Consider the following 56,868-nt stretch of genomic DNA (forward strand, 5'->3'; position numbering starts at 1 on the left):
CGCCTCGGCATCCAGGCCTTCGAGCCGCAGCTCGTCGAGGGCAAGGCCATCCAGCTGCACCCGCTCGTCTGCGCCGCCTTCAACGCGGACTTCGACGGTGACCAGATGGCCGTGCACCTGCCACTGTCGGTCGAGGCTCAGGCCGAGGCCCGCATCCTGATGCTCGCCTCGAACAACATCCTGAAGCCGTCGGACGGCCGCCCGGTGACCCTGCCTTCGCAGGACATGATCATCGGTCTGCACCACCTGACCACGGTCATCGAGGGTGCCACCGGCGAGGGTCGTGTGTTCGGCTCGGTCGGCGAGGCGATCCTGGCCAAGGACGAGGGCACCCTCGACCTGCAGGCCAAGGTCCGCATCCGCATCCCGGGTCTCGCGTTCCTCGAGGGCGAAGCCCCCGAGGGCTACGAGCGCCACGGCCTCGTGGACGCGTCGCTCGGCCAGGCGATCTTCAACGACACGCTCCCCAAGGGCTACCCGTTCGTGCGCGAGCAGGCCGACAAGGGCAAGCTGTCGCAGATCGTCAACAAGCTCGCCGAGGAGTACCCGAAGGTGGAGGTCGCGGCTTCGCTCGACCGCATCAAGGACGCCGGCTTCTACTGGGCCACCCGTTCGGGTGTCACGGTGGCGCTGAGCGACATCCTCACGCCGCCGAACAAGGCCGAGATCGTCGCCGGTTACGAGAAGCAGGCGGCGAAGGTCCAGGGCCAGTTCGAGAAGGGTCTCACCACCGACGCCGAGCGTCGTCAGGAGCTCATCAAGATCTGGACCGAGGCGACCGACGAGGTCCAGAAGGCGATGCGCGACCACTTCCCGGCCGACAACACCATCAACCGCATGGTCTCGTCGGGCGCCCGTGGTAACTGGCTGCAGATCCGCAACATCGCGGGTATGCGAGGCCTGGTGAACAACCCGAAGGGTGAGATCATCCCGCGCCCGATCATCTCCTCGTACCGCGAGGGTCTGTCGGTGGCGGAGTACTTCATCGCGACGCACGGTGCCCGTAAGGGTCTGGCCGACACGGCCCTCCGTACGGCCGACTCGGGTTACCTCACGCGTCGCCTGGTGGACGTCTCGCAGGATGTCATCATCCGCGAGGAGGACTGCGGCACGACCAAGGGTCTCGAGTTCACCATCGCCGCCCCCGGCGCCGACGGTGCGCTGGTGCGCGACGCGAACGTCGAGAACTCGGTGTTCGCCCGCACGCTCGCGGCCGACGCTGTCGACCCGAAGGGCGAGGTCGTCGCCTCGGCCGGTGAGGACGTCGGCGACGTGCTCATCGACAAGCTCGTCGCGGCGGGTGTCGAGTCGATCAAGGTCCGCTCCGTACTCACCTGTGACTCGGCGGTCGGCGTCTGCGCGAAGTGCTACGGCCGTTCGCTCGCGACCGGCAAGATCGTCGACATCGGCGAGGCCGTCGGCATCATCGCGGCGCAGTCGATCGGTGAGCCCGGCACGCAGCTGACGATGCGTACCTTCCACACCGGTGGTTCGGCGTCGGCCGACGACATCACGCAGGGTCTTCCCCGCGTGCAGGAGCTGTTCGAGGCCCGCACCCCGAAGGGCGCGTCGCCGATCGCCGAGGCCGATGGCCGCATCACGATCGACGAGACCGACAAGTCCAAGAAGGTCATCCTCACGCCCGACAACGGCGACGAGCCGCACGTCTACCCGGTCCTGAAGCGCGCGACGCTCCTGGTCGAGGACGGACAGCACGTCACCGTCGGTCAGCCCATCCTGGTCGGCACGCTCGACCCCAAGGAGGTCATGCGTGTCATGGGCGCCCGCGAGGTGCAGAAGTACCTCGTGAACGGCGTCCAGGGCGTGTACCGCTCGCAGGGTGTGCCGATCCACGACAAGCACATCGAGGTCATCGTCCGTCAGATGCTGCGCAAGGTCACCGTGGTCGACCACGGCGACACGACGCTGCTGCCGGGTGAGCTGGTGGACTTCAAGCGCTACCAGACCATCAACCGCGAGGCGGTCGGCGAGGGCAAGCGCCCCGCGTCGGGTCGCCCGGAGCTGATGGGTATCACGAAGGCGTCGCTCGCGACGGAGTCGTGGCTGTCGGCCGCGTCGTTCCAGGAGACCACCCGCGTCCTCACGCAGGCGGCCATGGAGGGCAAGAGCGACCCGCTCATGGGCCTCAAGGAGAACGTCATCATCGGAAAGCTCATCCCCGCCGGAACCGGACTCGCGAAGTACCGCGACGTCACGGTCGAGGCGACGGAGGAGGCCAAGAGCGAGCGGTACCCCAACCGCATCTTCGCCTCGGACGGCGCGTACACCGATGCCGACCTGAGCTACGTCGACTTCGACAGCTTCTCCACAGACGGTTTCACCACCGACTACAACTGAGTTCGCTCCCTCCGGTCGTTGAGCGAGCGGAGCGAGTCGAAACACTCAAACGAAGGGCCCTGGCTTCCGCCAGGGCCCTTCGCCGTTCACAGGACGGATGCCTCAGCCCAGCCGGTGCCAGCCCTCTGTGTCGTCCGGTCGCGACGCGGCGCGGTCGTCCGGCGACATGTTGTCGGCGACATTCTCCTTGACCCGCTCGGCGGTCGCCTGCGTCTCCTCCTTGACCGTTTCGGCGGAGTCGACCGCGGACTCCTTCACCTGTTCGACGGCGTCCTGCGCCGGACCCTTGAGGTTCTCGGCGAGCTCCCCCGCAGCATCCTTCGCCTCGCTCACCGCCTTGTCGACGAGCGGCTGGGTCTTGTCCCGGAGAGACGCGGCGAGCCGCGTCTCGGAGTCCGTCGTGGGAATCAGGCTCGCCACCAGGAACCCGACGCCGGCCGCGAGGAGCCCCACGACGATGGGCGCGCCCTGCGCCTTCTGCTTCGCCTTGTGCGGCAGTTCCTTCACGGCGTCGCCGGCGGTGCCCATCGCGTCGCCGACGGAGTGGCCCGCAGAGGATGCGGTGTCGCCCACGTCGTCGGCGACACCCATCACGTGGCCCTTCATATCGCCGAACGCGCGACGCACCCGTGTGGTCTGCCGTTCCATGATCTTCGGCGGCGACACCTTGTCGGCGAGGGCGTCCACGTCCCGGCCGAGCTCATCGCGCGTCATCTCGATGTCGGCACGGATCTGGTCTGGGTTGCTCATCATCGGTTCTCCTCATTTCTCTTCAGTGCTTCGGGGATCTCCTTGACGGTCTCCACCGTCTGCGGTGCTCCCTGCACGGTCTTCAGGCGGCTCCGGCCGACGGCGTACAGGATTCCGGCGATGATGGCCCAGATGACGGCGACGATCACCGCCGACCATCCGAGGCTGTCGATCAGGTCGCCGAGGCCCCACCACAGGGCGACGCTCAGGAAGAAGACGGCCATCACGGCCGCGTAACCGGCGCCCCCGAGCAGGCCGGCGCCCATCCCCGCGCGCTTGGCGGACTCCGAGAGCTCCGCCTTCGCCAGTTCGAGCTCCTGGCGCATCAGATTCGACAGGTCGCGGGAGACCTCGCCCACGAGGTCGCCCAGCGACGTCTCCGCCGCCTTCTGCTGCGACGGTGTGGGCATGTCGGTCATCGGCGTGCCTCTCCGCTCGGCGACCACTCACCCTGCGCGGTCTCGCCCGACGAAGCGTCCTGCCCGTTCGCCGGCGTGCGTCCGGTCCCGCTCGACAACGGGGCGCCCGGTGCCTGGTCGGCGAGGGCGTCGGCGATGGGCGTGCCCTCGTCCGAGGTGCCCGTGGCCGCGCCGAGCCCGCCTGCTGCGGCTGCCGCACCGCTGCGACCCGTCGTCGTGCCGCCGGTCATGCCGGTCGAAGCGGCGGTGAGCGTCGGACGCTGCGCGCCCGAGGTGCCGCCGGGCGAGGAGCTGCCGTTGTGGGAGTCCGCCATGAGCGCGCGAGTGAGCCGTCCGGCGACGATGCCCACGCCCAGTGCGATCACGAGGAAGGCGCCGGTGTGGCGGCGCGCGTACCCGCGCACCTCGCGGACGACGTCCGCCGGTTCGCGCTGCTCGAGCCAGTCGGCGGCGCGCCGGGTCTGTTCGCCGATCGCGCGCACGGCGCTCGTCGCCATGCCGCCGGAGCCCGTCGCCGTGCCCGATGCCAGCCCCTCGAGTTCGTCTCCCGTGCCGCGCAGGGCGTCGGCCGCCCGGCGCTGCTGGGTGGACGCCTGGTCCGCCAGCTGCACGCGTGTCTCGTCGAAGAAGCCGCGCGCGGCGTCCTTCACGTCATGGGCGACGCTGCCGATCTCATCGCCCGCGACACCGGCGACGTACATCGCGCCCGCGTCGACCTCGGCGACCGTGTCGACGGCGCGCTCCTTCATGTCTCCCGCACCCGCGCTCTGGTCCGCGGGCGATCCGGTCTCGTAAGTCGACATGCTCCTCCTCCATCTCACCGGCGGCGTCGGCCGGCGATGTGCCGGCCGGGGGAATCCGCCGTGGCGAACACCTTCCGTGACGAACGGGGGAAGCGAAGAGGGGGTCGAGATCTGCGCCGCGGCGGAGTATTGTCACGCGCCCGTACGCGGGCGAACAACGGATGCCTCGGCCCGCGGTATCCTCGGGCGCCCCGCGCGCGCCGAGCCGCAGCATCCGTGATCCCGGCTTAACGTGGAGGCGGAGGTGGGGGCCCCATGGCGAGGACCGGCGGACGCAACTCGTGGATCGCCGTGCCCGTCGGCCTGCTGTGCGCGGCGGTGGTCGCCTCGCTCGTGTGGCTGGCGCTGCCGATGGTGCCCGTGGCCATCACGTGGGTGGGTGACACGCTGCGCAGCGCGACGGCCCCGCGGCCCGAGGCGACGCCCGAGCGGACGCCCGCGCAGACCGCGGCGGAGGGCGGTGCGGTCGACTGCCGGACGCTGTACTCCGACGACCTGTGGAACGAGTTGATGTGGCGGGAGGGATCGCTGCTCAACCAGTCGATGGCGGCACCTGCGACGTCGGCGACCGCGTTCGCCGACGCGGCCTCACCCGACGTGCTCGTGACCTGCGGGTGGCGGTTCGACTCCGGCAGCATCGTCACGACGCTGTCGAAGGTCGACGCCGACGCCGCCACGATCGCCGAGGCGGCGCTGGCGGGCGACGGGTTCTCGTGCCGGACGGCCGACGGTGCCACACGGTGCGATCGCACGCGGGGCGCGGTCCGCGAGGAGCACACCCTGCGCGACGGACTGTGGCTCGTCAGCGTCGAGTCCGACTGGCATCCCGAGGACTACGGTCCGCGGGTCGACCACACCGTCTGGGGCTGACCCGCCCGGCGATCAGCCGAAGATGCTCGCGACGACCGCGGCCGTGTACCCCGCGGGCGCGAGGTTCGAGTACTGCGTGTCGATGAGGATGTCGTCGCGCCAGAACAGCGTGCGCCCGTCGGTGACCGGGTACGTCTCGTTCTGCCACGTCTTCTCGCAGCGCGTGCCGCCGTCGGGGGTGTAGCAGGTGTAGCCCTCGTCGGTGACGAGCGTGTTGAGCATGTCCAGCGCCGGCCCCCGCGACATGTACGAGATCTTGGTGACCAGACCCGTCGTGTCGGCAGCGGGGTCGCGCCACACGCACACCAGGCCGCCGTCGGGCTGCGGTCCCGACGCGCCGAAGGCGGGGTCGTTGAGCGGCACGCCCTCGAGCTGCGCGAGCACGTCGGCGGTGAGGATCGCGCGGCAGTCGTCGGGGATCTCGGCGTCCGCCGTGGGCGACGGCGTCGGGGTGGGGGTCGCGGACGCCGACGACGAGGTCGACGGCGTCGGCGTGAAGGTGAGTCCGCCTCCCGAGGGCGCGTCGGGTGCGCACGCCGTCAGCACGGCGAGTGCGAGGAGAGCGGATGCCGCCGCCGCGGCAAGTCGGAGCCTCCGTGGTGCCATGGGCTCAGGGTAACGGCGCGGGCGCGGATTCCCCCGGCACGCCTCCGTCGTATGCGCGGAACTGCGGGCTACTCTGCCTCTGCGGGGATGAGCCCTGCGTGAGGAGTGCCTGCGATGAGTGACCCCAAGTCGACCTACGGCGAACCCGTCGAGGAGCCGCGCGGCGTCGACGACGTCGTCGGTCGTGCGAACGAAGGTCTCGCCGACGCCGAGGCCGCCCGCCGTGACACCGGCGCCACCGAGACTCCTGCCGCAGAGACCCCCGCCGCAGAGACCCCCGCCGAGGCTCCGTCCGACGCGCCCTCCGACGCGGACGCCGCCGATGCTCCCGCCACCGGCGAAGCGCCGACAGCCCCCGAGCCCGACCCGTGGAATTCGCCCGAGGCCGCCTCCCTGAGCTACGCGTCGACCCCGACGCCCGCTCCGGCCGCCGACGACTCGCCGACCGTCGTGGTGCCGCCTGTGGTGACCCCGAGCGAGCCCGTCATCGCCGAGCCTGCGGTGGTCGCCGCGGCCGCCCCGCAGCCGATCTTCGTGCAGGCGCCCGAGGCACCGCGCCCGCGGGGCAACCGCGCCGCCGCGGGAGCCATCGGCCTGCTCGCCGCGGTCGCGTTCGCTGTGCTCTACCTCGCGGTGTGGCTCGGCGTCGACGCGATCAAGGGCGACGTCACCGGGGAGAACGTCGGCACGACCGCCCTCGAAGCCCTCGCGACGTGGTCGCTGTGGGTACCCGTCGTCGTGTTCTTCATCGGCTTCTGGCTGCTCGGCGCCATCATCAACCGCGGCCGCTGGGGCGCATGGGTGATCTTCGGCATCCTCGTGGGCGTCGCCGCATACGGCGGACACATCCTGGGAACGCTGTTCCAGGCGCCCTTCTGGAACCTCACCGCCAGCGAAGGCGCCAAGCTCGTCGAGGGCGAACTGCTGGCGCCGCTGGCGATCGCCGCGTTCATCATCGGCCGCGAGCTCACGATCTGGTTCGGAGCGTGGGCCGCCGCGCGCGCGAAGCGCGTCACCGAGCTCAACGTCGAGGCGCAGCGCGAGTACGAGCGTACGCTCGAGGCCGGGCCGCAGCTCGTCCGTCCGTAGGACCCGTTCGCGGCCGTGCCCGCCGACGTAGGCTGGCGGCATGGCCACCGACGGTTCGCCAGGGCCGTCGCAAGGACCCGTGCGACCGCCCGTCGCCCTGGCCTTCGCGACGATGGGCTTCGTCGCGCTCCTGATCTTCGGGCTCGGCATGACGAGTCTCGTGACGGGGGCGGCCGTCATCGCGACCCCCGGCCTCGGGCAGGCTCCCGGGATCACCGGTGTCGTCTGTGCGACGCTCGCGTTCGCGGGCGGCCTGTGGGCCGCGATCGCACGTGCCGGGACGCGGCATCCGTCGTACTGGGGTGCCGCGTGGACGACCGCCGCGACCTTCCTCGCGTACCTCGGGGGAGTGTGGTTCGGGGCCGTGTTCACCGGCGCCGACCTCGGCGCCGCGACGGCGGTGGTGGGCCGCCTCGCGACGACGTGGTTCGGGGTCGCTGTCGCGGCCGCGGCGTTCGTGTCGTCGTGGTCGGGCATCGCACTCGTGCGCACCCGCGCCCGCCGCCCACGGTGGCCCTGGGAGGACGAGTTCGACGAGTGACACCAGCGCGACGGCGCCGGAAACCCCGGAAATCCGCGCGGGAACGGATGCTGCGCACTAGCGTGGAGCGTGTGGAGCGGTCGCTCGAGACCCAGGTCAGCCAGGCAGTGGACGCCTGGCTCGCGTGGGTGCCCCGCTGGGAGCCCGCGACGCACCACGGCCGGACCGCCCCCTGTCGCCGGTGCTTCGGGTCGCCGGTGCTCTCTGCCGCGGGCCTCGGCACCGACGTGCCGCACGGCGTTCAGCACGGCCTCTCGACCCGCATCAAGACGATCGTCGACCGGTCCGTCGCCGAGTACACGGCGCGGAACCTGCCGATGCTGCAGGCGGAGCTCGACCAGCAGGCGGCCCGCAACCGCGCACGCAGCTACCGCCCCGGCGAGGGGCTCGACCCCGAGTTCGAGGGGCTGCCGATGGACCCCGATCCGGTGCCCGGCGCACCGTTCCTCTTCACGATCGCGGGGCTCGCCGAAGAGGCCGACGCGCACGTGCCGGCGCTCCCCCCGCTCAGCGAGGAGGCGAAGGCCGCGCTCCGCCAGGAGGTCGGTCTCGCCGACGACTACGCGAACATGGTCGGGCGCGAGGTGTGCACGATCCTGCTCCACCATCGCCTGCGCATCCAGGCCGCGGTGACCCAGTACGTCGAGCCCCAGATCGAGGCGATGCTCGCCGATCTCACGAAGTCGCTCGACGCACCGTTCGACCCCCGCGATCCCGGGGACGCTCCGCGGCTAGACTGACGCCGGCCCCGTCACTGCGGCACGGCACTGCCCGCCTGTCGCACGCGCTCCCACTCTCCACACCCCTGCCTGCCACGCGGGTTCTCGGGAGGTGGATTTTGTTAGCATGACCGGGTTTGTTGCCGCCTGGCATGGGTGCGACGTCGCGGACTGTGGGGAGGTGTGAGGTGGCTGCACGGCTTCCCTCGGCGCCTCCGATCCTTCCGGGGCTCGCCTATATCCGCCCGCTCGGCTCGGGCGGTTTCGCCGACGTCTTCCTGTACGAACAGGACATGCCCCGCCGCAACGTGGCGGTGAAGGTCATGCCGAGCGATGTGCGCGACCCGGAGCTGCGGCGCATGTTCAACGCCGAGGCCGACGTGCTCGCGCACCTGTCGGCCCACCCCTCGATCGTGACGGTGTACCAGGCGAGCATCTCGGCCGACGGGCGCCCCTACATCGTCATGGAGTACTGCCCGGGTTCGCTCGCACAGCGGTACCGGGTCGAGCGCATCCCGGTGGAGGAGGTGCTCGCGATCGGCGTGCGCATGGCGAGCGCACTCGAGTCCGCGCACCGCGCCGGCCTCATCCACCGCGACGTCAAGCCCAGCAACATCCTCATCACGACCTTCGGCACCCCGGTGCTCGCGGACTTCGGCATCTCGGCCTCGCTGCAGCGCAAGAGCGGCGGCGAGGTGCTCGCGATGTCGATCCCGTGGAGTGCTCCCGAGGTCGTCGCCGAGGAGACCTCCGGCACGGTGACGAGCGAGGTGTGGAGCCTCGGCGCGACGGTGTACTCGCTGCTGGCCGGCCACAGCCCGTTCGAGCGCCGCGAGCGCGGCCAGAACACCAAGGACCTGCTGCGCAAGCGCATCGCGCGCGCCACCTATGTCGAGATCCCGCGGGCCGACGTCCCGGCGTCGCTGCAGGCCGTTCTCGCGATCGCGATGAGCCGCGACCCGGGTCGTCGCCACGACTCCGCCCGTGCCTTCGGCGAGGCGCTGCGCGAGGTGCAGTCGGGGCTCGGCCTGTCGCCGACGCCGCTCGAGATCCCGGACGCGGAGTGGTCCCCGGCATCCGCCCCCGTCGATTTCGCAGATTCGGCACTCCGCGGGCCTGCGCGATCGCACGTCGAGCGCGACCTCACGCGCAAGGCGCGCGCGGGCACCGGCGTCGCGCAGCTCGTCCGCGACGAGGACACCGAGATCTCGGCGCCTGCCCGCCGACGCGGGCGGGCCGTGCTGCCCTGGGCCATCGGCATCGGAGCGGGGGTCGTCGCCGGGGCCGGTGCCGTCGTCCTGGCGCTGATGGCCGCGGGGGTGCTCTGATGCGACGCGGCGCGATCGCCGGGTTCATCGCCTCCGGGGCGGTGGCGGCCACCGTCATCGGCATCAGCATCGTGTGGCCGGGGCTCGACGCGCAGGAGACCCCCGAGGTCGACACCGCCGTCTGGGCGCTGCAGACCGGCGACGGCCGCCGCTACGCCCGAGTGAACACGTCGGTCGGCGAACTCGACACGGTGCGCAGCATCAGCAACCCCGACCAGGTGGTGCAGACGGGGGATTCCGCCTACCTCTTCAGCGACAGCTACTCGACGCTCACCCGCATCGACGCCGCGATGCCCACGGACCTCGACGAGGAGGCGCTGCAGTCCTCGCAGAAGACCCCGTCCGGAACGACCGAGGTCGTGACCGCCGGGGACTGGGTCGCCTACCTCACCGACTCGGGCGCCGTGTATGCGGGGCGGCTCTCGAGCGGCACGTCGTCGCAGCTCGACCCCTTCGGAGCCGACGACGAGGACGCCCCGCAGTACACCGCCGAGGCGATCGCCGTCGACGACCGCGGCATGCTGTTCGCCTACTCCGGCGCCGACGACTCGGTGCTGCGCTACGACATCCAGGGCGGCGAGGTGCAAGGCCGCGACGCGTTCGACCCGGAGGGGCTCGCGGCGCCGGCGATCACCGCGGCGGGCGACACGTGGGCCGTCGTCGACACCGAGGACGGCGACGTGTGGCTGCGGGGGCAGGATGCTGCGTCCCGGGCCCCGACGACAGGCGCCGTCGTCGTCGGCGCACCGGACGCGAGCGGCACAGACGTCTACCTCGCCGACGACACCGGGCTGGTGCAGGTGCCCGTCGACGGGTCGGCGATGCAGACCCCGGTGGGAGGCGGCACCGGGACGGTGCTCGGCACCCCCGCGCAGCCGGTCGCGCACGACGGCGAGACCTACGCCGCATGGCTGGGCCAGGGAGACGCGGGCGGCCTGCTGTGGCGCTCGAGCGGCACGACCGCACAGCTCGACTACGGCGGGCAGGCGATCGGCGACCAGCTGCGCCCCGTGTTCGTCGCGAGCGCCTCCGCGGTCATCCTCAACGACACCCGCTCCGGGTGGGCGTGGTCGGTGCCGGACGGCGGGCTGATTCCCTCGAGCCAGGACTGGAGCCTCGACGACCGGACCGACCCCGATGCCGTGCCGAGCGAAGAGCAGCTGCAGGTCGTGCTCGACCCGAAGCCCCCGATCGCCGAGCCCGACGCGTTCGGCGTGCGTGCGGGCGCGCTCGCGACGCTGCCCGTGCTGATGAACGACCACGACCCGAACCAGGACGTGCTCACGGTCGACCCGGCGTCGGTCACCGGGCTCGACCCCGGGTTCGGCACCGTGTCGGTGACCGACGACGACCAGCGCCTCGCCATCCGCGTGCAGCCCGGCGCGACCGGATCCGCGACGTTCTCGTACGCGGTCACCGACGGCACCTCCGAGAGCGGGTTGAGGTCGGAGCCCACGACGGTCACGATCGCCGTGGCGGATGCCGCCGCCGACTCGCCGCCGCAATGGTGCGGTGTCGAGCGGTGCCTCGTCGAGTGGCCGGAGCCCGAGGTGGCCCGCGGCGGCACGGTGACCGTGCCGGTGCTCCCGGGATGGGTCGACCCGGAGGGCGACCCCCTGCTGCTCCTGTCGGTCGCGAACACGAGCGGGATCGGCAGCGTCGCAGCGACGCCCGGCGGCGACGTCGTCTACCAGCACGATGACGCGGGAGACGGCGGGGAGCAGCTCGTCGAGCTCGAGGTCACGGTCGCCGACACCCAGGGCCGGACGACGGTGAAGCCCCTCGTGGTCACGGTGTCGCCGCAGCCCCAGCTCGCAGTGCAGTCGTTCGCCGTGACCGACACCGTCGCGTCCGCCCTCACCGTCGACGTCGCGGGCCACGTGACGGGCACCGCCGGCACGCTGTCGCTCGAATCGGTGCGCGTCCTCGACGACGCTGCCGCCACCGCGACCGCCGTCAGCGGGTCCACCTCCTTCGACTTCGCGGCCAAGGACCCGGGCACGTTCCGCGTCGACTTCACGGTGACCGACGGCGTCGGCGAGGCGACCGGCACCGCCCGCATCACCCTGCTGCCCGCCGACGCGCCCGCCCAGCTCGCGACCTCGCCGGTGGTGGCGTTCGTGCATCCGCAGCAGGACGCGACGCTCGAGATCTTCGACGCCGTCTCGAACCCGACGCGCCGCGTGCTGCTGCTGAGCGACGTCGTCGCGCGGGCGGACGACGGTGCCACGCTGTCGGTCGACGCGGTCGGGCAGAACCACCTCCGGGTGTCGGGCACGACCGCGGACGGCGCCGCCGGCCGCCTCGGCACCGTCTCGTACGTGGTGAGCGACGGCACCGAGGACGCCGGCGCGAGCGTCGAGGGCGAGGCGACCGTGTACCTGCTGCCGCCCGCGCCCGAGCTCGCCCCGATCGCCGTGGACGACTCGGTGGTGGTGCGCGCCGGCGCCCAGATCGACATCCCGGTGACGGGCAACGACATCTCGCCGGCCGGCGGCCGGCCGACCCTGAATCCGGCATCGGTGCGCTCCTCCTCCGAGGCCGCACTCGCGTTCGCGTCGGGCGACCTGCTGCGGTACCTCGCGCCCGACGAGCCGGGGGAGTACGCGATCGAGTACTCGGTGTTCACGACCGGCGCTCCGGCGCTCGCCGACACGGCGACGGTGCGCGTGACCGTGATCGACGCCGAGGTCAACCGCGCCCCCACGGCCGACACCCTCGAAGGTCGCGTGCTCAGCGGTCAGTCGACGCTCATCGAGTTCGACGACTTCGGCACCGATCCCGACGGCGACGTCGTGACCCTCGACCGCATCGTCGCGCAGCCCGAGCGGGGCGCGGCCACCATCACCGCCGACGGAGGATCGATCCTGTACACGAGCGTGCCCGGCGACAGCGGGCAGGTGTCGTTCCGCTACCGCGTGGTCGACGCGTTCGGTGCCACGGCCGACGGCACGGTGCGCATGGGGGTGCTCGACAGCCAGGCGAACCCGAGCCCGGTCACGTTCACCGACTACGTGCAGGTGCAGGCGGGCGAGGGCAACACGATCCGGGTCAGCCCGCTCTCCAACGACGTCGACCCCACCCTCGGCGAGCTGCGGGTCACCGACATCCGCCCCGACGTGCCGGCCACGCTCGTCGACGGCAGCGACAATCCCGAGTACGCGCGGCTGGCCGGGCAGATCGTCGGCGCAGACGACACCACGGTCCGGATCGCGGCGGGCGACGACCCCGCGACGATGTCGTTCCTCTACGACGTCGAATCCTCGTCGGGCAACACCGGCCGCGGCCTCATCGTCGTGCGGGTGGTGCGCGAGAGCGTGCCCGATTTCCCCGTCGTCGCCGACACCACCCTCACCGTCGAGACGCGGGAGGACTTCCCGCGCGGCGTCGACGTGTTGGCCGGCAAGGTCACCTGGTCGGGCGGCGACGTCGACGATCTCGAGCTGTCACTGTGGGGCGACCCCGACGGGGTCTCGGTGCAGGGGTCCGAGCTGCGCGGTGCGCTGCCCGAGACCACGCGGCTCATCCCGTTCGCTGTCACCGGCGAGGGCACCGCGGGCGAGGTGGTCTCCTACGGCTTCCTCCGCGTGCCGGGCGCCGACGACCTCGCGCTGACGTTGCGCGCGAATGCCGCGTCCCCCGAGGTCACCGAGCTCGAGTCGACGACCTTCGACATGGCGGGCCTCGTGGCGCGGCCGCCCGGCGCGGTGGTCGAGCTCGGCGACGACGTGCGCGCGTCGGGCGCACGCGCCGAGGCGGCGTGCACGGTCGAGTCGGGTACCGTCGTGCGCTACGACGCGGGCGCCGGCGCGCCCTGGGTCGACGCCTGCCAGGTGCCGGTGCGGCTCAGCGGCCAGGAGGACTGGACCTACCTGTCGGTGCCGGTCGTGGTGCACCCGCGCGACCCCCAGCCCGAGCTGCGGCCGGGATCGATCACGGTCGGCCCGGGAGAGACCGCGACCTTCGACCTCCAGAACATGACGACATGGCAGCTGCGGCCGAACTGGGACGGCATCGTCTACGCGACCGAGCACTCCGGTGGCGCCTTCGAGGTCACCCAGGAGGGCTCGGTCGTGACGGTGACCGGCGCGGACCGCGCCGTCCCCGGCTCCGAGGAGGCCGTGCTCGTCTCGGTCACGAGTCATCCGTCGGTGGCCCCCGCACGGCTCATCCTCCGCGTCGGCGCCGCACCGTCCACCCTTCCGCAAGGCGGCTCCGTGGTGCAGCAGTGCTCGCAAGCCGGCGGATCGTCGTGCACCATCCCGGTGATCGGGGCGGGCGGGGAGGTCAACCCGCTGCCGCGCACGCCGCTCGAGGTCGTCGGCGTGCGCCCGACGGGTGCCTGCGTCGGAGTGAGCTTCCAGGTGGCGTCGGCGACGTCGATCACGGCGAGCTGGACGACGGATGCCCCGGGCGCGACGTGCACCGCCACGTTCTCGGTACGTGACGCCCAGGGCCGCGTCACGAACGCGGAACGCGACGGCCGCGTGCTGCTCGATCTGCTCGGCTACCCCAAGGCGCCCGCGAGTATGACGCAGACGGCTTTTGCCGACGGGACCGTGACTCTTCGGGTCGATCCAGGCGAGGCGCGACTGGCCTACCCGGGGCTCACCGGTTTCGTCGTCCGCACCGGCGGGCAGGAGGTCGCGCGGTGCACCGCTGACGGCACGTGCCCTCCGATCCCCGCTCCCAATGGCGAGCAGCGCACCTACGACGCGTGGGCCGTCAACGGCGTGGGCGAGTCGAGGGCCGGCGTGCGCACCGTGGCGTGGGCGTACGACGCGCCCCTCCCGCCGACGAGCGTGACCGCGGCACCCGTGGTCACCGGTGACGGAGCGGGGGGCATCGTGTCGCTGGTCATCGACGGGATCGAGGCCGGCGAGACCGGCAGCCTCGAGATCGCGAGCCCCGCCGGCGAGACCGTGCGGGTGCCGGTGAACCGCAGCCAGACGCGCGTCGAGGTGCCGTCGTTCCGTGTGGGCAGCAACACGAGCACGCTCGTCACGATCACCCCGTACTCGCGTTTCGACCTGCCACCCGGGCTCGGCGGCAGCGCGTCGGGCGCCGCCGCGACGGTGCAGACCAACGGGATCGGCAGTCCGCTGTCGCCGCAGCTCACCCTGAGCTCGGTGTCGAACGGCGACGGCACAGCCACGGTCACGGCGCGAGCCACCGCGCAACGCAACGGCGACGGCTCGGCGCTGCGCTACGGGATCGTGCAGGACGGTGATCGCTGCAGGGCCATCGACGACGGCGAGACGGCCTCCTTCCCCGGACTGGACGACGGCGAGGAGTACGCGTTCCGGATGTGCGTCGAGTCGTGGCGGGATGACGAGTCCTTCGGCCGCGTCGAGACGACCGCGACCGTGCGGGCCCAGCAGTCGGGAAGGGCCCCGCAGGGCTGGACGTTCGCCGTGGACGGCAGGGCGAACGTCCAGGCGCAGCGCGCCGACTGGGTGATCCGAGAGAACCCGACCACGACCGAGCGGCTCCCCAACCGCAACCACGCCGAGTTCCAGGGCTGGAGTCCCGGCAGTACGGTGTTCGGCCAGGACCCCGGCATCCAGGTGCGCTACGTGCACGACTTCTGGGGTACGGCGACCGCGTGGTCGACGGTGACGCCGCGCGCCGGCAGCGCCCCGTACCAGGTGCAGGCGAACTGGACGGTCACCTCGTGCGTGGGCGGCAGCGCGCTCACCTATCGCGGCCAGTCGTCGAACGCCCCGAACGGCTCCTCCGCAGCCTTCACGTTCGGCAACGCCGGGCTGCGCTACTACGACGAGGACAACAGGCTCCTCCCGCACACCGCCGACACATGGGACGTGCCGGTCGGCGCGAAGCGGGTCGAAGGCATCTCCGTGACGGTGAACTGGGACGCCCAGGGCTGGGGCCTGTCGCCCGTGAACACCACGTTCGAGGCCACGTGCCAGCCGGGCAACGGCAATCCCGAGCCCGAGCCCGCACCCTGAGCGGCAGCATCCGTTCCCCTCCGATCCCCCGCACACGACGAAGGACACCCACATGACGATCACGCAGGAGCAGGCCGACTGGTTCGCGCAGACGTTCGGGCAGATCGCCGACAACGTCGAGCGCGCCGTCCTCGGCAAGCGCCACGTCGTCGAGCTCGTGCTCACCGCGATGCTCAGCGACGGCCATGTGCTCCTCGAGGACGTGCCGGGAACGGGCAAGACCTCGCTCGCGCGGGCGATGGCGCAGTCGGTGCAGGGCACGAACACGCGCATCCAGTTCACGCCCGACCTGCTGCCGAGCGACATCACGGGGCTGAGCGTCTACGACCAGAAGGAGGGCGTCTTCGAGTTCCACGCGGGCCCGATCTTCGCGAACATCGTGCTCGCCGACGAGATCAACCGCGCGAGCCCGAAGACGCAGTCCGCGCTCCTCGAGGTGATGGAGGAGGGCCGCGTCACGATCGACGGCGTCTCGCGCGAAGCGGGCGTGCCGTTCCTCGTGCTCGCGACGCAGAACCCGGTCGAGCAGGCCGGCACCTACCGCCTGCCCGAGGCGCAGCTCGACCGCTTCATGATGCGCACGTCGCTCGGCTACCCCGACCACGCGGCGACCGTCCGCATCCTCGACAGGGCCGCCGTCGCGACCGCCGAGCTCACGCCGATCATCACGCCGCAGGCCATCGTCGGCATGGCCGACCTCGCCGCCGAGGTGTACGTCGACGCGCTCGTGCTCGACTACATCGCCCGCCTGGTCGACAGCACGCGCACGGCCGACGAGGTCCGCCTGGGCGTCAGCATCCGTGGCGCCCTCGCCCTCACACGCGCCGTCCGCACGCGCGCCGCGTCGCAGGGCCGCACCTACGCGACCCCCGACGACGTCAAGACGCTCGCGGTGCCGGTGCTGTCGCACCGCCTGATCCTGCACCCCGAGGCCGAGTTCGACGGCGTCACCCCCGAGACCGTGGTCGGGCAGGTGCTGCTCGACGTGGCACCGCCCTCGAGGCGCGAAGCGGTATGAGCAGCTCCGAGCGCCGCGGCGGTTCCACCAGCACGATGGAGCCGCGCATCACGCGCACCGTCCACACCACCGGCACGACCGGCCGCACGCAGGTGACCGCGACGGCCACCAGCGTCGGCGAGTCGCGCCGCGGTCGCGCGTTCGTGCGGGCCGCCGTGTGGTGGACGCGCGTGTGGCGGGCCGCGAGCTCGGGCATCACCACCGCGGCGGAGTGGGCCGCAGAGACGATCCGGCCGGCCGGGGCCCTGGTCGCTGTCGCGGCCACCCTCGGGTTCGTCCTCGGGATCGTGTTCGGCTGGGTGGAGTTCATGGTCGCGGGTGCAGCATCCGTCGTCCTCCTGCTCGCCGCCGTGCCGTTCCTCTTCGGCGCCCGCGCGTACGAGGTCGACCTGTCGCTGACGCACGAGCGGATCGTCGCGGGGGAGGGCGTCACCGGGCGCATCGACGTGCGCAACGACGGCCATCGCACGGCGCTGCCGGGCCGCATCGACATCCCGGTCGGGGCCGGTCTGGTCGAGTTCGGCGTGCCCCTGCTGCGGCCGGGTCACGCGGTCGAGCAGCCGCTCGACATCCCGGGCCTGGGGCGCGGCATCGTGACGGTCGGGCCCGCGACGACGGTGCGCAGCGACCCGATCGGCATGCTGCGCCGCGAGCACTCGTTCCACGACGTGCACGACCTGTACGTCCACCCGCGCACAGTGGCGCTGCCGTCGACGAGCGCGGGTCTCATCCGCGATCTCGAGGGCGCGCCGACGCGCCGCCTCGTCGACGCCGACATGTCGTTCCACGCGATCCGCGAGTATGCTCCGGGCGACTCGCGGCGGCAGATCCACTGGCGGTCGACGGCCAAGACCGGGCGGCTCATGGTGCGCCAGTACGAGGAGTCCCGGCGCTCGCGCATGGCGGTCGTGCTCGGGGCCTGGGCGGCCGAGTACGCCGACGCCGACGAGTTCGAGCTCGCCGTATCGTGCGCGGCGTCGCTGGGCCTGCGCGCCGTGCACGATGCCCGCGACGTGCAGATCGTGACCGGATCCGAGATCCCGCGTGTGGTGCGCGGGCGGCTGCGCGCGATCCGCCACATCCCCTCAGCGGCGCCGCGCCCCATGCTGGACGGCTTCAGCGGCGTCGACCTGCTCGAGAGCACGATGCCCGTGGGCGAGGTGTGCCGGCTCGCGGCCGAGTCGGACGAGCGGCTGTCGATCGCGTTCGTCGTGGCGGGCTCCCGCGTGCCGCTCGCCCGCCTGCAGCAGGCAGCTCTCGCGTTCCCGGCAGACACCACGGTCGTCGGCGTCATCTGCGACGAGCGCGCGCACCCGCGCATGCAGCCGCTGTCGGGCATGACGGTGCTCACCGTGGGGACCCTCGAAGATCTCGCGGGCCTGCTGCTCAGGGGAGCGGCATCGTGAGCGGGCCGATCCCGGTGATGGAGCGGATGGATGCTGCGCCCCGAGGCGCGGCCGAGACGCCGGCGCTGCGCGCGCCGCGGTTCGCCGGGCGCGTGTGGGTCGGGGCGGGGTTCGCCGCGGTGATCGCCGTCGTCGCGGCCGTCGCCGCCTGGCCCATCTACCGCTCGGGCACCTTCGCGCTCCTGGTGGGCGTCGGCACCCTGGTGGGTGGCGGGGTCGCCCTCCTGGGATGGTGGCGGCGCTGGACCGGGTGGGCCGTCGCCGGGGCGCTGGCCCTCGCGATCCTCGTCCTCGGCGTGCCGCTCGCGGTGCCCTCGCGCCTCGGCACGCCCGAGGACCTGATGCGCGGTCTCGGTGAACTGGCGAGCGGGCTGGTGCTCGGCTGGAAGGACCTCGTCACGGTCGAACTGCCGGTCGGCTCGTACCGCAACCTGCTCGTGCCGGCGCTCGTCGTGTTCCTCGTCGGCACCTGCGCGGTGCTGCTCCTCGCGTGGCGGGAGGATCGCGTGGCGTACGCCGCAGTGCCCGTGGCGCTCGGCATGGTGACGTTCGGGCTCTTCTTCGGCCGCACCACCGTGAGCGCCCCGCTCGAGATCGGCCCGGTGTTCCTCTACGCGCCCGTCGAGACCGCGGTCGGCGTCACCGGACTCGTGGCGTGCCTGCTGTGGCTGGCCTGGCGCACGCACGACGAACGCGTCCGCGCGCTGCAGCGGGCCGCGGCATCCAGCGGCGTCCGCATCTCGCGCCGCCCCTCCGCGGCCGACCGCCGACGCACCGCGCTCGGCGCCGGAATGGTCGCCGTCGCCCTCGCGCTCGCGGTCGCGGTCGTGCCCTTCGCCGCCCGTGGCGCGGAGCGGGAGGTGCTGCGCTCGGCCGTCGGCCCCGACGTCGACCTGTCGGCGGAGGTGAGCCCGCTTTCGCAGTACCGCGCCCTGTTCGCCGACGCCCGCGCCGACGACGTGCTGTTCACGGTCGAGCCCGTCGTGAGCAACGGGGTGGTGGACGAGCTTCCCGAGCGCGTGCGGCTCGCGACCCTCGACGCCTACGACGGCGAGGTGTTCCGCTCGGGTGGCGACGGCGCCGTCGACGCCGGCCGCTTCGTCCGCGTGCCGTCCGCCCTCGACGGCGGCGAGGGGACGCCGGTGGCGGCGCGGATCGAGATCGACGCCTGGGACGGCATCTGGATGCCGACCGCCGGCCGGCTCGAGGCTGTCGCGTTCGACGGCGACCGGGCAGTGTCGCTGGCCGACAAGTTCTACTACAACGCCACGGCGTCCGCGGCGGTCCAGACGACCGGGGGAGGGTTCGAGCCGGGCGATGCGTTCGTCGTGCGCGGCGTCGAGCCCGCGGCCCCGGCGCTCGCGGACCTTGACGCCCCCGGAAGCCCGGGTGGCGTCGCCGCGCCCGACAGCCTCCGCACGTGGCTGGACGAGCACGCGGTCGGCTCCGGCGGCCCGGCCCTCGAGAGCGCGGTCGCGCTGCTGCGCGAGCGCGGCTACCTCAGCCACGGTCTCGCCGAGGGCGAGCAGGAGCCGGCGTGGGTCGCCGCCCTGCCCGACTATGCGTTCCAGCCCAGCGCCTCGGGCCACTCGCTCGCGCGGGTCGACACGATGTTCGCGCGCCTGCTCGAGCGCGAGACCGACCTGAACGCCGTCGCATCCGGCAACTACGTCGCCGCGATCGGCGACGATGAGCAGTTCGCCGTCGCGGTGGCGCTCATGGCCCGCGAGCTCGGATTCCCCTCCCGGGTGGTGCTGGGAGCGCGTCTGACGTCTGCGGAGCCGGGCCTCGCGACGTGCGAAGAGGGGGCCTGCCGCCCGCAGGACCTCACCGCGTGGACCGAGGTGCAGTCGGCGGCAGGTGACTGGGTCGCCATCGACGTGACGCCCCAATACGCGCAGTCGCCGAGCCTCGACACGACCGAGCAGCGCGATCCCGAGAACGTCACCGAGGTGCGCCCCGAGTCGGTCGAGGAGGTCGTGCCGCCCGACCCCGCGCAGGAGGACTCTGCCACCGACCGCCCCGCCGACGACGACGCGGGAGTCGATCTCGCCTGGCTCTGGCCGGTGCTGCGGATGGGCGGCATCGCCCTCCTGGTGCTCGTGCTCGCCCTCGGACCGTTCCTCATCGTGATCGGGACGAAGGCCGCGCGCCGACGGGGCCGTCGCCGCAACGGGACCCCGTCGACCCGCATCGCCGGTGGCTGGGACGAGTACGTCGATGCCGCGCTCGACGGCGGCCGCGCAGCATCCCGCACCGCTACGCGCTCAGAGCTCGCCGCCGCCTTCGCGACGCCCGCCGGGGCCGCGCTCGCCCGCGACGCCGACCGCGCCGTCTTCTCCCACGTGGATCTCTCCGCCGACGAGGCGACGCGCTATTGGGCGGCCGTCGACGCGGAGCGACGCGCCCTGCGACGCGAGCGCGGGTTCTGGCGCGGGGCTCTCGCGACCGTATCGTTGAGATCGTTGTTCCGTCCGATGGCGCCCGAACCGGGCGGCCGCACGCGATTCGCCGAGAGGGGGAGACGACGGGCCGAGCCCGTGCGTCCCATGCCATGAACCCCACAGATGCCACCGCAGCCGTCGTCGGCACCCTGATCAGCCTGCTCCTGTTCGCCGGCTTCTACGTCTGGACCGCGCTCGCCCTGTCAGCGGTGTTCCGCAAGTCCGGGGTCGAGGCGTGGCAGGCCTGGGTGCCGGTCCTCAACATCATCGTGCTGCTCCGCCTCGCCGGGCTCTCGCCGTGGCTCGTGATCCTCGCGTTCGTCCCGTTCGTCAACATCGTGTTCCTCGTGGTCTGGGCGATCGCGCTGTTCCGCGTCAACGTCGCCTTCGGCTTCGGTGCCGGCATGACCGCCCTCGGCTTTCTCGTGTTCCCGGTCTGGGCGTCGGTCGTCGGCTGGGGGAGTGCGCGCTGGGTCGGACGGGAGACGGATGCTGCGGCCCGCGCCCCCTTCGGCGCCGGCGTGCGCCGTTCCTCGAGCGGGTCGGAGCTTCCTCCGCTTCCGCCGTTGCCCGCTCCGGGTGCGCACACGGATGCGCCGGCCGCCCATCCGCCGGCGCCGACGGCGTTCCCCCCTGCGCCGACGAGCGCGGGCGCAGGGTTCGCGCCGCCGCCGCCCGCGTACGCTCCGGCCTCCGGCACGCCGACGGCGGCTGCCGCACCGCAGGCGCCCGCTGCGCCGGTGGCTTCGCCCGCACCCATTGCTCCGCCCGCACCCGTTGCGTCGCCGGCTCCCGCGGCACCTGTGGCTTCCGCCGGGCCCGCGGCCGAGGCATCCGTGCCGCCCGCCGAGGATGATGTCGCGCCCCGCGCCGGTGGCTGGACGCCTCCCCCGCTGGCCGGCCGCCCGGTCTCCGCGACACCCGAGGTGAGCGGGAACGGCTCCGGCGACGCAGCTCCCTGGCAGGGATTCGCGCTCGACGGCGTCGACCTGAGCGCGGAGGTCACCGGCGCCGTGCCCGGTGCCCCCGCGCCGATCTCCGCGGTGCCCGCCACTCCGCTCGCGCCCGTCCCGCCCACCGCTGCCGCGACTCCGGCGCCCGCCGGGCCCGCCCGCCGCACCGCAGAGCCGTTCGCGGCGCCGGACGCCGCGACGACGAGCGAGGAGGGCATCACGCGGCCGCCGGTCACGCGTGTGCCGGCCGCGCCTTCGTCGGGCGACGACGGCGAGCCGTGGGCGCCCGCGCGCTCGCCGATGAGCGACGCCGACGCCTTCCCCGAGACCTCCGGTCCGGTGTCGGCGATCTCCGGCGCACCCGACGCCGGCTCGCCGCGCTCGGCGCGGTCTTCGGTCTCGGCGTTCCACGGCAAGCCCGAGATCCCCGACGAGCAGGACCTCTTCGAAGAGACGATCATCGCTCGCCGCAAGCGCACCGACTGGGCGCTCGTTCCGCCGACCGGCGAGCCCGTCGCGCTCTCGTCGGAGGTCGTCATCCTGGGACGCCGGCCGGCCCCCGATCCGGACCACCCGGGCGCTCAGCTGGTCTCGATCCAGGACGGCACGGTGTCGAAGACGCACGCGCGCCTGAACCTGCGCGATGACAAGTGGTACGTGACCGACCTCGACTCCACCAACGGCGTGCTGTTCGCCACGGTGATGGGCACCGAGGTCGAGGCCCCTCCGGGCGAGGAGGTCGAGGCCGGCGACCGGTTCCTGCTGGGCGACGCGGAGGTCCGGCTGCGGCGGAGCGACGGGTGATCGATCCCGACGACGAGCGAACCACCGTTTCTCGGCGGAACGATCAGGCCCGGCGGAAGGGCGCGGCGCCGGCGCCGGTCGACGACGAGCTCGACGACCGGACTCTGCCCTCGCGACGCTCCTCGGTGGGTGCTGACGCGGTCGATCCGGTCTCCGCCAGGTCGGCCGTCCCCTCCGACTCCGAGGTGGCCACGCAGGCCGCGACCGAGTCGGCACCGGCCGGCCCGCGACGCACCGCGCATCCTCCGGCACCCGAACCCCCGCGCACCCCTGCGGGCGCGAGGCATCCGGCGTCCCCGGCGCCCCCCGCCCCGGAGCACGCCACGCCGAGCCCGGCGACACCCGGCAGGGTCGCCGCCCCGCCCGCATCGGCTGTCGCCGGCTACCGTGCGCGATCCATCCCTCCGGTCACGGCGGTGCGCGCCGAGCCGGTGCGCCGGGCCCCACAGGACCACGTCGACACGGCGGCCGCCGATGCCACCCGCAGGAGCCGCCGACGGCGGCGGACGATCGCGGTCGCGGTCGCAGCATCCGTCCTCGTCCTCCTCGCCGCGCTGGCACTCGTCGCCCTGCTGACGACTGTCTGACGGGGACGACCGAGGGCGATCTCGGCTGTGGTGCGGCGTGTCGTCGCCCGGTTGGGCGTGCGACGTGCTTCCGCGTTTGCCCGGCCCCCGAAACCCACGTATCATGGATCGGGTGTGCGCTCACGCGCGCCGTCGACCGTGCCTCGGTGCGGGAACCGGTGCGAGCGCCGCATCTCAGGGAACGGCCTGCGAACAGGCCACCCCCACGGCATACCCACCACCAAGAGGCGCGACAGTCATTCTGGCGCGTCGGTGGGTCAGCGTGAGCCCGCGGCGTCACGAATCGAAAGATCCGGATGCCGCGGGGGAGACCACGACGCTGTCACCGTGCAGCACCTGTGCGGAGCCGACAGGCACACCGCGCAGCACAACAAGGAGAGAACGTGCCAACCATTCAGCAGTTGGTTCGCAAGGGTCGCTCGCCCAAGGTCTCGAAGACCAAGGCGCCGGCGCTCAAGGCGAACCCGCAGCAGGCGGGTGTCTGCACCCGCGTGTACACGACCACCCCGAAGAAGCCGAACTCGGCGATGCGCAAGGTCGCCCGTGTCAAGCTCCGCAACGGCACCGAGGTCACGGCGTACATCCCCGGCGAGGGCCACAACCTGCAGGAGCACTCGCTCGTGCTGGTCCGCGGCGGTCGTGTGAAGGACCTCCCCGGTGTCCGCTACAAGATCGTCCGCGGTGCGCTCGACACCCAGGCAGTCAAGAACCGTAAGCAGGCTCGCAGCCGCTACGGCGCGAAGAAGGGCTGAGAAAGATGCCTCGTAAGGGACCCGCCCCGAAGCGCCCCGTCGTCAACGACCCGGTCTACGGCGCTCCGATCGTCAGCCAGCTCGTGAACAAGATCCTCGTCGACGGCAAGAAGTCGCTCGCCGAGTCGATCGTGTACAACGCCCTCAAGGGTGTCGAGGCGAAGAACGGCCAGGACGCCGTCGCCACGCTCAAGAAGGCGCTCGACAACGTGCGCCCGACCCTCGAGGTCAAGTCGCGCCGCGTCGGCGGCTCGACCTACCAGGTGCCGGTCGAGGTCAAGCCTCACCGCGCCAACACGCTCGCCCTCCGCTGGCTCGTGAGCTACGCGAAGGGTCGTCGTGAGAAGACGATGACCGAGCGCCTCCAGAACGAGATCCTGGACGCCTCGAACGGCCTCGGTGCCGCGGTCAAGCGCCGCGAAGACACCCACAAGATGGCCGAGTCGAACCGCGCCTTCGCGCACTACCGCTGGTAATCAGCATCCCCGCCGCTCCCGCGACCCGCGGGAGCGGCGGGCCCGCTACCACCTTCAACAGCTAAGGACACCCCGTGGCACAAGAAGTGCTCACCGACCTCAACAAGGTCCGCAACATCGGCATCATGGCGCACATCGATGCCGGCAAGACGACGACGACCGAGCGCATCCTGTTCTACACGGGCGTCAACCACAAGATCGGTGAGACGCACGACGGTGCTGCGACCACCGACTGGATGGAGCAGGAGCAGGAGCGCGGCATCACGATCACGTCGGCCGCCGTCACGTGCTTCTGGAACAAGAACCAGATCAACATCATCGACACGCCCGGCCACGTCGACTTCACGGTCGAGGTCGAGCGGTCGCTGCGCGTCCTCGACGGCGCGGTCGCCGTCTTCGACGGCAAGGAGGGCGTCGAGCCCCAGTCCGAGACTGTGTGGCGCCAGGCCGACAAGTACGACGTCCCCCGCATCTGCTTCGTCAACAAGATGGACAAGCTGGGCGCCGACTTCTACTTCACGGTCGACACCATCGTCAACCGCCTCAAGGCCAAGCCGCTCGTGCTCCAGCTGCCCATCGGCTCGGAGAGCGACTTCGTGGGCGTCGTCGACCTCGTCGAGATGCGCGCACTGGTGTGGCCCGGCGACGCCAAGGGCGACGTGACCATGGGCGCCAAGTACGAGATCCAGGAGATCCCGGCCGACCTCGCCGACAAGGCCGCGGAGTACCGCGAGATCCTTCTCGAGACGGTTGCGGAGTCCGACGAGGAGCTTCTCGAGAAGCACTTCGGCGGCGAGGAGCTCACGGTCGCCGAGATCAAGGCCGCGATCCGCAAGCTCACCATCGCCTCGGAGCTCTACCCCGTGCTCTGCGGCTCGGCGTTCAAGAACCGCGGCGTGCAGCCGATGCTCGACGCCGTCGTGGACTACCTCCCGTCGCCCCTCGACGTCCCCGCCATCGAGGCGAAGGACCCGAAGGACGAAGAGATCATCATCGAGCGCCACGCCGACCGCGACGAGCCGTTCGCGGCGCTCGCGTTCAAGATCGTGACGCACCCCTTCTTCGGTCGCCTCACCTACATCCGCGTCTACTCGGGTCACCTCGACTCGGGTGCCCAGGTCGTCAACGCGACCAAGGGCAAGAAGGAGCGCATCGGGAAGATCTTCCAGATGCACGCCAACAAGGAGATGCCGGTCGACTCGGTCACCGCCGGTCACATCTACGCGGTCATCGGCCTCAAGGACACCACCACCGGTGACACCCTCGCCGACAGCCAGAACCAGGTCGTCCTCGAGTCGATGACGTTCCCGGAGCCGGTCATCGAGGTCGCCATCGAGCCGAAGACCAAGGCCGACCAGGAGAAGCTGGGTCTCGCGATCCAGAAGCTCGCCGAAGAGGACCCGACGTTCCGCGTCGAGCAGAACGCCGAGACCGGCCAGACGGTCATCAAGGGCATGGGCGAGCTGCACCTCGACATCCTCGTGGACCGCATGAAGCGCGAGTTCAAGGTCGAGGCCAACGTCGGCAAGCCCCAGGTGGCGTACCGCGAGACGATCAAGAAGGCCGTCGAGCGTCACGACTACACCCACAAGAAGCAGACCGGTGGCTCGGGGCAGTTCGCGAAGATCCAGTTCGCGCTGGAGCCGCTCGAGGTCACGGCCGACAAGACGTACGAGTTCGAGAACAAGGTCACCGGTGGCCGCATCCCGCGCGAGTACATCGAGCCGACCAACCAGGGCTTCCAAGACGCCATGAACGTCGGCGTGCTCGCCGGCTACCCCATGGTGGGCGTGAAGGCCATCCTCATGGACGGTGCGTCGCACGACGTCGACTCGTCCGAGATGGCGTTCAAGATCGCGGGCTCCATGGGCTTCAAGGAGGCCGTCCGCAAGGCGAACCCCGTCATCCTCGAGCCGCTCATGGCGGTCGAGGTGCGTACTCCCGAGGAGTACATGGGCGACGTCATCGGCGACCTGAACTCGCGTCGTGGCCAGATCCAGTCGATGGAGGACGCCCAGGGCGTCAAGGTCGTCCGTGCGCTGGTCCCGCTCTCCGAGATGTTCGGCTACATCGGTGACCTGCGCTCGAAGACCTCGGGCCGCGCCGTCTACTCGATGGAGTTCGACAGCTACGCCGAGGTTCCTCGCAACGTGGCCGACGAGATCGTCCAGAAGGTCAAGGGCGAGTAACCCTTTTCCGTCGGGATGCCTCGGTGACGCGGCATCCCGACGGCACAACTTCACACAGAATCACCAGAACCGTCTCTACTAAGGTGGAGATATCCCCGTAGACGACCGGCGCACACCAGCGCCCGGAACCTCTACACGAACGTCCTGAGGAGGACCCAGTGGCTAAGGCCAAGTTCGAGCGCACCAAGCCGCACGTGAACATCGGAACGATCGGTCACGTCGACCACGGCAAGACCACGCTCACCGCCGCAATCTCGAAGGTGCTCGCCGACACGTACCCGTCGGCCACCAACGTGCAGCGCGACTTCGCGTCGATCGACTCGGCTCCCGAGGAGCGTCAGCGCGGTATCACGATCAACATCTCGCACGTCGAGTACGAGACCCCGAAGCGTCACTACGCCCACGTCGACGCCCCGGGTCACGCCGACTACATCAAGAACATGATCACCGGTGCCGCTCAGATGGACGGCGCGATCCTCGTGGTCGCCGCCACCGACGGCCCGATGGCTCAGACGCGTGAGCACGTGCTGCTCGCCAAGCAGGTCGGCGTGCCCTACCTGCTCGTCGCGCTGAACAAGTCGGACATGGTCGACGACGAGGAGATCCTGGAGCTCGTCGAGCTCGAGGTTCGCGAGCTCCTCTCGTCGCAGGACTTCGACGGTGACAACGCTCCGGTCGTCCGCGTCTCGGGCCTCAAGGCTCTCGAGGGCGACGCCGAGTGGACCGCGAAGATCCTCGAGCTCATGGAGGCGGTCGACGAGTCGATCCCCGACCCGGTGCGTGACAAGGACAAGCCGTTCCTCATGCCCATCGAGGACGTCTTCACCATCACCGGTCGTGGCACGGTCGTCACGGGCCGCGCCGAGCGCGGCACGCTGGCCATCAACTCCGAGGTCGAGATCGTGGGTCTGCGCCCGACGCAGAAGACGATCGTCACCGGTATCGAGATGTTCCACAAGCAGCTCGACGAGGCCTGGGCCGGCGAGAACTGTGGTCTGCTCCTGCGCGGCACCAAGCGTGACGACGTCGAGCGCGGCCAGGTCGTCGTGAAGCCCGGTTCGGTCACCCCGCACACCAACTTCGAGGGCACGGCGTACATCCTGTCCAAGGAGGAGGGCGGCCGTCACAACCCGTTCTTCACGAACTACCGTCCGCAGTTCTACTTCCGCACCACCGACGTCACCGGCGTCATCACGCTGCCCGAGGGCACCGAGATGGTCATGCCCGGCGACACCACCGACATGACGGTCGAGCTGATCCAGCCGATCGCCATGGAGGAGGGCCTCGGCTACGCCATCCGTGAGGGTGGCCGCACCGTCGGCGCCGGCACGGTCACGAAGATCCTCAAGTAAGGTTCTTCGGCGCAACTGCTGCGAGAAGCCCCCGGGAGTGATCCCGGGGGCTTCTCCGCGTTCGGGGGCCGCCTCGTGCGGCATCCTCGCGCCGTCGGACGCCGGAGGCGGCGCAGGGGTTCCGCCGCAGCATCCGTCCCGACAGGATGGGGCTGGGCGCCTCGCCGGGGGGCGCGCGAAGGAGTGAGCATGGGCGGTTTCGACGACCTCGTCAACCAGGGCAAGGACCTGTACGAGCAGAACAAGGACAAGATCGGCGAGTTCATGAAGTCCGAGCAGGCCGAGGACATCAGCGACAAGGTGCTCGACGGCGCCTCGGATCTCGCGAAGAAGGTCGTGCCCGAAGAGCACCACGGCACGATCGACGACGTCCGTGGAAACGTCGACGGAGCTGTCGGCAACCAGTAGCGGCGGAACCATCGAGAGGCGGCCCGGGGCGACCCGGGCCGCTTTCGCGTTTCCCGAGGCGGCCGTGATCGTCGCGTGAACATTGAGACTTGACGTCCTGACTCGGCGGCAATACGTTGGCGGCGGGAACACGCTTCGGCTCGTGTTTGGGGAGAACGCCGAACCATTTGGGGACGCCTACTTCGCTGGCCGTTGCGTGCTGGGAGGGGCTCCATCTGGGGCACCCTGTGTCGTTTCGACCAAGGGTGAAGGAAATGTTCAGTCGTACTTTCGTGCGCGCCTCGAAGTCTGAGGGTCTGCGCAGCCGCATGCGTCAGGAGCGGAATCAGGAGCGCAGGATCGCGCTCCAGAACCGCTGGTACGTCGGAGGACTCGCCGCGATCGTGGCGAGTTCTCTGGTGTTCTCGGGGATGTCCCCCGCGTCGGCCGAGGAGGTGACCACAGACCCCGCCGCCACGACCGAGGCGACGACGACCGACACGGCATCGACGGATGCTGCCACTCCGCCACCTGCGGAGCAGCCGGCAGCGGAAGAACCCGCGGCTGAGGAGCCGGCGGCGGATGAGCCTGCTGCCGAAGAGCCTGCTGCCGAAGAGCCCGCGGCCCCCGTGGAGGGGCAGAAGGCCGAGCAGCCGGTCGCGGCGCTTGCGGCGCCCGCGGAGGAGGAGGTCGTGGCACTCGCGTGTCCGCCGCTCTTCTACGGTTTCGAGATCGACGGCGACCGCCCGGTCAACTGCGGTGGCCAGGACTGGGACAGCGTGCCCGACGCGAGCACGAACAGCCACGGTCCGTACAAGACCACCAACGACACCAGCGACCCGTCGACGTGGTACGCCGCGGGAAGCCCGTCGCAGCACGCCACGATCCTCAACGCGCAGGCGTGGTCCACCACTGTGGACGGCGACCCGATCCTGTTCGCCGCGTGGGACCGAGCCAGCGGCACCGGTTCGTCGGGCTTCATCATCGAGATCACCAAGGCTCCGACGCGCTCCGGCGGTGAGGGCAACGTGCCCCAGCCCGACCGCTCGCTCGGCGGGACAGTCTTCTTCATGGACCAGAGCGGCAACGACGGCACCATCCTCCGGGGCGTGTGCACGTACACCAGCACCGCGAACTACCCGGGCACCTGCATCACCAGCAACTTCCCGGCGAACAGCTTCATGGGAGTCACCAACGCGGACGGCACGTTCGTCGAGGTGGGCCTCAACCTCGCTCTGCTCGCCAACGTCAAGCCCGGCTGCCCGCCGACGCTGGGCTCCTCGGTCTACATCCGCTCGTTCACCGGCAACAACAACGAGCTCGGCGGCAACATCCAGGCCTGGGCGGGTCCGCTGAGCATCACCCCGCCGTCGACCTGTGTGCCGCTGACGGCGACCAAGACCGCGGTCCCCTCGTTCGTCCGCGACTACGACTGGCAGATCGAGAAGACGGTCGACCCCGCGAGCGCCACCGTGCGCCCCGGTGAGAACGCGACCTTCGACTACACCGTCACGGTCACGCCCTCGGCGCCGATCGACTCGGGCTACACCGTCAAGGGCGTGATCACGGTCACCAACACCAACCCGATCGACGTGCCGATCACGGGCGTCACGGACTCGATCCCCGGCGCACAGTGCACGATCACGACACAGCAGCTGCCGACCGTGCCGAAGAACGGCGGCACCGCGCAGGTCGAGTACAGCTGCACGCTGCCCTCGGGAACGGCCGGCACCAACACGGCGACCGTCACCTGGGACTCGTCGGCGATCCCCGCCGGCTCGACGCAGGCGCTCGCGGACTTCACGTTCGCGGGGGTCGCGCCCAGCTCGACGACGGATGCCTCGGTGACCGTGTCCGACACGGCCCCCGAGTTCGACGGACCGGTGGTGGTGACCAAGCTCGACGGTCCCACGGTCTTCGAGTACTCGCGCGACCTCGGCGACGATGTCGCAGCCGGCGCGTGCAAGGAGTACGACAACACCGCGACCATCGCAGCGACCAGGACCCAGCCGGAGCTCTCCGACAGCGCCACCGTCGAGGTCTGCACCGGTGAGAACCTGACCATCGAGAAGAACGTCGTGGTGAGCCTGACGCGGACGTACGCGTGGGACATCGCCAAGAGCGTCGACGAGACGGTCCGGACGGTCGACGAGAACGGCCAGGCGACGTTCCACTACGTCGTCGAGGTGACTCCGGGCGCCGCGACCGACTCCGACTGGGCGATGGAGGGTGAGATCGACGTCTTCAACCCGAACAACGAGGATGTGACGGCGACCGTGACCGACGTGCCCTCGTTTGAGGGCGCCTCCTGCACGGTGACGGATGGCGTCGACGCGACGATCCCCGCGAACTCGACCAGGACGTTCGACTACACCTGCAGCTTCTCGGAGGACGGCCCGTTCATCACGGGGTCCAACAAGGCGACGGTGACGTGGGACGCCGAGGAGGCGTCGAGCCCCGACTCGAGTGCGGAGGACACCGCGCAGATCACCGAGGCCGACTGGGACATGACCCTCGTCAATGACACCATCACGGTGATCGACGACATGACCGACCCGGAGAACCCGGTCGTGCTCGGCACGGCGAACTGGGACGACGGCCCGCAGGAGTTCCCGTACGAGCTGACCCTCGACGGGGTTCCGGGCAGCTGCGTCGACTACACCAACACCGCGTGGATCGAGGAGACGGGCGAGCAGGCCGACGAGACGGTCACGGTCTGCGACTACCAGGACCTCATGGTCAGCAAGACCGCTGAGGGTTCGTTCGACCGCGACTACGACTGGACGGTCACCAAGACGGTGGACCACACCTCCGCCACGGTGGGAGCCGGTGCGTCGGCGAAGTTCGCGTACACCGTGACTGTCACGCCGACGGCCGCCATGGACTCGAACTTCGCCGTGTGGGGGACCATCTCGGTCACCAACCCGAACGACGTGGACGTCGCCATCACGCTCGAAGACGCTCTGCCGGGCGGGGAGTGCGAGGTGGGCGGGACGGACGACCTCGTGATCCCGGCCGGCGCGACCGTCGAGTTCCCGTACGAGTGCACCCTGGCCGACGCGACCGCAGAGACGGCCATGACGAACACGGTGGACATCACATGGGACGCTGAGGAGCTGCTCGGCACGTCGGGTGCCGCGGAAGCGACCGCCGACGTGGACTTCGCCGAGGTGACGCCGGCGACGACGGACGCCACGGCGACCGTGTCGGACACCGCGGCGGAGTTCGGCGGCGAGGTCGTGCTCAACGCGGTCGACGGTGAGAAGGTCTTCACGTACTCGCGGGACCTGTCGACGGTCGACGGCGCATGCGCGAAGCACCCGAACACTGCCACGGTCACCCCGTCGGACGACGAGCCCGTCTCGGCGTCGCAGTCGGTCGAGGTGTGCCCCGCGGCGCAGCCCCCGCTGCCGGCGACCGGTGGTGGACAGGTGCCGCCGCTCCTGGTCCTGCTCAGCGTGCTCGCCCTTCTCGGAGGCACGACGATGCTGATCGTCGCTCGCCGCCGCCGCGGAGAGGCCAAGGCGACCCTCTGAACGTGAGAGAGAGCGGGACCGCCCCGAGGCCCGCTCTCTCCCACACGATTCCGGCCGCGTCAGCGGAAAGGACGCGCGAGCCTCTCGCACCCCAAGGCGAGGGGCTCGTTCGTGCGCCGGGAAGGGACGGATGCCGCGGCCCGCAGCACCCGTCCCGCGCGTCGATTTCGCGCATCCGGGCGTGTCGCGATAGCCTGCACGAACGGCGGTTCTCCGCCTGTTCCGCAACCTCGGGAAGGACGCGGAACCGGATCCCATTCGGCCCGGACCGCGTGGAGTCCGACACCCGTCCCCCCACGGGTGGGTGATGCGCCCCCGCGCATCGAAGGAATGCGGTACCCCCGTGCCGCAGCAGTGACGACGTGCCCCCGCACGTCGCTGGGATGTACGGCGCGCTCTGCGCGTCGCTGGGAAGTACGGCGCGCCTCGATGGTGCGCCGCTGGGATGACGGTGCGCCTCGGCGTACCGCTGGGACGGCGCTGTGCGCCGAAAAAGGGGAGGACCACTGTGTCTGCAGTGCGCAAGCGAACATTCAAGGCATTGGCGGGGGCGCTGGTCGCCGCCGCCCTCGTGGTGGCACCGTTGGTGACCACCGGAGCGTCCGCGGAAGAGACGCAGCTCCAGGGTGAGGTCGGCAAGTTGGTGCCGTTCACCCCCGAGTCGAACGATGCCGGGTACTGGGAGAATCAGACCGAGCACGAGTCGAAGTGCTACAAGGTCGACGCTCCGGAAAGCTCTTCGCACGGCACCATCAGTGCCGACAAGAAGACGATCACCCTGAAGCCGTACGAGGAAGACTGGTGGGGCGACCACTGGGAACTCCTCGTCATCAAAGCGGGAAACACGAACAACGTCATCAACCACCCTGAGGCGGGTGTCGCGTATGCGTCACCGGAGAACGGTGGCGGGAACCAGGCGGACGTCTCGCACTGGATCGTCTGCAAGGGCGAGTACCCGACGGAGAAGCCGAAGGACAAGGTCACGGAGACCGAGGAGTCGACCACCGATTGCGGCGAAGAGGTCGTGGTCACTGTCACCACCACCACGACCACGCCCTACATCTGGGATGACGAAGCCGAGGAGTGGGTCCTCGACGAGGCCAACGCCACGACGGAGGAGGACCGCGAGACCCGCGCACTGACCGAGGAGGAGTGGGCGGACTGCAACCCGACCACGACCAAGACCACCTACGGCGAGTGGGTCGACGGTGAGTGGGAGTGCGGCGACACCACGGTGACGCAGACGCGCGAGGTGTACACGACCGTCTACCACGGCGAGGTCGCGGAGCCGACCGTCACGACCACCGAGACGCAGACCCGCGAGCTCACGGCGGAGGAGTCCGAGCAGGACTGCGAGCCGACCCCGACTCCGACCCCGACCCCGACCGAGACGCCCGTCGTCCCGGCGACACCGGCATCCAGCGACCCGGGAGCCCTCGCGGCCACGGGTGGCGGCATCAGCCCGATGTTCGCGGTCGCGGGTGGCGCGGTGCTCTTCGCCGGCATCGCGGTCGTCGCGTTCGCGGCCTACCGCCGCCGCCACGCGAGCACCGAGTGACGCCTTAGCAAGGAGGAAGAGAGGGCGGTCGCGCGCAGCGCGGCCGCCCTCTCGCGTGGGGACGCAGCATCCGTTTGCGTCCGCCCCTGGGAAACGCCCGAGCATACCCGCGTCGCGACACGCCCGAGTTTGCGACACGCCCGGGCTGCACGTAGACTAGTGAGGTTCCACATTCCGACGCCCCTCTTGGCGTGCGTCGGATCACTGCCAGGGCAGTGCATAGGCAGCCCCCGTCTGCGGAGTAGCGAATACTTCAACGGCACGGGCGCAGGGTCCTAGGCCGCGGGCAGCAGAACCACCACATCACGATTCCACCTCGAGCGGAGCCTTGCTTCGCGCGCGGGGGAGGACGGATGCCGGGACGCGGTGCTTCGGCGCGGCACCCGGATTGACAGCAGAACAGCGGTGCAGCACGCACTGCGTAAGCGGTGCAGAAGTGCCATGGCGCTTTGCGCCACGTGCGTCCAATGCCACAGGGGTATGACGCGAGAAAGAGAGTGAGCAGACAATGGCGGGACAGAAGATCCGCATTCGCCTGAAGTCGTACGACCACGAGGTCATCGACTCGTCGGCGCGCAAGATCGTCGACACCGTGACCCGTGCGGGCGCGACGGTCGTGGGCCCCGTGCCCCTTCCGACGGAGAAGAACGTGATCGCCGTGATCCGTTCTCCCCACAAGTACAAGGACAGCCGCGAGCACTTCGAGATGCGCACCCACAAGCGTCTGATCGACATCATCGATCCGACGCCCAAGGCTGTCGACTCGCTCATGCGCCTCGACCTCCCGGCCGATGTCAACATCGAGATCAAGCTCTGAGGTTCGACATGGCTGACATCAACAACAAGGTTTCCAAGGGCCTGCTCGGCACCAAGCTCGGCATGACCCAGGTCTGGGATGAGAACGGCAAGCTCGTTCCCGTCACCGTCATCGAGATCGCGCCGAACGTGGTCACCCAGGTTCGCACGCCGGAGAAGGACGGCTACAAGGCCGTGCAGATCGGCTACGGCCAGATCGACCCCCGCAAGGTGAACCAGCCCCTCACGGCCCACTTCGAGGCCGCGGGTGTCACCCCGCGCCGTCACCTCACCGAGATCCGCACCGCGGACGCCGCTGACTACTCACTCGGTCAGGAGCTCACGGTGGACGGCACGTTCGAGGCCGGCCAGCTGGTCGACGTCGTCGGCACCAGCAAGGGCAAGGGCACCGCGGGTGTCATGAAGCGCCACAACTTCAAGGGTGTCTCCGCCTCGCACGGTGCGCACCGCAACCACCGCAAGCCCGGCTCGATCGGCGCCTCGTCGACCCCGAGCCGCGTCTTCAAGGGCATGCGCATGGCCGGCCGTATGGGTGGCGAGCGCGTGACCGTCCTCAACCTCAAGGTGCACGCCATCGACGCCGAGAAGGGTCTGCTGCTCGTCAAGGGCGCCGTCCCCGGTGCTCGCGGCCGCATCGTCTACGTCCGCAACGCAGTGAAGGGTGCCTGATCTCATGGCTGACTCGACTCTCGCGCTCGACGTCGTGAAGGCAGACGGCACGGCGGCTGGCTCCGTCCAGCTTCCCGCCGACCTCTTCGACGTCAAGACGAACATCCCGCTCATCCACCAGGTCGTCGTCGCGCAGCTCGCGGCGGCTCGCCAGGGCACCCACTCGACCAAGCGTCGCGGTGAGGTCTCGGGCGCCGGCCGCAAGCCCTTCAAGCAGAAGGGCACGGGTAACGCCCGCCAGGGCTCGATCCGCGCGCCGCACATGACCGGTGGTGGCATCGTCCACGGTCCGAAGCCGCGCGACTACTCGCAGCGCACCCCCAAGAAGATGATCGCGGCCGCCCTGCTGGGCGCGCTCAGCGACCGTGCTCGTGGCGAGCGCCTCCACGTCGTGGAGTCGTTCGCGATCGAGGGTGCCCCGTCGACCAAGGCCGCCGCTGCGGTCCTGACCGCTCTGGGCGCCACCAAGAACGTGCTCGTGGTCGTCGACCGCTCGGACGACATCAGCGTCCTGAGCGTCCGCAACATCGCGTTCGCGCACGTGCTGCCGGCCGACCAGCTCAACGCCTACGACGTGCTCGTCTCAGACGACATCGTCTTCACCAAGGCCGCCTACGACGCGTTCGTCGCGTCGAAGAGCGCCGCCACCCAGGAGGTCTCGGCATGACCGGCATCAACAAGGACCCGCGCGACATCATCCTGAAGCCGGTCGTTTCGGAGAAGAGCTACGGGCTCATCGACGAGGGCAAGTACACCTTCCTCGTCGACCCCCGCGCCTCGAAGACCGAGATCAAGCTCGCCATCGAGAAGATCTTCGGCGTCAAGGTCGCAGCGGTCAACACGCTCAACCGCACGGGCAAGGCCCGTCGCACCCGCTTCGGCACCGGCAAGCGCAAGGACACCAAGCGCGCCATCGTGACCCTGAAGTCGGGCACCATCGACATCTTCACGGCAGTCGGCTGACGGTCGGGATAGAGGACTAGAGATATGGCTATTCGCAAGTACAAGCCCACGACCCCGGGTCGCCGCGGCTCGTCGGTGGCCGACTTCGCCGAGATCACCCGATCGACGCCTGAGAAGTCGCTCCTCCGCCCGCTCAGCAAGACCGGTGGCCGCAACAACCAGGGCCGCATCACCACCCGTCACATCGGTGGTGGCCACAAGCGTCAGTACCGCGTCATCGACTTCCGTCGTAACGACAAGGACGGCATCAACGCCAAGGTCGCTCACATCGAGTACGACCCCAACCGCACCGCGCGCATCGCGCTCCTGCACTACTTCGACGGCGAGAAGCGCTACATCATCGCGCCGAACAAGCTGGCGCAGGGCGACATCGTCGAGTCGGGTCCGTCGGCCGACATCAAGCCGGGTAACAACCTGCCGCTGAAGAACATCCCCACCGGTACCGTGATCCACGCGATCGAGCTCCGCCCCGGCGGCGGCGCGAAGCTGGCCCGCTCGGCCGGTGCGTCGGTTCGCCTCGTGGCGAAGGACGGCCCCTACGCCCAGCTGCGTCTGCCCTCGGGCGAGATCCGCAACGTCGACGCGCGCTGCCGCGCGACCGTCGGCGAGGTCGGCAACGCCGAGCAGTCGAACATCAACTGGGGCAAGGCCGGCCGTAACCGCTGGAAGGGCATCCGCCCGACCGTCCGCGGTGTCGCCATGAACCCGGTCGACCACCCGCACGGTGGTGGTGAGGGTAAGACCTCCGGTGGTCGTCACCCGGTTTCGCCGTGGGGTCAGGCCGAAGGCCGCACCCGTCACGCGAACAAGGAAAGCGACAAGTACATCGTCCGTCGTCGCAACGCCGGCAAGAAGCGGAAGTAGGAGTAGAGGAAGATGCCTCGCAGCCTTAAGAAGGGCCCCTTCGTCGACGAGCACCTGCTTCGCAAGGTCGTCGTCCAGAACGAAGCCGGCACCAAGAACGTCATCAAGACCTGGTCGCGCCGTTCGATGATCATCCCGGCCATGCTGGGTCACACCATCGCCGTGCACGACGGACGCAAGCACATCCCCGTGTTCGTGTCCGAGACCATGGTCGGCCACAAGCTGGGCGAGTTCGCGCCCACCCGCACCTTCCGCGGCCACGTGAAGGACGACAAGAAGGGCCGCCGCCGCTGACGCGGGGGCAGAGGAGAGAGAAATGGTGGAGTCCATCGCACGCGTGCGACACATCCGCGTGACCCCTCAGAAGGCTCGTCGTGTCGTTGCGCTCATCAAGGGCAAGCAGGCTGAGGAGGCCCTGGCCATCCTCAAGTTCGCACCGCAGGGTGCGAGCGAGCCGATCTACAAGCTCGTCGCCGCCGCGATCGCGAACGCTCGCGTCAAGGCGGACAAGGACGGCGAGTACCTGGACGAGCAGGACCTGTACGTGAAGAACGCGTACGTCGACGAGGGCACGACGCTCAAGCGTTTCCAGCCCCGCGCGCAGGGTCGTGCCTTCCAGATCAAGAAGCGCACCAGCCACATCACCGTCGTGCTCTCGACCCCCGAGGTCGCGGAGACGGCGCCGGCTGCCAAGAGCAAGAAGGCGAGCAAGTAATGGGACAGAAGGTCCACCCGTACGGCTTCCGCCTCGGCATCACGACCGACCACGTGTCGCGTTGGTTCTCGGACTCGACGAAGCCCGGCCAGCGTTACGCCGACTACGTCGCCGAGGACATCCGCATCCGCAAGCTCCTGCAGACCCAGCTCGACCGGGCCGGCGTGAGCAACATCGAGATCGAGCGCACCCGTGACCGCGTTCGCGTCGACATCCACACCGCCCGTCCGGGCATCGTGATCGGTCGCCGCGGCGCCGAGGCCGAGCGCATCCGCGCCGACCTCGAGAAGCTCACCGGCAAGCAGATCCAGCTGAACATCCTCGAGGTCAAGAACCCCGAGGCCGACGCCCAGCTCGTCGCGCAGGGCATCGCCGAGCAGCTCACCGCTCGCGTGGCGTTCCGCCGCGCGATGCGCAAGGGCCTGCAGGGCGCTCAGCGCGCCGGCGCCAAGGGTGTCCGCATCCAGGTCTCCGGCCGCCTCGGCGGCGCCGAGATGAGCCGCTCGGAGTTCTACCGCGAGGGTCGTGTGCCGCTGCACACGCTGCGCGCGAACATCGACTACGGCTTCTACGAGGCGAAGACCACCTTCGGCCGCATCGGCGTGAAGGTCTGGATCTACAAGGGCGACCTGACCAACAAGGAGCTCGCTCGCGAGCAGGCGAACGCGCCGAAGTCGGACCGTCGTCGTGACGACCGTCGTGGCCCGCGCGGCGACCGCGGCGAGCGGGGCGGCGACCGCCGCAACGAGGCCCCCGTGGCAGAAGGAGCGTCGGCGTAATGCTCATCCCCCGCAAGGTCAAGTACCGCAAGCAGCACCACCCCGGCCGTTCGGGCCAGGCCACCGGTGGCACCAAGGTGTCGTTCGGTGAGTTCGGCATCCAGGCCCTCACGCCCGCTTACGTGACGAACCGTCAGATCGAGTCCGCTCGTATCGCGATGACCCGTCACATCAAGCGTGGCGGCAAGGTGTGGATCAACATCTACCCCGACCGTCCGCTCACGAAGAAGCCGGCCGAAACCCGCATGGGTTCTGGTAAGGGTTCGCCCGAGTGGTGGGTCGCAAACGTCAAGCCGGGTCGCGTCCTCTTCGAGGTCGCCGGCGTCAACGAGGAACTCGCTCGTGAGGCCCTGACCCGTGCCATCCACAAGCTGCCGCTCAAGGCACGCATCATCAAGCGCGAGGAGGGCGACGCGTAATGGCGATCGGCACCAAGACGCTCGCCCCGAGCGAGCTCGACACGTTCGAAGACCAGCGCCTCGTCGAGGAGCTGCGCAAGGCCAAGGAAGAGCTGTTCAACCTGCGCTTCCAGTCGGCCACCGGCCAGCTCGAGAGCCACGGCCGCATCCGTGCGGTCAAGCGCGACATCGCGCGGCTCTACACCGTGATCCGTGAGCGCGAGCTCGGCATCCGTGCCACGCCCGCGCCGCTGGAGACCGCGACGAAGGCGAAGAAGACGAAGGCCAAGAAGTCGGATGAGACTTCCGAGGCCGCGAAGGAAGAGGCCGAGTGATGGCTGACACGAAGAAGGCCGCTGACGCGGTCGAGACCAAGGGCCACGAGTCGAGCGAGCACGACGTTCGCGACGCCGACGCCCGTGGCTACCGCAAGGCCCGCCGTGGCTACGTCGTCAGCGACAAGATGGACAAGACCATCGTCGTCGAGGTCGAGGACCGCGTGAAGCACCCGCTCTACGGCAAGGTCATCCGCCGCACCTCCAAGGTGAAGGCGCACGACGAGACCAACTCCGCCGGCATCGGCGACCTCGTCCTCATCAACGAGACCCGCCCGCTGAGCGCCACCAAGCGCTGGCGTCTGGTCGAGATCCTGGAGAAGGCCAAGTGATTCAGAACGAGTCCCGCCTCAAGGTCGCCGACAACACGGGCGCCAAGGAGCTGCTCACCATCCGCGTTCTCGGTGGCTCGAACCGCCGTTACGCGGGCCTGGGTGACATCATCGTGGCCACCGTCAAGGACGCGATCCCGGGCGGCAACGTCAAGAAGGGCGACGTGGTCAAGGCCGTCGTCGTCCGCACCGTCAAGCAGACCCGTCGTGCCGACGGTTCGTACATCAAGTTCGACGAGAACGCCGCCGTCATCCTGAAGAACGACGGGGAGCCCCGCGGCACCCGCATCTTCGGACCGGTCGGTCGTGAGCTTCGCGACAAGAAGTTCATGAAGATCGTCTCGCTCGCACCGGAGGTGATCTGACCCCATGGCCAAGATCAAGAAGGGTGACCTGGTTCAGGTCATCACGGGCAAGAAGCAGGACAAGGGCGGCGACCGCGGCAAGCAGGGCAAGGTCCTCGAGGTCCTCGCCGAGCAGAACCGCGTCATCGTCGAGGGAGTCAACTACGTCACGAAGCACAACCGTGTCGGTCAGTCGCAGCGCGGCACCAAGACGGGCGGCATCGAGACGATGGAAGCCCCCATCCACATCTCCAACGTCCAGGTCGTCGACCCCTCGACCAAGAAGCCGACCCGCGTCGGCCACCGTGTCGAGGAGCAGACCAAGGACGGCGTGAAGCGCACCGTCCGCGTGCGCTACGCGAAGAAGTCAGGCAAGGACCTCTGAACATGAGCACCCCCACTGCCGTGGAGGCTGGCAAGATCCAGCCCCGCCTGAAGCAGAAGTACAACGCCGAGATCAAGAAGGCGCTGCAGGACGAGTTCGGCTACGAGAACGTCATGCAGATCCCCGGACTGGTCAAGGTCGTCGTGAACACCGGTGTCGGCGAGGCAGCTCGCGACAGCAAGGTGATCGATGGCGCGGTCGACGACCTCACCAAGATCACCGGTCAGAAGCCGGTCGTGACCAAGGCCCGCAAGTCCATCGCGCAGTTCAAGCTGCGTGAGGGCCAGGCCATCGGCGCGCACGTCACCCTCCGTGGCGACCGCGCGTGGGAGTTCATCGACCGCCTCGTCAACCTGGCGCTGCCCCGCATCCGCGACTTCCGCGGCCTCTCGGGTGCCCAGTTCGACGGTCACGGCAACTACACCTTCGGTCTCCAGGAGCAGTCCGTGTTCCACGAGATCAACCAGGACAAGATCGACCGCGTCCGCGGCTTCGACATCACCATCGTGACGACGGCGAAGACCGACGCCGAGGGCCGCGCACTCCTGCGCGCCCTGGGCTTCCCGTTCAAGTCGGACGACGCGCAGGCGTAATTCCTGAACGGATGCTGCGACCGGCGCGCGAGCGGCGGTCGCAGCATCCGATCCACAACTGAATATGGCAGATCATGGAAGGTCGTCTGGCGTGTAACGGCAGCCGATACCTCGTGAACAAAGGAATCAAGAAATGACAATGACAGACCCGGTCGCAGACATGCTGACCCGTCTGCGCAACGCGAACTCGGCGCACCACGACTCCGTGTCGCTGCCGAGCTCCAAGCTCAAGACCCACATCGCCGAGATCCTCAAGCAGGAGGGCTACATCTCCGCGTGGGAGGTCAGCGACGCCCGCGTCGGCCAGACCCTCACGCTGACGCTCAAGTACGGCCCGAACCGCGAGCGGTCGATCGCCGGCATCAAGCGCGTCTCCAAGCCCGGCCTCCGCGTGTACGCGAAGTCGACCGAGATCCCCCGCGTCCTCGGCGGCCTCGGCGTCGCGATCCTGTCCACCTCCTCCGGTCTTCTCACCGACCGTCAGGCAGAGCAGAAGGGCGTGGGTGGGGAAGTCCTCGCCTACGTGTGGTGATCTGACATGTCGCGTATCGGTCGTCTTCCGATCGACATCCCCGCCGGCGTGACCGTTTCGGTCGATGGCCAGGATGTCGCCGTCAAGGGCCCCAAGGGCGAGCTCGTGCTCACCGTGGCCCGTCCCATCGAAGTCAAGGTCGAGGACAGCCAGGTCGTCGTGACCCGTCCCGACGACGAGCGCGCTTCGCGTTCGCTCCACGGCCTGACCCGCACGCTCATCAACAACAACATCATCGGTGTCACCCAGGGCTACACCAAGGGTCTCGAGGTCGTCGGCACGGGTTACCGCGTCGCGCAGAAGGGCACGGCGGTCGAGTTCGCTCTCGGCTTCTCGCACCCCGTCCTCGTCGAGGCGCCCGAGGGCATCACGCTGACCGTCGAGGGCAACAACAAGCTCACGGTCGCGGGCATCGACAAGCAGGCCGTCGGCGAGGCCGCGGCCAACATCCGCAAGATCCGCAAGCCCGAGCCGTACAAGGGCAAGGGTGTGCGCTACGCCGGCGAGGTCGTTCGGCGCAAGGCCGGAAAGGCTGGTAAGTAACCATGGCTGTGAAGTCGAAGTCCGACGCGCGCGCGCGTCGTCACGCCCGCCTTCGCAAGAAGGTCGTCGGCACCACCGAGCGTCCCCGCCTGGTCGTCACGCGTTCGTCGCGTCACGTGTTTGTGCAGCTCGTCGACGACAGCAAGGGTCACACCGTGGCCTCTGCCTCGACCCTCGAGACCGACCTGCGTGCGTCCGACGCTGACAAGACCGCCAAGGCCCGCAAGGTCGGCGAGCTTCTCGCCGAGCGCGCGAAGGCTGCCGGCGTCTCGGACGTCGTGTTCGACCGTGGCGGCAACCGCTACGCCGGCCGTGTCGCGGCGATCGCCGACGGCGCCCGCGAGGGAGGTCTGAACCTGTGAGTGACAACAAGGAGAACATCGTGACCGAGCAGGCTGCTGCCGAGGCCCAGGCCCCGGCTGCTGACGCGCCCGCCGAGCGCGAGCGCGAGCCGCGCCGCGGTGGTCGCGAGCGCAACCAGACCCGCGGTGACCGCGGTGGTCGCGACCGCAACGAGAGCCAGTTCCTCGAGCGCGTCGTCACCATCAACCGTGTCTCGAAGGTCGTCAAGGGTGGTCGTCGCTTCAGCTTCACCGCGCTCGTCGTCGTCGGCGACGGCAACGGTGTGGTGGGCGTCGGCTACGGCAAGGCCCGCGAGGTGCCCCTGGCGATCTCGAAGGGTGTCGAAGAGGCCAAGCGCAACTTCTTCCGCGTGCCGCGCGTCGGCTCGACCATCCCGCACCCGGTGCAGGGTGAGGCCGCTGCCGGTGTGGTGCTGCTGCGCCCCGCCGCCGCCGGTACCGGTGTCATCGCCGGTGGCCCGGTGCGTGCCGTCCTCGAGTGCGCCGGTATCCACGACGTGCTGTCGAAGTCGCTCGGCTCGTCGAACACGATCAACATCGTCCACGCGACGGTGGAGGCCCTGAAGCAGCTCGAGGAGCCCCGTGCGGTCGCCGCGCGTCGCGGTCTCGACTTCGACCAGGTCGCCCCCGCCCGTCTCGTCCGCGCCGAGGCCGAGGCGGCCGAGGCCGCTCGTGCTGCGAAGGCAGGTGTCTGATGGCTGCGCGCCTGAAGGTTACGCAGGTCAAGTCCAAGGTGAGCGAGAAGCAGAACCAGCGTGACACGCTGCGTTCGCTCGGTCTGAAGCGGATCGGCGACTCGGTCGTCCGTCCCGACGACGCGCAGACGCGCGGCTACGTCCGGACCGTCGCGCACCTCGTGAAGGTTGAGGAGATCGACTGATGGCTGAGAAGAACGACGCCGTCGAGGCCGAGAAGGCCCCGAAGAAGGCTGCTGCTCCCAAGGCTGCCGCCGAGAAGAAGGCTGCGCCCGCGAAGGCGTCCGCCGCCAAGGCCGACAAGGCTGAGAAGGCGCCTGCCAAGAAGGACGCTCCGGCTTCGCGCCCGGGTGTGCTGAAGGTGCACCACCTTCGTCCGGTCCCCGGCGCCAACACCGCGAAGACCCGTGTCGGTCGCGGTGAGGGCTCGAAGGGCAAGACGGCGGGTCGCGGTACCAAGGGTACGAAGGCCCGCTACCAGGTCAAGGTCGGCTTCGAGGGTGGGCAGATGCCGCTGCACATGCGCACCCCGAAGCTCCGCGGATTCAAGAACCCGTTCCGCGTGGAGTACCAGGTCGTGAACCTGGACAAGCTCGCGGAGCTGTACCCCGCAGGTGGCGACGTCACCATCGGCGATCTGGTCGCCAAGGGTGCGGTGCGCAAGAACGAGAAGGTCAAGGTGCTCGGCACCGGCGACATCTCGGTGAAGCTCAACGTGTCGGTCGACAAGGTCTCGGCTTCCGCCGAGCAGAAGATCGTCGCCGCGGGCGGCGCCGTCAAGTAATACGCACACAGTGGGGGTCGGAGCTTGCTCCGGCCCCCTCTGGGTTACCCTGGACGTCGGCACGTCTGCGTGCCGATGCCCCCCTCTGGAGGAATCCTCTTGTTCAGCGCCATCGCGCGGATCTTCCGCACACCCGACCTTCGGCGGAAGATCGCATTCACCCTGGCGATCATCGCCCTGTACCGCTTCGGCGCGCACGTGCCTGCGCCGTTCGTCGACTTCCCGAACGTGCAGTCGTGTCTGCGGCAGTCCGCGGGCACCGAGGGCCTCCTCTCGCTGGTGAATCTGTTCTCCGGCGGCGCCCTCCTGCAGCTGTCGATCTTCGCCCTCGGCGTCATGCCGTACATCACGGCGACGATCATCGTGCAGCTGCTCCGCGTCGTCATCCCGCACTTCGAGACCCTCTACAAGGAGGGCCAGGCGGGCCAGGCGAAGCTCACGCAGTACACCCGCTACCTCACGATCGCACTCGCGCTCCTGCAGTCGACGACGCTCGTCACCGTTGCGCGCAGCGGCCAGCTCTTCGGGACCACCGGTGTTCCCGAGTGCGAGAACCTCCTCACGAACGACGTGTGGTGGGCTCAGCTGCTCATGATCATCACCATGACCGCCGGCACCGGCCTCATCATGTGGTTCGCCGAGCTCGTCACCGAGCGCGGCATCGGCAACGGCATGTCGCTGCTGATCTTCACCTCGATCGCCGCAGCCTTCCCCGCTTCGATGTGGGCGATCTGGCAGTCCAAGGGCTTCGAGGTCTTCCTGCTCGTCCTGGCCGTCGGCATCGTCGTCGTCGCGCTCGTCGTGTTCGTCGAGCAGTCGCAGCGCCGCATCCCGGTGCAGTACGCCAAGCGCATGGTCGGTCGCCGCACCTACGGCGGCACGAACACCTACATCCCGATCAAGGTGAACATGGCCGGCGTCGTGCCCGTCATCTTCGCCTCGTCGCTGCTGTACATCCCGGCGCTCATCGCGCAGTTCAACCAGCCGCAGGCGGGCGAAGAGGTTCCGGCCTGGGTCGCGTGGATCCAGCTGTACCTGGTGCGCGGTGACCACCCGCTGTACATGGCGCTGTACTTCCTCCTCATCGTCGGCTTCACGTACTTCTACGTCGCGATCACGTTCAACCCGGTCGAGGTCGCCGACAACATGAAGAAGTACGGCGGGTTCATCCCCGGCATCCGTGCAGGTCGTCCGACGGCGGAGTACCTGGACTACGTGCTCACGCGCATCACCCTCCCGGGCTCGATCTACCTCGGTCTGATCGCGCTCCTGCCGCTCATCGCCCTCGCGACGGTCGGTGCCAACCAGAACTTCCCGTTCGGCGGCGCCTCGATCCTCATCATCGTCGGCGTGGGTCTCGAGACGGTGAAGCAGATCGACGCGCAGCTCCAGCAGCGCCACTACGAAGGGCTCCTCCGATGACGCGACTTCTTATCGTCGGCCCCCAGGGTTCCGGCAAAGGCACGCAGGGCATCCGTATCGCCGAAGCCTTCGGCGTCCCGGCCATCTCGACGGGCGACGTGTTCCGCGCCGCCGTCGCGGACGGGTCGGAGCTCGGCAGCCAGGTCAAGGCCATCATCGAGGCGGGCGACCTCGTCCCCGACGAGCTGACCAGCGCCGTCGTGCGCGAGCGCCTCTCGCAGGAGGACGCCGAGGGTGGTTTCCTGCTCGACGGCTACCCCCGCAACGTCGCCCAGGTGATGCACCTGGACGAGTTCCTCGAGGGCCGCGACGAAGAGCTCGACGCCGTGATCCTCCTGGACGTGCCGCGTGAGGAGAGCATCTCCCGCATCGCGGGACGTGCCGCGGAGCAGGGACGCAGCGACGACACCGAAGAGGTCATCGCCAACCGTCTGGCGATCTACGAGCGCGAGACGGCGCCCATCCTCGGCGTGTACGAGGCGCGCGACCTCGTCGTGCCGGTCGACGGTGTGGGCACGCTCGACGAGATCACCGAGCGGATCGTCTCCGCCCTCGAGGCACGCGGGCTCGTCCGCGTCCCCGTCGCCTGATCCCGTGTCGCTCCGCCGCTCGATCTACAAGTCACCCGCCCAGCTGCGGGCGATGGTGGAACCCGGGCTCATCACGGCTGCGGCGCTCGACGCGGCCCGCCAGATGATCGCTCCGGGCGTGACGACGGCGGAACTGGATGCCGCAGCATCCGCTCTCATCACGGGCCGAGGTGCGAAGTCGAACTTCCAGATGGTGCGCGGGTACCGCCACACCATCTGCGCCTCGGTCAACGAAGAGGTCGTGCACGGCATCCCCGGCGACCGGGTGCTCGCGCCCGGTGACATCCTCTCTGTCGACGCCGGCGCCGAGTACAAGGGCTGGAACGGGGACTCCGCGTTCACGTTCGTCCTCCCCGACGACAGCCGCCCCGACGTCGTCGCCGCGCGCCAGCACCTGTCGGACGTGACCGAGGGGTCGCTGTGGGCCGGCATCGCCGCGCTCGCGACCGCGAAGCACATCGGCGAGGTCGGCACGGCGATCCAGGCGCACATCGAGGCGAACTCGCCGGAGTCCGGAACCTACGGCATCCTGCGCGAGTACGTCGGCCATGGCATCGGCCGCAAGATGCACGAGTCGCCCTCGGTGTTCAACTACCGCGTCGCCGATCCGGGCCCGGAGGTGCGGCCCGGATTGGTGCTCGCGATCGAGCCCATGGTCGTGATCGGCGACCAGGCGACGTTCGTCGAGGACGACGGGTGGACGGTCTCCACGATCGACGGCACCGCCGGCTCCCACTGGGAGCACAGCGTCGCCGTCCACGAAGACGGAATCTGGGTGCTCACGGCACCTGACGGTGGCGCCGCGGGCCTTGCGCCCTTCGGCGTGACCCCGCGCGAGATCGCCTAGGAGGCGCGACATGGCACAGACGGCACGCAAGACCAACTGGTTCGCGATCTGGGTGACCCTGGGCGTCGTGGTGGCGCTCGTGCTCGTCACGGTGCTCGTCATTACCCTGAACAACGCGGCGACGCCCAAGCCGCTGCCGACCGAGGTGAACACGCCGACGTCGGCGGGGATCGACGCGGAGACCGGCGCCATCCTCGTCGGAGACGGCCCCGACCGCCTCGACACCTATATCGATTTCATGTGCCCGGTGTGCAACCAGTTCGAGCAGCTGTACGGCGCCGAGATCGAGGGCATGGTGAACGACGGCAGCATCACGCTCGGCATCCACCCGATCTCGATCCTCGACAGTCAGTCCAACGGCACCCAGTACTCGACGCGCTCCGCGAACGCCGCCTACTGCGTCGCGGCGGCGGACCCCGACGCCTCCCTGCCCTTCCTGCAGGCGATGTTCGAGAACCAGCCCGCCGAGGGTTCGAGCGGCCTGACGAACAGCGAGATCCTCGCCATCGCGTCCGGCGTGGGTGTCACGGGCATCGACTCGTGCGTCAACGACGGCACGTACGCCGGCTTCGTCACGTCGATGACGGAAGAGACCCCGATCCAGCCCGGATCCTCGGGCATCGGCACCCCGACCATCGCGGTCAACGGCCAGGTCATCGCGAACTCGCAGCTGCCGCCCGCCGGCTCCCTCGCAACGCTCTTCGAGTAAGCCTTCTGGGAGCGGATGCCGCGCCCCGCGGCATCCGCTCCCTCAATAGGTCGCGCCGCCGAGTCGTCGTGTCTCGACCGAGTCGTGGTGATTCGTGCGCCCGGCCCGTGTCGAGTGGGTCGGATCGTGTCGAGTCGAGGGCGGCCGGACTGTTGTGATGACGGATGCTGCGGCTCGCGGCATCCGTCCCCTTAAGGTGTCGCGGCGCCGAGTCGTGGTGTTCCGACCGAGTTGCGGTGATTCGTGCGCTCGAGATGTGTCGAGTGGGTCGGATCGTGTCGAGTCGCGCGCGGAACGCACGCTCCTCCACAGCGCAGCGTCGGGAGAGGGACTCCCCAGAACGGGGGAGCGGGGGCGGGTCCGCACGGCGGGCCCGCCACGCTGAGGGGATGGACATCGCTGCCGCTCGAGCCCTCCTGCAGCCACGCGGCCGGCTCGAAGCCACCGGGCTCTCCAGTCGCCGCATTGCGGCCGAGGTCGCGGAGGGGCGCCTTCGGCACATCCACCGCGGCGTCTACGTCGACGGCGAGGTGTGGCGTGGGCTCTACGCCGAGGACCGCCACCTGCTGCGGGTGGTCGCCGTGCACGATCGCAGCAGGGGAGCGGATGTCGTGCCCGCGCTGACCTCGGCCGTCGTGCTGCACGGGCTTCCGCTGTATCGGCTCGAGCCGCGGCTTGTGCACCTGTTCGGCTCCCGCGCCGACGGGCACGTGCGCACCGGAGACCGCAACGTGGCACGCCATCGCATTGCGGTGCCTGAAGAAGACCAAGACGTCGTCGACGGCATCCGTTGCACCAATCTCGCGAGGACGGTCGCCGACTTCATCCGAGCCGCACCCGAAACGGCCGGGATCTCGGTCGCCGATGCCGCACTTCGCCGACTCGCCTGGGATGACGGCGGGCACAGCTACGACGTCGATGCAGCCGGCGCCTTCGTCGCGGCGGTCGGTGAGCGGCTCGACGCGGCGGGCAGCGGTCGCGGCATCCGACGAGGCCGGCGGATCATCTCGATCGCCGACGGCCGAGCGCAGCTCCCCGGTGAGAGCGTGAGTAGGCTTCATCTCCTGGCGCTCGGGTTCGCGACGCCGCGGCTGCAGGTTCCCATCGCCGCGCCCGACGCCGGGTGGTACTACGTGGACTTCGGTCTAGACGACGTCGACGCCTGGGGCGAATTCGACGGAATCGGAAAGTACTTCTCGCCCGAGATCCTGGGCGACAGCGACACTCAGGCGGCCTTCCTCGCCGAGAAGCAGCGCGAGGACTGGATCCGCGGGACGACGAACCGCCGTTACCCCCGATGGGGGACCCCGCACATCGCGTCGGCGGCCGCGCTCGCCGAGCGGCTCGCCAGCTTCCACATCGCGGCACCGTGAGCGGTTCCCGACGCCGAGTCGAGCCATTCCGACCGATTCGCGGCGTTGCATGCGCACGAAACGCCGCGATTCGCACGTGACACCACGACTCGAGTCCGGTGCCGAGGCCCGCCCCGGACCTCGCCGCCACGGACCGGGGCCGGGCGTTCCTGAGCGCGAGCCGTGACCGCGCCGCGGGCATTTGCCGAGGCATCCACTATCACGTATGCTTGATCTTTGGTGCGTTGCGCCTGTATTGGCGTGTCGCCGCACCGAATCCCATCCACCGCAGATCGACCGGTCTGCACAAGTGTTAGCGAGCGTATGGCGAAGAAAGACGGTGTCATCGAGATCGAGGGCGTCGTGTCCGAGGCGCTGCCCAACGCGATGTTCCGCGTTGAGCTCAGCAACGGCCACAAGGTCCTCGCGACGATCTCCGGCAAGATGCGGCAGAACTACATCCGCATCATCCCCGAGGACCGTGTCGTCGTGGAGCTGTCGCCCTACGACCTCACCCGCGGGCGCATCGTCTACCGCTACCGCTAGGCCGGTCGAGAAGTAACACCCCAGGCTCCGGCCTGCCCGGTGAAGACAGCGAAGAGAAGAAATCATGAAGGTCAACCCCTCCGTCAAGCCCATCTGCGACCACTGCAAGGTCATCCGTCGCCACGGTCGCGTCATGGTCATCTGCAAGTCGAACCCGCGTCACAAGCAGCGCCAGGGTTGACGCGACGCGGCTCAATGCGACGAAGGAGCGTTGAGCCGTGGCGGGTCAAGGTTGAGCGAGCGAAGCGAGTCGAAACCCCGCGAACGCACGCCGGCTTACAACTGAATACGACTACAGGCAGCGTCAGAACCTCTCCGGAGGGGACACCTCGGGCTGGGGGCCCGGGCACCGACGCTGCTCCACACCTCCACCAACTCCCAGGAGAATCGCATGGCACGTCTTGCCGGCGTTGACATCCCGCGCGACAAGCGCGTGGTGATCGCCCTCACATACATCTACGGCGTCGGCCGTACCCGCTCGAACGAGATCCTCGCCGCGACGGAGATCGACGAGAACATCCGCGTCAAGGACCTCAGCGACGACCAGCTCATCGCGCTCCGCGACTACATCGAAGGCAACTACAAGGTCGAGGGTGACCTCCGTCGTGAGGTTGCCGCCGACATCCGCCGCAAGGTCGAGATCGGTTCCTACGAGGGCCTGCGCCACCGCCGCGGCCTCCCCGTGCGCGGTCAGCGCACCAAGACGAACGCGCGTACCCGCAAGGGCCCGAAGCGCACCGTCGCCGGCAAGAAGAAGGCGCGCTAAGGCGCGGCCCCCAGGGTTTAGGAGAGCAGAGCAATGGCACAGGCCAAGTCCGCCGCGCGCAAGCCGCGCCGCAAGGAGAAGAAGAACATCGCGCTGGGCCAGGCCCACATCAAGTCGACGTTCAACAACACGATCGTCTCGATCACCGACCCGTCGGGCGCCGTCATCAGCTGGGCGTCGTCGGGAGGCGTGGGCTTCAAGGGCTCGCGCAAGTCGACGCCGTACGCCGCCGGCATGGCCGCGGAGTCCGCTGCCCGCCAGGCGCAGGAGCACGGTGTCAAGAAGGTCGACGTCTTCGTGAAGGGTCCGGGCTCGGGCCGCGAGACCGCGATCCGTTCGCTGACGGCCGCCGGCCTCGAGGTCGGCTCGATCCAGGACGTGACGCCGCAGGCCCACAACGGCTGCCGTCCGCCCAAGCGCCGCCGCGTCTGACATCCCGTAAGCCGGGGCACCGTTCGTCGGTGCCCCGGCTCCGGCACGTTTCTTACGGATGCTGCGTCCCCCGCGCGAGCGGTGGGCTCAGCATCCCGAGCAAAACTCAACACCTCACCCACCGCACGTGTCATATAGCGGGCACGTGATCGAAAGGAACACATAGTGCTCATCGCACAGCGTCCCACTCTGACCGAGGAGAAGATCGGGGAGTTCCGCAGCCGTTTCGTCATCGAGCCGCTGGAGCCCGGCTTCGGCTACACGATCGGCAACGCGCTGCGTCGCAGCCTCCTGTCGTCCATCCCCGGCGCAGCCGTGACGTCGATCCGCATCGACGGCGTCCTCCACGAGTTCAGCACCATTCCCGGTGTCAAGGAGGATGTCACCGAGATCATCCTCAACATCAAGCAGCTGGTCGTCTCCAGCGAGCGCGACGAGCCCATCACCGCGTACCTGCGCAAGACCGGCGCCGGTGAGGTCACCGCCGCCGACATCTCGGCCCCGGCCGGTGTCGAGGTGCACAACCCCGAGCTCGTCATCGCGACGCTCAACGACACCGCCAAGTTCGAGCTCGAGCTCACCATCGAGCGCGGCCGCGGCTACGTCTCGGCGACGCAGAACCGCAACGAGTACGCCGAGGCCGGCCAGATCCCGGTCGACTCGATCTACTCACCGGTCCTCAAGGTCTCGTACCGCGTCGACGCGACGCGTGCCGGCGAGCGCACCGACTTCGACAAGCTCGTGCTGGACGTCGAGACCAAGTCCTCGATCGCCCCGCGCGACGCCGTCGCTTCGGCCGGTCGCACCCTGACGGAGCTCTTCGGCCTGGCCCGCGAGCTCAACGTCGAGGCCGAGGGCATCGAGATCGGCCCGGCGCCGGTCGAGACCGTCCTGTCGAACGAGCTGTCGATGCCCATCGAGGACCTCGACCTGTCGGTGCGTTCGTACAACTGCCTCAAGCGTGAGGGCATCAACACCGTGTCGGAGCTCGTCGCCCTCTCGGAGACGCAGCTCATGAACATCCGCAACTTCGGTCAGAAGTCGGTCGACGAGGTGCGCGACAAGCTCGTCTCGCTCGGCCTGTCGCTGAAGGACTCGGTCCCCGGGTTCGACGGTGCGCACTTCTACGGCGGCTACGACGACGAGACCGTCTGAGCCGATTGGTTCCGGATGCTGCGGCTCGCGGCATCCGTCCCCCCGACCGACTTTTCACACTGGAGTAACTGAGAATGCCCAAGCCCACCAAGGGTCCCCGCCTCGGAGGCGGCCCCGCCCACGAGCGCCTGCTGCTTGCGAACCTGGCCGCCGCGCTGTTCACGCACAAGTCGATCAAGACGACCGAGACCAAGGCCAAGCGCCTGCGTCCCCTCGCCGAGCGTCTCATCACGTTCGCGAAGCGCGGCGACCTGCACGCGCGTCGTCGTGTGCTGTCGGTCATCGGTGACAAGGAAGTCGTGCACGTCCTGTTCACCGAGATCGCTCCGCTGGTCGCGGACCGTGACGGCGGCTACACCCGCATCACCAAGGTCGGCAACCGCAAGGGTGACAACGCGCCCATGGCCGTCATCGAGCTCGTCCTCGAGCCCGTGACGAAGAAGCCGTCGGCCAAGAAGGCTGCCGCCGCGCAGGCTGCTCCGGCCGAGGAGGCTCCCGCCGAGGAGGCGCCCGCCGAGGAGACCCCCGCCACCGACGAGGCCGCCGACGCCGGCGCCGAGTCGCAGGAGGAGGGCGCCGCCGCCGAGGCTGCTGCCGAGGACGCCGTCGAGGCGCCCGCCGAGGAGAAGTCCGCGTAACGCGGATCCCGCCGGGCGCAGCAGCCCGGCACCCCTTGCACCGCGAGACCCGTCACCCGTCTGGGTGGCGGGTCTCGCTGCGTCCGGGGGACGGATGCTGCGGCCGGGCGCCGACCGGACGCTCAGGGCGTGAGGTCGGCGCTGAGGATCTCGGCGAGGCGTTCGGCGCGGTCGGCGGCGTACTCGCGGCGCTCGTCGGCGAGTTGGTCGACCGCGGCGGCGACCGTGTCGGCGAAGATGCGCCCGCCGGCGGCGCCGGGATGGATCTTGTCGCCGGCGAGCAGGTCCTCGTGGGACGCGATGGCGCCCGACCAGTCGGCGACGATGACGTTGCGGTGGTCGTCGGCGAACGCGGCGAGCTCGGCGTTGACGCCGGGGATCCAGTCGCGCGGCGCGTAGGCGTTCACCAGCACGAGGCCCCGCTTCGGGCCGACGGTGTCGGCGAGGTGCTCGAGTGTCGAGGGGTCGACCTCGCCGTTCGTGCCGAGCGCGACCACGACGTACGGCCGCAGGCGGCCGGTGGCGTCCAGTTCGTCGACGATCTCGGGCCCGGCCCACATCGAGCGCGAGACCTCGGCGTCGACCTCGATGCCCGGCAGGCGCTCCACGAGCCCGCCGGCCGACGCGAGCATGACGGAGTCGCCCACGGCGCTGATCTGGTCGCCGGTGATGTCGGTGGGGGCGGGGGACGCAGCATCCGTCGCCGAAGGAGTGGGGGCGATCGGCGCGGGAGCCTCGCGCAGGGCCTTGTCGAGCGCCCGACGCCCCGCCTCGACGGCGGCCTCGGCGCTGGTCTCGTCGGGCGAGACCGCGATCGCGGCGCCCGCGCCGGCGAGCACGAGCGCTCCGCTGAGCGCCACGCCGACGGCGCGGAGCCGCGCGCGGGGTCCGCCCCGCAGACGCACCGCGAGCATGCGCGCGGAGGCGCGGAAGCCGTGCCGGCGCACCGGGGTCTCGACGTAGCGGAACGAGAGAGCGGATGCTGCGGCCGTCGCCGCGAGCACCACGAGGCCGATCCAGATCGGCGCCGAGGCGACGGTCGCGCCCGGCGCGAACGCCGCGACCGCGAGCACGAGCAGCGGCCAGTGCCACAGGTAGATGCCGTAGGAGCGGTCGCCGATCCAGCGCAGCTGCCGCGTGTCGATCGCCGGCCCGAACCAGGAGCCCGGCCACACGCCGGCGACGATGGCGACGGCGCTGAGCAGGCTCGCGGCGAGGAGGACGCCGGGGAACGTCGCGGTCGAGGTGGTCTGCGGCACCATGGCGAGCGCGACCAGCCCGGCGAGCGCCAGCACGCCGGCCGCCCCGGTGATGTTCCGCGCCGCCCGCGACTCCGTCCAATGCAGGCCCCCGGCGCGCAACAGCGGCGTCAGCAGGAACGCCAGCCCGACGCCGAGCAGCAGCCCGAACGCGTGCGTGTCGGTGCCGAAGTAGGCGCGCGTGACGTCGCCGCCGCCCGCGACGGTGACGCCCATCCACGCGGCCGACGCGGCCGCCATTGCGAACGCCGCCGTCGTGCGCGCCCACGCGCGCGGCAGCAGCAGGAACAGCGGGAAGATCAGCGGCCAGAGCACGTAGAACTGCTCCTCGACCGCGAGCGACCAGAAGTTGCGGAACAGCTCGGGCGTCGCCGCGGCGAAGTACCCGCCGCCGCCCGCGACCGAGACCCAGTTGTAGCTGAAGGTCGCCGCTCCCAGCACCTGCGCGTCGAGGTCGACGAGCACATCGCCGCCGACGAGCCAGGCCAGCGCCGAGCACACCACGACGACCACCGCGAGGGCGGGCAGGAGTCGCCGCGCACGGCGCTGCCAGAAGCGGCCGAGGGCGACGCGTCCGGTCGAGACCTGCTCCCGCAGCAGCAGGCTCGTGATGAGGAATCCGCTGATCACGAAGAAGACGTCGACCCCCACGAAGCCGCCCGGCAGCACCGCCGGCGGGAACAGGTGGTAGACGACCACGAGCAGCACCGCGATCGCGCGCATGCCGTCCAGCCCGGCGAAGCGGGCGGGCGGGGCGGTGGCGGGCGCAGTCGACGTCATGGGTTCTCGCGAACGAAGGTGGGGAAACGGCAATTGTACGTGGCTCGACTGGGCGTATCACGGCGCGCGGTGGCGGCTCTATGCCAGAGGCAGGCCGAGCGCTACTCTTGCCCCAACCTCGGCGGGCCGAGGGTTGGGGCAAGCTTCCAGCGCCGCTGCACGTGTTCGAACGGCGGCGTACGAGGGGAGAGAGCGTGTCCGGATCGGAGACGCCCGTGGCGACACCCGCGCATTGGGTGGGCACGCCACGTGCCCGCACGCGTGCGGGCCTGTCGATCTACTCGATCCTGCTCATCATGCTGCTGTCGGTGAGCGTGCTCTCGAGCATCGTCGTCGGCATCATCGGGTACGTCAACGGCACCGAGGCGCTGCGCGCGATCGCATACGAGAAGCTCGTCGAGATCCGCGAGAACCGCGCACGCGAGGTGTCGCAGCTGTTCCGCTCCATCGAGAACTCGGTGCGGTTGTCGGCCCTGAACGACACGAGCAAGGCCGCGGTGCGCGCCTTCACCGAGGGCTTCGCCGACCTGAACGCGCAGGAGACGGATGCCGCAGCATCCGCCGCCGTGAACACCTACTATCGCGATTCGTTCGCCGCCGATCTCGAGGAGGCGACCGGCGAAGACGTCGACGGCTCGGCGTTCGCCCCGCGCGGGGCGGCCGAGACGTATCTGCAGAACCACTACGTGATCCCGTACGACACGTGGGAGGACGCGATCGTCACCGACGACGCGGGCGACGGGAGCGCGTGGTCGGCGGCGCACGCGAAGTACCACGACTACTACCGCACGATGACCGAGCTGCAGGAGTACGAGGACGTGCTCATGCTCGACACCGAGGGCAACGTCGTCTACACCGCGTACAAGGGCGTCGATCTCGGCACGAACCTCTTCGAGGGGCCGTACCGGCTGTCGAACCTCGCCGTCGCGTACCGCGAGGCGATGGACCGCAACATCGTCGGCGACGTCGTGCTCGCCGACTTCGCGTCGTACGGGCCGAGCCTCGGCGCACCGGCCGGCTGGGCCGTCGTGCCGATCGCCGACGACGGCGAGGTGCTCGGGGCGCTCGCGATCGAGCTGCCCATCGAGCGCATCGACGACGTCATGACCGTCGCGGGCGAGTGGGAGCTCAACGGCCTCGGTGCGACGGGCGAGACCTACCTCGTGGGCGCCGACGGCACAATGCGGTCGGTCTCGCGGGCGCTGCTCGACGACGCCGAGACATACGAGACGGATGCTGTGGCCGCAGGTCTCGCGCCGGCGGCGGCCGCGCTCGCCGTGAACAACGGGAACACCCTCCTCAGCCAGGCGATCGCGGGCACCGCCGTGACCCGCGCGCTGGCCGGCGACTCGGGCACGCTGCTCGAGAGCGATTACCTCGGGCGCCCGAGCCTGACCGCGTACGCGCCGCTCGAGGTGGACGGCCTGGACTGGGTGATCGTCGCGCAGGAGACCGAGCAGGAGGCGATGGTCCCCGTCGAGGACTTCACGCGCAACCTCATCCTGTCGACGGCCGCCATGATCATCTTCGTCTGCGTGCTGTCGCTCGTGCTCGCGCAGGTGTTCGTGCGGCCGCTGCGGCGTCTCAAGACCGCCGCCCAGCGCATCGCGGCGGGAGACGAGGGCGTGCAGGTCGACGCGGGCTCGAGCGACGAGCTCGCCGACGTCGCGAACGCGTTCAACGACATGAGCCGCAGCCTGCAGGTGAAGTCGCACCTCATCGCCCAGCAGGAGAAGGCCAACGAGGACCTCATCCTGTCGTTCATGCCCGAGGGCATGGCGAGCCGCTACAAGCTCGGCGACGACGCGATCACGCAGGACAGCGACGACGTCACCGTGGTGTTCGCCGACATCGTGGGCTTCGAGGCGCTCGCACTGTCGATGTCGTCCGACGAGGCGGTCGCGCGCCTCAACGACCTCATCCGGGCGTTCGACGAGGCCGCCGAGCGTCACGGGGTCGAGCGCGTGCGCACCACGCGGCAGAGCTACCTCGCCAGCTGCGGGCTCGCGACGCCGCGCGTCGACAACGCGCGCCGGGCCGTCGAGTTCGCGCTCGAGCTCGACACGATCCTCGATCGGTACTCGACGCAGCAGGGCGTCTCGCTGACGCTGCGGGCGGGCCTCGACTCCGGCAAGGTGACGAGCGGGCTCATCGGTCGCGCGCGGGTCGTCTACGACATGTGGGGGGATGCCGTGAACCTGGCGTTCCGCGTGCAGGGCGACTCCGACGAGCCCGGCATCTACATCACGCAGCGCGTCGCGGAGCGCCTGCCGGATTCGATCACCGTGGTGCCGGCCGGAGAGATCGAGACGCAGTCGGGCGGCCAGCGCGTCTGGAAGGTCGAGGCCCCGGCGATCGTCGTGGCCGAGGGGTGAGGCATCCGTGGCCGACATCGTCTCGCAGCCGTGGTTCTGGCCCGCCGTCGTCGTCTCGGTGGGACTGCCGCTCGCGCTCATCGGGCTGACGGAGTTCCACAACGCGCTGGCCCGCCGCGGCAGCCGCGCGGCGCCGATCGTGCTCATGGTGCGCAACTACCTCGTGCCGGTCGCCGGCATCCTGGTGCTGCTCAGTCAGCCGGGCGCGTGGGAGGGGTCGGGCACGTGGCCGAAGGTCGTGTGGACGATCTTCGGGCTGCTCGTGATCGTGGTGACGATCAACGCCGTCAACCACCTCGTGTTCCACCGCGCCGAGAAGGGGTCGTGGCGCGATCGCTTCCCGACGATCTTCAGCGACCTGATCCGGTTCGTCTTCATCATCCTCGGCATCGCTGCCGTGTTCTGGTGGGTGTGGGATGCCGACGTCGCCGGCGTGTTCGCCGCGCTCGGCATCACCTCGATCGTGGTCGGCCTCGCGCTGCAGAACGCGGTGGGGTCGATCGTGTCGGGCCTCTTCCTCGTGTTCGAGGCACCGTTCGAGCTCGGCGACTGGATCGAGACCGGCGGGACGCGCGGGCAGATCGTCGAGGTGAACTGGCGCGCGGTGCACCTCGAGACCGGCAACGGCACGGTGATCATCCCGACCGCCGAGCTCGCCGGCGGATCGTTCGTGAACCTGTCGCGCAACCCCGAGCCGTACGCCGCGACTCTCGAGGTCGAGTTCGGCACCGATGACCCGCCGGGCCGCGTGCGGGAGCTGCTCGTGGCGGTGGCGCGCGACATCCCGCTGCTGTCGCCGGGCCTCGAGCCGTCGGCCGCGACGCTCGGCGGCTCGCGGTACGAGGTCGCGATCCCGCTGCGCACGCCCGGAGATCGCGCCGACGCGCTCGACGCGTTCGCGACGCGCCTCTGGTACGCCGCGCGCCGCGCGGACCTGCACCTCGACGGCGACCTCACGGACGAATGGCGCACAC

At 69.9% G+C, this 56,868-nt stretch carries 57 protein-coding genes (2 of these 57 only partly in view); 52 read left to right on the top strand and 5 right to left on the bottom strand.

Going from position 1 to position 56,868, the window contains the following annotated elements; all coding sequences use genetic code 11:
• Positions 1-2,358, top strand: partial view of a DNA-directed RNA polymerase subunit beta' gene (gene rpoC, locus ACEYYH_RS03880; protein ID WP_374976977.1) — the 3' portion only. Its footprint begins 1,515 nt before the window's first position; the window shows 2,358 of its 3,873 coding nt (coding positions 1,516-3,873); its start codon lies off the left edge, out of view; it ends in the stop codon at positions 2,356-2,358.
• Positions 2,359-2,460: 102 nt separating this feature from the next.
• Here rpoC and ACEYYH_RS03885 read toward each other — a convergent pair whose 3' ends face one another.
• Genes ACEYYH_RS03885 through ACEYYH_RS03895 form a run of 3 tightly spaced genes read right to left on the bottom strand, consistent with a single transcriptional unit; the run spans position 2,461 to position 4,330 of the window.
• Positions 2,461-3,108, bottom strand: coding sequence for a DUF3618 domain-containing protein (locus ACEYYH_RS03885; RefSeq protein WP_374976978.1), 648 nt, complete (start codon positions 3,106-3,108; stop codon positions 2,461-2,463).
• Positions 3,108-3,527: a phage holin family protein gene (locus tag ACEYYH_RS03890; RefSeq protein ID WP_374976979.1), complete on the bottom strand. Its 420-nt coding sequence runs from the start codon at positions 3,525-3,527 to the stop codon at positions 3,108-3,110. Before ACEYYH_RS03890 ends, ACEYYH_RS03885 begins: the two co-directional genes overlap by 1 nt.
• A complete protein-coding gene (locus tag ACEYYH_RS03895) occupies positions 3,524-4,330 on the bottom strand; it encodes a hypothetical protein (protein WP_374976980.1) in 807 nt (268 codons plus the stop codon). The genes ACEYYH_RS03890 and ACEYYH_RS03895 overlap by 4 nt, the downstream gene beginning before the upstream one ends.
• A gap of 255 nt (positions 4,331-4,585) precedes the next feature.
• On the opposite strand from ACEYYH_RS03895, the gene ACEYYH_RS03900 reads away from it, so the two are divergent.
• Entirely contained in the window at positions 4,586-5,200 is a 615-nt protein-coding gene (locus tag ACEYYH_RS03900; protein ID WP_374976981.1) for a hypothetical protein, read from the top strand.
• Positions 5,201-5,212: 12 nt separating this feature from the next.
• Here the strand turns inward: ACEYYH_RS03900 and ACEYYH_RS03905 are convergent, their stop codons facing one another.
• Complete coding sequence (locus ACEYYH_RS03905; protein WP_374976982.1) at positions 5,213-5,806, bottom strand: hypothetical protein; 594 nt, start codon at positions 5,804-5,806, stop codon at positions 5,213-5,215.
• A gap of 114 nt (positions 5,807-5,920) precedes the next feature.
• Between ACEYYH_RS03905 and ACEYYH_RS03910 the strand changes: the two genes are divergently transcribed.
• The 48 genes from ACEYYH_RS03910 to rplQ all read left to right on the top strand — a co-directional run bounded on the left by ACEYYH_RS03910 (position 5,921) and on the right by rplQ (position 51,480).
• Positions 5,921-6,895 carry an ABC transporter gene (locus tag ACEYYH_RS03910; RefSeq protein ID WP_374976983.1) on the top strand — a complete coding sequence of 325 codons (975 nt, stop codon included), beginning with the start codon at positions 5,921-5,923 and terminating at the stop codon, positions 6,893-6,895.
• 40 nt (positions 6,896-6,935) lie between these two features.
• On the top strand, positions 6,936-7,436 hold the full coding sequence (locus tag ACEYYH_RS03915) for a hypothetical protein (protein ID WP_374976984.1): 501 nt from the start codon (positions 6,936-6,938) through the stop codon (positions 7,434-7,436).
• Between the two features lie 71 nt (positions 7,437-7,507).
• Complete coding sequence (locus ACEYYH_RS03920; RefSeq protein WP_374976985.1) at positions 7,508-8,176, top strand: spermidine/putrescine ABC transporter substrate-binding protein; 669 nt, start codon at positions 7,508-7,510, stop codon at positions 8,174-8,176.
• 167 nt (positions 8,177-8,343) lie between these two features.
• The gene (locus tag ACEYYH_RS03925) at positions 8,344-9,483 is read left to right on the top strand and encodes a serine/threonine-protein kinase (RefSeq protein ID WP_374976986.1); all 1,140 of its coding nucleotides are present in this window, start codon (positions 8,344-8,346) and stop codon (positions 9,481-9,483) included.
• Positions 9,483-15,452, top strand: a complete 5,970-nt coding sequence (locus ACEYYH_RS03930; RefSeq protein ID WP_374976987.1) for an Ig-like domain-containing protein — start codon at positions 9,483-9,485, stop codon at positions 15,450-15,452. Before ACEYYH_RS03925 ends, ACEYYH_RS03930 begins: the two co-directional genes overlap by 1 nt.
• 52 nt (positions 15,453-15,504) lie before the next feature.
• Positions 15,505-16,470 (top strand): AAA family ATPase, encoded by a 966-nt coding sequence (locus tag ACEYYH_RS03935; RefSeq protein WP_374976988.1) that lies wholly within the window; start codon positions 15,505-15,507, stop codon positions 16,468-16,470.
• Positions 16,467-17,876: a DUF58 domain-containing protein gene (locus ACEYYH_RS03940; RefSeq protein WP_374976989.1), complete on the top strand. Its 1,410-nt coding sequence runs from the start codon at positions 16,467-16,469 to the stop codon at positions 17,874-17,876. The genes ACEYYH_RS03935 and ACEYYH_RS03940 overlap by 4 nt, the downstream gene beginning before the upstream one ends.
• Entirely contained in the window at positions 17,873-20,434 is a 2,562-nt protein-coding gene (locus ACEYYH_RS03945) for a transglutaminase domain-containing protein (protein WP_374976990.1), read from the top strand. Before ACEYYH_RS03940 ends, ACEYYH_RS03945 begins: the two co-directional genes overlap by 4 nt.
• A complete protein-coding gene (locus tag ACEYYH_RS03950) occupies positions 20,431-22,077 on the top strand; it encodes a DUF5684 domain-containing protein (RefSeq protein WP_374976991.1) in 1,647 nt (548 codons plus the stop codon). Before ACEYYH_RS03945 ends, ACEYYH_RS03950 begins: the two co-directional genes overlap by 4 nt.
• The gene (locus tag ACEYYH_RS03955) at positions 22,074-22,664 is read left to right on the top strand and encodes a hypothetical protein (protein ID WP_374976992.1); all 591 of its coding nucleotides are present in this window, start codon (positions 22,074-22,076) and stop codon (positions 22,662-22,664) included. The genes ACEYYH_RS03950 and ACEYYH_RS03955 overlap by 4 nt, the downstream gene beginning before the upstream one ends.
• A 383-nt stretch (positions 22,665-23,047) precedes the next feature.
• Positions 23,048-23,416, top strand: a complete 369-nt coding sequence (gene rpsL / locus ACEYYH_RS03960; protein WP_018171438.1) for a 30S ribosomal protein S12 — start codon at positions 23,048-23,050, stop codon at positions 23,414-23,416.
• 5 nt (positions 23,417-23,421) lie between these two features.
• On the top strand, positions 23,422-23,892 hold the full coding sequence (gene rpsG / locus ACEYYH_RS03965) for a 30S ribosomal protein S7 (RefSeq protein WP_042538706.1): 471 nt from the start codon (positions 23,422-23,424) through the stop codon (positions 23,890-23,892).
• A 74-nt stretch (positions 23,893-23,966) separates the two neighbouring features.
• Positions 23,967-26,081: an elongation factor G gene (gene fusA / locus ACEYYH_RS03970; protein WP_374976993.1), complete on the top strand. Its 2,115-nt coding sequence runs from the start codon at positions 23,967-23,969 to the stop codon at positions 26,079-26,081.
• 158 nt (positions 26,082-26,239) lie between these two features.
• Positions 26,240-27,433, top strand: a complete 1,194-nt coding sequence (tuf, locus tag ACEYYH_RS03975; RefSeq protein ID WP_056371402.1) for an elongation factor Tu — start codon at positions 26,240-26,242, stop codon at positions 27,431-27,433.
• 189 nt (positions 27,434-27,622) lie between these two features.
• The gene (locus tag ACEYYH_RS03980) at positions 27,623-27,841 is read left to right on the top strand and encodes a hypothetical protein (protein ID WP_374976994.1); all 219 of its coding nucleotides are present in this window, start codon (positions 27,623-27,625) and stop codon (positions 27,839-27,841) included.
• 254 nt (positions 27,842-28,095) lie between these two features.
• Positions 28,096-31,356, top strand: a complete 3,261-nt coding sequence (locus tag ACEYYH_RS03985; protein ID WP_374976995.1) for a hypothetical protein — start codon at positions 28,096-28,098, stop codon at positions 31,354-31,356.
• 517 nt (positions 31,357-31,873) lie between these two features.
• Positions 31,874-32,914: a hypothetical protein gene (locus ACEYYH_RS03990; RefSeq protein WP_374976996.1), complete on the top strand. Its 1,041-nt coding sequence runs from the start codon at positions 31,874-31,876 to the stop codon at positions 32,912-32,914.
• Positions 32,915-33,422: 508 nt separating this feature from the next.
• Entirely contained in the window at positions 33,423-33,731 is a 309-nt protein-coding gene (gene rpsJ / locus ACEYYH_RS03995) for a 30S ribosomal protein S10 (protein WP_018171443.1), read from the top strand.
• A gap of 8 nt (positions 33,732-33,739) precedes the next feature.
• Entirely contained in the window at positions 33,740-34,399 is a 660-nt protein-coding gene (gene rplC / locus ACEYYH_RS04000; RefSeq protein WP_045301481.1) for a 50S ribosomal protein L3, read from the top strand.
• Between the two features lie 4 nt (positions 34,400-34,403).
• Complete coding sequence (gene rplD, locus ACEYYH_RS04005) at positions 34,404-35,066, top strand: 50S ribosomal protein L4 (RefSeq protein WP_374976997.1); 663 nt, start codon at positions 34,404-34,406, stop codon at positions 35,064-35,066.
• Positions 35,063-35,362 carry a 50S ribosomal protein L23 gene (gene rplW / locus ACEYYH_RS04010; protein ID WP_159846879.1) on the top strand — a complete coding sequence of 100 codons (300 nt, stop codon included), beginning with the start codon at positions 35,063-35,065 and terminating at the stop codon, positions 35,360-35,362. Before rplD ends, rplW begins: the two co-directional genes overlap by 4 nt.
• A 24-nt stretch (positions 35,363-35,386) precedes the next feature.
• Positions 35,387-36,226: a 50S ribosomal protein L2 gene (gene rplB / locus ACEYYH_RS04015; protein ID WP_116194494.1), complete on the top strand. Its 840-nt coding sequence runs from the start codon at positions 35,387-35,389 to the stop codon at positions 36,224-36,226.
• Positions 36,227-36,238: 12 nt separating this feature from the next.
• Entirely contained in the window at positions 36,239-36,520 is a 282-nt protein-coding gene (rpsS, locus tag ACEYYH_RS04020; RefSeq protein WP_045275479.1) for a 30S ribosomal protein S19, read from the top strand.
• Positions 36,521-36,542: 22 nt separating this feature from the next.
• Positions 36,543-36,941, top strand: coding sequence for a 50S ribosomal protein L22 (gene rplV / locus ACEYYH_RS04025; protein WP_045301488.1), 399 nt, complete (start codon positions 36,543-36,545; stop codon positions 36,939-36,941).
• Positions 36,941-37,720: a 30S ribosomal protein S3 gene (gene rpsC / locus ACEYYH_RS04030; RefSeq protein WP_116194493.1), complete on the top strand. Its 780-nt coding sequence runs from the start codon at positions 36,941-36,943 to the stop codon at positions 37,718-37,720. The genes rplV and rpsC overlap by 1 nt, the downstream gene beginning before the upstream one ends.
• The gene (gene rplP / locus ACEYYH_RS04035) at positions 37,720-38,139 is read left to right on the top strand and encodes a 50S ribosomal protein L16 (protein ID WP_018171451.1); all 420 of its coding nucleotides are present in this window, start codon (positions 37,720-37,722) and stop codon (positions 38,137-38,139) included. Before rpsC ends, rplP begins: the two co-directional genes overlap by 1 nt.
• On the top strand, positions 38,139-38,453 hold the full coding sequence (gene rpmC / locus ACEYYH_RS04040; RefSeq protein ID WP_116194492.1) for a 50S ribosomal protein L29: 315 nt from the start codon (positions 38,139-38,141) through the stop codon (positions 38,451-38,453). Before rplP ends, rpmC begins: the two co-directional genes overlap by 1 nt.
• The gene (gene rpsQ, locus ACEYYH_RS04045; RefSeq protein ID WP_374976998.1) at positions 38,453-38,785 is read left to right on the top strand and encodes a 30S ribosomal protein S17; all 333 of its coding nucleotides are present in this window, start codon (positions 38,453-38,455) and stop codon (positions 38,783-38,785) included. Before rpmC ends, rpsQ begins: the two co-directional genes overlap by 1 nt.
• The gene (gene rplN, locus ACEYYH_RS04050; protein ID WP_045301495.1) at positions 38,782-39,150 is read left to right on the top strand and encodes a 50S ribosomal protein L14; all 369 of its coding nucleotides are present in this window, start codon (positions 38,782-38,784) and stop codon (positions 39,148-39,150) included. Before rpsQ ends, rplN begins: the two co-directional genes overlap by 4 nt.
• A gap of 4 nt (positions 39,151-39,154) precedes the next feature.
• Positions 39,155-39,514 (top strand): 50S ribosomal protein L24, encoded by a 360-nt coding sequence (gene rplX, locus ACEYYH_RS04055; RefSeq protein ID WP_159846873.1) that lies wholly within the window; start codon positions 39,155-39,157, stop codon positions 39,512-39,514.
• 2 nt (positions 39,515-39,516) lie between these two features.
• A complete protein-coding gene (gene rplE, locus ACEYYH_RS04060; RefSeq protein ID WP_116194491.1) occupies positions 39,517-40,107 on the top strand; it encodes a 50S ribosomal protein L5 in 591 nt (196 codons plus the stop codon).
• A 133-nt stretch (positions 40,108-40,240) separates the two neighbouring features.
• A complete protein-coding gene (gene rpsH / locus ACEYYH_RS04065) occupies positions 40,241-40,639 on the top strand; it encodes a 30S ribosomal protein S8 (RefSeq protein ID WP_116194490.1) in 399 nt (132 codons plus the stop codon).
• A 6-nt stretch (positions 40,640-40,645) separates the two neighbouring features.
• Positions 40,646-41,182, top strand: coding sequence for a 50S ribosomal protein L6 (gene rplF / locus ACEYYH_RS04070; protein ID WP_116194489.1), 537 nt, complete (start codon positions 40,646-40,648; stop codon positions 41,180-41,182).
• 2 nt (positions 41,183-41,184) lie between these two features.
• Positions 41,185-41,544 carry a 50S ribosomal protein L18 gene (rplR, locus tag ACEYYH_RS04075; protein ID WP_045301506.1) on the top strand — a complete coding sequence of 120 codons (360 nt, stop codon included), beginning with the start codon at positions 41,185-41,187 and terminating at the stop codon, positions 41,542-41,544.
• 20 nt (positions 41,545-41,564) lie between these two features.
• Complete coding sequence (gene rpsE / locus ACEYYH_RS04080) at positions 41,565-42,239, top strand: 30S ribosomal protein S5 (protein WP_374976999.1); 675 nt, start codon at positions 41,565-41,567, stop codon at positions 42,237-42,239.
• Entirely contained in the window at positions 42,239-42,424 is a 186-nt protein-coding gene (rpmD, locus tag ACEYYH_RS04085; protein ID WP_018171461.1) for a 50S ribosomal protein L30, read from the top strand. Before rpsE ends, rpmD begins: the two co-directional genes overlap by 1 nt.
• A complete protein-coding gene (gene rplO / locus ACEYYH_RS04090) occupies positions 42,424-43,023 on the top strand; it encodes a 50S ribosomal protein L15 (protein WP_374977000.1) in 600 nt (199 codons plus the stop codon). The genes rpmD and rplO overlap by 1 nt, the downstream gene beginning before the upstream one ends.
• Positions 43,024-43,122: 99 nt before the next feature.
• A complete protein-coding gene (gene secY, locus ACEYYH_RS04095; RefSeq protein WP_045301508.1) occupies positions 43,123-44,445 on the top strand; it encodes a preprotein translocase subunit SecY in 1,323 nt (440 codons plus the stop codon).
• The gene (locus ACEYYH_RS04100) at positions 44,442-45,035 is read left to right on the top strand and encodes an adenylate kinase (protein ID WP_116194485.1); all 594 of its coding nucleotides are present in this window, start codon (positions 44,442-44,444) and stop codon (positions 45,033-45,035) included. Before secY ends, ACEYYH_RS04100 begins: the two co-directional genes overlap by 4 nt.
• A 4-nt stretch (positions 45,036-45,039) precedes the next feature.
• The gene (map, locus tag ACEYYH_RS04105; RefSeq protein ID WP_374977001.1) at positions 45,040-45,882 is read left to right on the top strand and encodes a type I methionyl aminopeptidase; all 843 of its coding nucleotides are present in this window, start codon (positions 45,040-45,042) and stop codon (positions 45,880-45,882) included.
• A 10-nt stretch (positions 45,883-45,892) separates the two neighbouring features.
• Positions 45,893-46,591 (top strand): DsbA family protein, encoded by a 699-nt coding sequence (locus tag ACEYYH_RS04110; RefSeq protein WP_374977002.1) that lies wholly within the window; start codon positions 45,893-45,895, stop codon positions 46,589-46,591.
• Positions 46,592-46,980: 389 nt separating this feature from the next.
• Entirely contained in the window at positions 46,981-47,964 is a 984-nt protein-coding gene (locus ACEYYH_RS04115) for a hypothetical protein (RefSeq protein ID WP_374977003.1), read from the top strand.
• Positions 47,965-48,267: 303 nt separating this feature from the next.
• A complete protein-coding gene (gene infA / locus ACEYYH_RS04120; protein WP_018171468.1) occupies positions 48,268-48,489 on the top strand; it encodes a translation initiation factor IF-1 in 222 nt (73 codons plus the stop codon).
• A 64-nt stretch (positions 48,490-48,553) separates the two neighbouring features.
• Positions 48,554-48,670 carry a 50S ribosomal protein L36 gene (gene rpmJ / locus ACEYYH_RS04125; RefSeq protein ID WP_005050492.1) on the top strand — a complete coding sequence of 39 codons (117 nt, stop codon included), beginning with the start codon at positions 48,554-48,556 and terminating at the stop codon, positions 48,668-48,670.
• Positions 48,671-48,880: 210 nt separating this feature from the next.
• Complete coding sequence (gene rpsM / locus ACEYYH_RS04130) at positions 48,881-49,255, top strand: 30S ribosomal protein S13 (RefSeq protein ID WP_045301516.1); 375 nt, start codon at positions 48,881-48,883, stop codon at positions 49,253-49,255.
• A 33-nt stretch (positions 49,256-49,288) separates the two neighbouring features.
• Entirely contained in the window at positions 49,289-49,687 is a 399-nt protein-coding gene (rpsK, locus tag ACEYYH_RS04135) for a 30S ribosomal protein S11 (protein WP_018171470.1), read from the top strand.
• 165 nt (positions 49,688-49,852) lie between these two features.
• Positions 49,853-50,842, top strand: coding sequence for a DNA-directed RNA polymerase subunit alpha (locus ACEYYH_RS04140; RefSeq protein ID WP_116194480.1), 990 nt, complete (start codon positions 49,853-49,855; stop codon positions 50,840-50,842).
• Positions 50,843-50,916: 74 nt separating this feature from the next.
• Positions 50,917-51,480 carry a 50S ribosomal protein L17 gene (rplQ, locus tag ACEYYH_RS04145; RefSeq protein ID WP_374977004.1) on the top strand — a complete coding sequence of 188 codons (564 nt, stop codon included), beginning with the start codon at positions 50,917-50,919 and terminating at the stop codon, positions 51,478-51,480.
• Positions 51,481-51,602: 122 nt separating this feature from the next.
• Here rplQ and ACEYYH_RS04150 read toward each other — a convergent pair whose 3' ends face one another.
• A complete protein-coding gene (locus ACEYYH_RS04150; protein ID WP_374977005.1) occupies positions 51,603-53,519 on the bottom strand; it encodes an acyltransferase family protein in 1,917 nt (638 codons plus the stop codon).
• 215 nt (positions 53,520-53,734) lie between these two features.
• Here ACEYYH_RS04150 and ACEYYH_RS04155 point away from each other — a divergent pair, with 215 nt between their 5' ends.
• Positions 53,735-55,894: an adenylate/guanylate cyclase domain-containing protein gene (locus ACEYYH_RS04155; RefSeq protein ID WP_374977006.1), complete on the top strand. Its 2,160-nt coding sequence runs from the start codon at positions 53,735-53,737 to the stop codon at positions 55,892-55,894.
• A gap of 7 nt (positions 55,895-55,901) precedes the next feature.
• Positions 55,902-56,868: the 5' portion of a mechanosensitive ion channel domain-containing protein gene (locus ACEYYH_RS04160; RefSeq protein WP_374977007.1), read on the top strand. The gene runs 467 nt beyond the window's last position; 967 of the gene's 1,434 nt are visible here — the first part of the coding sequence; the start codon lies at positions 55,902-55,904; its stop codon lies beyond the right edge, outside the window.

Source organism: Microbacterium trichothecenolyticum, from assembly GCF_041938625.1.
GTDB classification, from domain to species: domain Bacteria; phylum Actinomycetota; class Actinomycetes; order Actinomycetales; family Microbacteriaceae; genus Microbacterium; species Microbacterium trichothecenolyticum_D.

What these genes read in the sequence shown, in the direction of transcription:
- ACEYYH_RS03890 (WP_374976979.1), bottom strand. Translation starts at nt 3,527, where the DNA reads ATGACCGACATGCCCACACCGTCGCAGCAGAAGGCGGCGGAGACGTCG.
- ACEYYH_RS04115 (WP_374977003.1), top strand. Translation starts at nt 46,981, where the DNA reads ATGGACATCGCTGCCGCTCGAGCCCTCCTGCAGCCACGCGGCCGGCTC.
- rpsK (WP_018171470.1), top strand. Translation starts at nt 49,289, where the DNA reads ATGGCACAGGCCAAGTCCGCCGCGCGCAAGCCGCGCCGCAAGGAGAAG.
- ACEYYH_RS03900 (WP_374976981.1), top strand. Translation starts at nt 4,586, where the DNA reads ATGGCGAGGACCGGCGGACGCAACTCGTGGATCGCCGTGCCCGTCGGC.
- ACEYYH_RS03930 (WP_374976987.1), top strand. Translation starts at nt 9,483, where the DNA reads ATGCGACGCGGCGCGATCGCCGGGTTCATCGCCTCCGGGGCGGTGGCG.
- rpsM (WP_045301516.1), top strand. Translation starts at nt 48,881, where the DNA reads ATGGCACGTCTTGCCGGCGTTGACATCCCGCGCGACAAGCGCGTGGTG.
- ACEYYH_RS03895 (WP_374976980.1), bottom strand. Translation starts at nt 4,330, where the DNA reads ATGTCGACTTACGAGACCGGATCGCCCGCGGACCAGAGCGCGGGTGCG.
- rpmJ (WP_005050492.1), top strand. Translation starts at nt 48,554, where the DNA reads ATGAAGGTCAACCCCTCCGTCAAGCCCATCTGCGACCACTGCAAGGTC.
- ACEYYH_RS04150 (WP_374977005.1), bottom strand. Translation starts at nt 53,519, where the DNA reads ATGACGTCGACTGCGCCCGCCACCGCCCCGCCCGCCCGCTTCGCCGGG.
- ACEYYH_RS03985 (WP_374976995.1), top strand. Translation starts at nt 28,096, where the DNA reads ATGTTCAGTCGTACTTTCGTGCGCGCCTCGAAGTCTGAGGGTCTGCGC.
- rplF (WP_116194489.1), top strand. Translation starts at nt 40,646, where the DNA reads ATGTCGCGTATCGGTCGTCTTCCGATCGACATCCCCGCCGGCGTGACC.
- rpsH (WP_116194490.1), top strand. Translation starts at nt 40,241, where the DNA reads ATGACAATGACAGACCCGGTCGCAGACATGCTGACCCGTCTGCGCAAC.
- rplP (WP_018171451.1), top strand. Translation starts at nt 37,720, where the DNA reads ATGCTCATCCCCCGCAAGGTCAAGTACCGCAAGCAGCACCACCCCGGC.
- rplE (WP_116194491.1), top strand. Translation starts at nt 39,517, where the DNA reads ATGAGCACCCCCACTGCCGTGGAGGCTGGCAAGATCCAGCCCCGCCTG.
- rpmD (WP_018171461.1), top strand. Translation starts at nt 42,239, where the DNA reads ATGGCTGCGCGCCTGAAGGTTACGCAGGTCAAGTCCAAGGTGAGCGAG.
- rpsS (WP_045275479.1), top strand. Translation starts at nt 36,239, where the DNA reads ATGCCTCGCAGCCTTAAGAAGGGCCCCTTCGTCGACGAGCACCTGCTT.
- infA (WP_018171468.1), top strand. Translation starts at nt 48,268, where the DNA reads ATGGCGAAGAAAGACGGTGTCATCGAGATCGAGGGCGTCGTGTCCGAG.
- ACEYYH_RS03935 (WP_374976988.1), top strand. Translation starts at nt 15,505, where the DNA reads ATGACGATCACGCAGGAGCAGGCCGACTGGTTCGCGCAGACGTTCGGG.
- ACEYYH_RS03950 (WP_374976991.1), top strand. Translation starts at nt 20,431, where the DNA reads ATGAACCCCACAGATGCCACCGCAGCCGTCGTCGGCACCCTGATCAGC.
- ACEYYH_RS03885 (WP_374976978.1), bottom strand. Translation starts at nt 3,108, where the DNA reads ATGAGCAACCCAGACCAGATCCGTGCCGACATCGAGATGACGCGCGAT.
- rplX (WP_159846873.1), top strand. Translation starts at nt 39,155, where the DNA reads ATGGCCAAGATCAAGAAGGGTGACCTGGTTCAGGTCATCACGGGCAAG.
- rplR (WP_045301506.1), top strand. Translation starts at nt 41,185, where the DNA reads ATGGCTGTGAAGTCGAAGTCCGACGCGCGCGCGCGTCGTCACGCCCGC.
- ACEYYH_RS04110 (WP_374977002.1), top strand. Translation starts at nt 45,893, where the DNA reads ATGGCACAGACGGCACGCAAGACCAACTGGTTCGCGATCTGGGTGACC.
- ACEYYH_RS03915 (WP_374976984.1), top strand. Translation starts at nt 6,936, where the DNA reads ATGGCCACCGACGGTTCGCCAGGGCCGTCGCAAGGACCCGTGCGACCG.
- rplO (WP_374977000.1), top strand. Translation starts at nt 42,424, where the DNA reads ATGGCTGAGAAGAACGACGCCGTCGAGGCCGAGAAGGCCCCGAAGAAG.
- rpsQ (WP_374976998.1), top strand. Translation starts at nt 38,453, where the DNA reads ATGGCTGACACGAAGAAGGCCGCTGACGCGGTCGAGACCAAGGGCCAC.
- rplV (WP_045301488.1), top strand. Translation starts at nt 36,543, where the DNA reads ATGGTGGAGTCCATCGCACGCGTGCGACACATCCGCGTGACCCCTCAG.
- ACEYYH_RS03980 (WP_374976994.1), top strand. Translation starts at nt 27,623, where the DNA reads ATGGGCGGTTTCGACGACCTCGTCAACCAGGGCAAGGACCTGTACGAG.
- rpsC (WP_116194493.1), top strand. Translation starts at nt 36,941, where the DNA reads ATGGGACAGAAGGTCCACCCGTACGGCTTCCGCCTCGGCATCACGACC.
- rpsJ (WP_018171443.1), top strand. Translation starts at nt 33,423, where the DNA reads ATGGCGGGACAGAAGATCCGCATTCGCCTGAAGTCGTACGACCACGAG.
- rplB (WP_116194494.1), top strand. Translation starts at nt 35,387, where the DNA reads ATGGCTATTCGCAAGTACAAGCCCACGACCCCGGGTCGCCGCGGCTCG.
- rplC (WP_045301481.1), top strand. Translation starts at nt 33,740, where the DNA reads ATGGCTGACATCAACAACAAGGTTTCCAAGGGCCTGCTCGGCACCAAG.
- rpmC (WP_116194492.1), top strand. Translation starts at nt 38,139, where the DNA reads ATGGCGATCGGCACCAAGACGCTCGCCCCGAGCGAGCTCGACACGTTC.
- ACEYYH_RS03905 (WP_374976982.1), bottom strand. Translation starts at nt 5,806, where the DNA reads ATGGCACCACGGAGGCTCCGACTTGCCGCGGCGGCGGCATCCGCTCTC.
- ACEYYH_RS03940 (WP_374976989.1), top strand. Translation starts at nt 16,467, where the DNA reads ATGAGCAGCTCCGAGCGCCGCGGCGGTTCCACCAGCACGATGGAGCCG.
- rplQ (WP_374977004.1), top strand. Translation starts at nt 50,917, where the DNA reads ATGCCCAAGCCCACCAAGGGTCCCCGCCTCGGAGGCGGCCCCGCCCAC.
- rplW (WP_159846879.1), top strand. Translation starts at nt 35,063, where the DNA reads ATGACCGGCATCAACAAGGACCCGCGCGACATCATCCTGAAGCCGGTC.
- rplD (WP_374976997.1), top strand. Translation starts at nt 34,404, where the DNA reads ATGGCTGACTCGACTCTCGCGCTCGACGTCGTGAAGGCAGACGGCACG.
- rpsG (WP_042538706.1), top strand. Translation starts at nt 23,422, where the DNA reads ATGCCTCGTAAGGGACCCGCCCCGAAGCGCCCCGTCGTCAACGACCCG.
- ACEYYH_RS03910 (WP_374976983.1), top strand. Translation starts at nt 5,921, where the DNA reads ATGAGTGACCCCAAGTCGACCTACGGCGAACCCGTCGAGGAGCCGCGC.
- ACEYYH_RS04100 (WP_116194485.1), top strand. Translation starts at nt 44,442, where the DNA reads ATGACGCGACTTCTTATCGTCGGCCCCCAGGGTTCCGGCAAAGGCACG.